Genomic DNA, 46574 nt, shown 5'->3' on the forward strand with positions numbered 1-46574 from the left:
TGGTGGCGGCGCTCCGGTTGCCGGTGTTGGTGGCGGCGCTCAGGTCGCCGGTGTTGGTGGCGGCGCTCTCGTCGCCGGTGTTGCTTTCCGATGCGCCCTTCCAATCCACCTTCGACATGATAAAATCGACGCCGCGCTGAATGAACGCGGGGATGGTCAGTTCGGCCTTGATGGTGATCTCGGCGGCGGCGATCTTGGTATCTTCGGTGTGCGGCTTCGTCTCGCCGGCCAACTCGACTTCCGCAAACTTGCCGTCAAAGCCGTAGTAGGACAGCACGTCGAACGGATCGAGACAGGCATGAAAGCCGGACTCGCACGGCTCGACCGGACCATCGTGCTTGTAGGTTTTCCCGACTTCAAACTTGAAACCGCGACACGTCCAATCCGGGCCGAAGCCCTTGACGGCGATGATCGGCGCAGCCTCTTGCGCCTTCGTCTCGCCAGCCTTCGCCTTCGCCTTCGTCCGCCGCGTCGTTGCCATGTCCCTGATCCCTTCCGTTCGATTAGGGATAGTCTACAAGAACGTTTGTAGATTACAAGGGCTAATTTGTAGCTGGGGACAAATTTTTTTAGCGGGGCCGGAAAAACCCAATGACAAGGCCGACAACCGCGACCTCGGTATCATCCTCGCGGGCACCCATTGCGATAGGCTTCTGGTGGGCAGGGTCGGTGCTCTGGGGCCAAAGCTCGATCCGGCCCCTGGTTGACCGCACCGTCTTGATAGTCCGTTCAGTCTCGCCCGCACGGCGGCGCTCGGCCACCACAACATCGCCCTCGCGCAAGGGCATGGGCGTTTCCGCGTAATCCACACAAATCACGTATTCGCCGTCAGCGACAAGCTTGTTCATTGAGTTGCCGATGACACGAAACGCTACCTGCGGAAGCCGCGCAAACCGTGGGTCCGGCGAGCTTGGCACGGGTGTTTCGTCCCCAACCAGTTGCCCATCTTCCTGCCACAATCCGGCCGCGACAAGCCCTCTGACGGGCACTTGGTTAAGATTAAAACCGCCAATTAGACTCGAATCGGCATCCCCTTGGAGCCATTCGATTTGTCGGTCTAGCGCCTTCGCAAGTTTCCCCAGATATTTCGTGTTCGCAACGTCGCCGCCCTCGATGGCTGAAATTATCTGTGGAGTAGCGCCGATCTTTCTGGCGAGTTCGGACTGATTTAGTCCCTTCGCCAGCCGGGCTTCCTTCACGCGTTTTCCTAGTTCCGACATAGCTTCGCCTATAGCGAAGGCTCTTACAAGCGGCGCGCCAAATTTAGTTGTTGCGCCGTTACAAAGATGATTGTAAAAGAGCCGTATGTCGGACGGCTTGGAACTGGCGATCAAGAGTGCGGGCAGTCAATCGAACCTCGCCCGCGCGATAGGCAAAACCCCGCAGCTGATTTCCTACTGGCACAGGAAAATCGGCCGTGTTCCGGCTGAGTACGTTCCCGACGTTGAGCGCGTGACTGGCATCCCGCGCCACCTTCTCCGGCCTGATCTGTATTCGCAGCCCGGCCCCAATCATCGCATCACGCAAGGAATCGACGCATGACCGCGGCCGATATCGACTTGACGATTCCCGCCAGTCTGGATCGGACGAGGCCGCGCTACCAGTTTCTGCCTGATCTGGCCGGCGACGATTACGACGCGCTCAAGGCCGATATCGCCGAACGCGGCGTCATGGTGCCGATCGAGTACGACGACGACGGCAATGTTCTCGACGGCCATCACCGGATCAAGGCGTGCGCCGAACTCGGCATTTCGGAATGGCCGCGCATCGTGCGCACGTTCGCATCCGAGGCCGACAAGCGCACGCATGCCCGCCAGCTTAATCTTGCCCGCCGCCATCTCAATCAGGAACAGCGGCGCGTTCTGATCGCCGACGACCTGCGCGAGCGACCGGACCGAAGCAACCGGCAGATCGCCGCGGAATTGGGTGTTGACGACAAGACTGTTGGCACGGTGCGCGCCGGCCTCGAAGCAACTGCGGAAATTCCGCAGTTGGAAAAAACCGTCGGCGCCGACGGCAGATCGCGGCGCAAACCCTCGGTTTCCCGCGTTCATCTGCCCGGCGACGACGGCAAGGCGGCCGTCAAGGGCGCGGCCAGAACCATCCGTGACGAAGAGACCGAAGCGAAGCGCGCGGCCAATGACGCCGTGCGGGCCGTCGCCGTGCCGTCGCCGAGCGGCAAATATTCGGTGCTTGTTATCGACCCGCCTTGGCCGATGGACAAGATCGAGCGCGACGTTCGGCCCAATCAGGTGGCCTTCGATTATGCGCACGCGGCTCACGACGACGCCGTGGCATTCAGTCGTTGGTACGTGATCGATCTGGCGGCGTGGCGCGCTCATATGATCCGCCACCGGGACATCGTGAAGCCGAAGAAGCAATCGAACGGTGACGGGACGCATTTCGTCGTTTTCGATTTGCGCACGTTCCCACCGAACCCGCCAATTCTTGTCGGTTCTAGTCACGAACTGCCGACGGGAGCGCGGGCCGCATGACCTCCCGGTCCGTCCCAATCGAATATCTGATTCCAATCGGCGCCCCGGCGGGCGCTGATAGCCGCCGGGGACCACAACAGTCGCCCCCGTGTCTCGAAGGTTCCCGGCGGCGTTCACATCACGACCTTGCGGCGGGAGGCTTCTCGTCCGGGGGGCGCGGCGGCGGAAAGCGGCAAGCTGACACAGCCGCCGCCGTAGCCTTCGGAACAAGCCCTCCCGCCAATCGACTTCCCGCGCCGTTTGCCGTCGATGCGCTCATACATCTTCGGCCTGGCGCGGTGAAGAGGCGGGGGCCGAACGCTGTCCTGATACCCGCAGGACGGCGCTCCGGCTCCCGCTCCGTCCCTTTTGTTGTCGGGGTCTGACATGGCACCGGCATCGTCCACCATCGCGCTCGGGACGGCAACCGACCAACTGGTCGGCGACCGACCGGCTGGGCACACAAGTGGTCGGTCGATTTTTCCATCCATCATGCAGGCAGCGCGCGGCTGGTGGATGAACAAGGCGGCGGCTGAACTCGCAACCATCATCGGCTGCGAGGTACGTTCGGCTGAACGATATCTGGCCGGCGACCGGACTCCGGATGCGGAGGCGGTGCTGGCGATCCTCAGAAGCGAACACGGCGCGAAGCTGGTTGAGGCGGCGGTGGCGGACCTGCCGGCCGATCGGCAACGCGCGTTCTGGAACGAGATGGCAATGGCCGTGGTGCGAGCGACCGCGGCAACCGAAAGGAACGCGCTGCGCGGGTAGGGGCCACACGGCCCGCGTAGCGGATCACTCACACGCCTCCGGGACGAGGCTCGTTGTACGAGGACGGGACGATGCAAAAATTCGCCATGCGGCGGATGATGCGCTTCACCGGCATGGCCGCGGCGACATCCGATCCTGCGCTCCGGGCTGAGCGCATCTTCCGCGCCGACCTGTGGGCGCTGAGAGAGAATTTCCTTTCCGGTCACCTGACGTGGCCCGACTATCGCAAGGCCGTCAGCGCCCTCCGCAAGCGCCGTGCGCGCGCCGTCGAGCCGCGCAGGTTCAGCATCGCAACAATTCCTCGCCCAGTCGTCCGCCGCATCTCGACTGGCGAGGATAGCCGGTCGACGGCCGCCCCGCCGTGGCCTCGCGGCATGGGCTGTCGGCCGGCGTCTATTTCCGGGGAGCCATCCCCATGACCTCCGCGCTTCCTCCCAAGCGCGTTGACGCCCGGCCGGGGCAGTCGTCGTCCCGCGTAGTCCCGGCCGGGCGATCATTCCTGATCCACTACGGAGCGCGCGCATGACCGCCCGAGATCGATCAATCATCGCAATGGCCGCTCTCTGGAGCATCGCTGGGGCGGTGATCTTGGCGTTCGGTGTGTGGGGCTGATCCCTCAAACCTGAAGGAAAAAAGTTACATGGCACGCAAGACGAGAGTTTCGAAGCAGACCAACGGCATCGACGCCGACATGGCGAAAGCCTTCATCGAGCGCATCGAGAACCTGGAAGGGCAGATCGACAGCGAGCGCGGCTCGTACATGCAGAAGGCGAAGACGATCCGTGAGGACATCAAGGAAGTCATCATCGAGGCGAAGGACGAGGGCATCCCCTCCAAGGCGCTGAAGGCGATGGTGAAGGATCGCCGCTACGACCGCAAGAAGGCGGAACTCGCCGCCGGCCTCGACATCGACGAGGGCGCCGCTTTCGAGCAGATGAAGGAAGCGCTCGGGCCGCTCGCCGACACGCCGCTCGGTGAAGCCGCGCTTGGCGCCGATCCGAAGCCGCTGGGCGAGGCCGAGGCGGTTCACTGATCCATGGAGAGCGGCGCGATCATCGGGTTTGACGTTGGACGGCTTCTCGGCTTCGCGGCCGGGATGCCCGGCACCATGCCGGAGTCGTCCACTGTCGCTTTGTCGAAGCCCGGTGGCGCGCTTTCGCTTCAGGCCGCGAACCTGATCGCATTCCTCGACAAGACGTTCCGCGAGTATCGCCCGGCGCTGGTCGCGAAGGAAGCGCCATTCTCGCTTGCTGCCTTTTCCGATCATCACGTCAACGAGGCGGCGGTCCGATCGGCGTTCGGTTTGCATTGCATCATCGACGGCATGTGCCAGCGCTTCGGCATCCCCTGTCACGAATCTGCGGTGGCGACGGTGACGAAACATTTCACTGGCAAGGCTCGCCACGGCGGGCGGACGCCGCGCAAGCGGGCGATCATGCAGCGCTGCCGGGTTCTCGGATACGTGCCTGCGGATTGCCGGGACGAAGATCGCTGCGATGCGCTTTGCGTTTGGGATTGGGCAGCGGCGACGCTCGCCCGCGTTCCTCCGAAAGAACTGGTGCTGTTCAACGAAGGGGCGGCGGCATGAGCGCATCCTACGTGGTCCTCACCGAGTCCGAGACCGTGCATCTGGTCTGCATCCGCTACGGCGACGGCAAGCCTTGGCTGCGGGTGGTGGCGGTGTTCCCGAACAAGGACCGGGCGGAGAGCTACGCCGATATCGAAAACTCGATGCTTGGCGATGAGGACGATGATCTCGGACCTGCGTGGGCCGACGAACTCCGCTACGAGCATCCCGATCAACCGGAGCCGGCAGACGGCCTCGCGCGCCTTCTCAGGCGGCCGGAGACGCCCGCGCCGGTGATCGAGGCTCCACAGGAGCCGGAAGCGGAAACGCCCGTCACGGACGAAGACAGGGCCGACGTCGAATTGGCCACTGAACGGCTCGCCGAAGTCGAGGAACACCCGGAAACTCTGGTCCCGCTGGCCGACGTCATGTCGGAGATTGCCGACGAGGCCGAAGACTTGGAGGAAGCCGAACCTGCACCGCCCCCACGCGGCAACACCAAGGAGCGTGTTGCGCAGCTCTGGGGGCAGGGGAAATCGGCCAGCGCCATCGCCAAGATTGTCGGCGTCAACGAGAGCCGCGTCTACCAGATCAAGAAGGACTTGAACCTTCCGTCGCGCGATCCGGTGAAGAGCGCCCGACCGGGACCGGTGGCAAAGCCGAAAGCGCCGGTAGAGGTTATGCCTGCGCCGCAGCCACCAGCCACCAACGGCGCATCGCACCCCGAATATTCCCGAGCCGGCGTCACCGTCACCCTCGCCGAGGGCAATGAGAAGATCGCCTTCAAGGGCGCATCGGTTCCGCTGACCGTAAGGCAGGCGAAGCTCTGCGCGATCCTCTTGCGCGGTGCGCCGTCGCCGATCGGGCTGAAGTACATCGCCTCGAACCTCTACGGCCCCATCGGCGGGGACGACGCGGAGATGCGCCTGAAGCACACCGTCGGCGCGCTGAACGGCGGCATCCTGGCGGAAGTTGAACTGGAAGTGACGGAAGTCAAAGGCATCGGCTACGCACTGGCGGGAGCGGAAGCATGAGCCTCCTCACCGAAGACCTGTCCGACATCGTGCGCGGCATCCATGACACCGGCGGCAAGTCCGAAGCCGAGCGCCTAGCGGCCGACATGGTGACCGCCGGGCTGGCGTGGCTGTCGATCATCAACGGCCCGCGCCATTGCGCCGGCATGTGCGATCAGCTCGCGCAGGATTTTACCGCCGAGGTATTGGGACACAAGAGGAGGGCGCAACCATGACCGCCGTCTGTCCGTGCTGCGGCCAGCCGGTCGATCCGTCTCGCCTCATCGTCGACCTCAACACCCATCAGGCAACGCGGAACGGCGTCACGGCCCGCCTGTCGCCACGCATGAGCGAAATTCTCATCGTCCTGAACGCAACGTGGCCGGGGACCGTTCGGCATGACCGATTGCTCCAGCGCATCTACGGCGCCGACTGTGGACCGGAGGACACGATCACGATCCGCGTTCACATGAGCAAGATTCGTCAGTTGGTCCGCCCGCTTGGTGTCGGGATCGAGGCGCGGTGGGGAACCGGATACCGGCTGGTGTTCGACGTGAAAGCAGACCCATCGCGCAAGCGCGGCGACAATCGCCACTGGGCGCCGGACGAGATCAAGAAACTTGAACACCTCGTTTATGTCTCTGGCCTATCGGTCGTCGATGCATCGCGGCAACTCGGGCGCTCGCCCGGAGCCACGACGCACAAGGTTCGCCAGATAGGACGGACGCGGGAGACCGGCCTTGCTGTTGCCTGACCAGTCCTTCGACGAGATCGCTGTCGAGCTTCTTGGCGCTGCCGGAGGTGCGGCCGAGGCTGTCAACGCCGCCGAGATTCTGGAAGCGCGCGGGCTCGCCGGTGGTGGGTTGCGCCACACGATGGAGGAACTCCGGAAGCGCGCCGAAACGCTCGGCGGTCTCTACCGATTTTTCCGCGAAGCCGCACCGTTCGAGGAACAAATCCGCGATCTGCTGGCGGCCCTGAATGCGGTGACCGAAGCGGACAACGAGCGGGAGCGCAAGTCGGCATGAACCGCTCCCACGGCGTGACCCTCCGCTCTCCCGAGACCCAGCCCTCAGCCCGGCTCAGAGACCTGTCCCCGACGTACAGGGTGGCGACTGAGGCGCTGGTGATCGCAGCCGACCTCGGATGCTCGGGCGACCTCTACGACGCCCTCTGGGCACTATGCCAGCGCGAGGCGGACGCCTATCTCGCAGCGCAGGGGGAGGCGGCGTGATGAACGCGTACACCGCCTTTCTCGAAAGCAAGGCCATCCGGGCGCGTGAGCGTGGCATGGTGCATGTGCCGGAACTCGTTTCTCATCTATTCCCGTTCCAGCATCTTTGCGTCGAGTTTGCGCTTCGCGCCGGATGCACTGGCCTGTTTCTCGATACCGGCCTCGGCAAGACCGAATGCCAGTTGGAATTCTGCCAGAAGGCGATAGAGGAAACAAACGGCAAGGCGCTGATTCTGACGCCTCTCGCGGTCGCCGGTCAGACGAAACGCAGGGCAGATCGTTGGGGCTACGAGGCCCGCGTGATCCGCGAACAGTCGGATGCCGGCCCCGGTATCAACATCTGCAATTATGATCGGCTCGACAGGATCGACCCGGCCGCCTTCGGCATCGTGTCGCTGGATGAAGCGTCGATCCTCAAGAGCTTTACCGGAAAGACGACACGCCGATTGATTGACGCCTTCAAGGGGTGTCGCTTCAAGATGGCGGCAACGGCGACGCCGGCACCGAACGATCACATGGAACTCGGCAACTACTCCGAATTCATGGAGGTGATGGCCGCGAACGAAATGCTGTCGCGGTTCTTCATCAACGACGCATCGACGGCCTCGCAGCAATGGCGCCTCAAGGGTCATGCCGTGAATTCGTTCTGGGACTGGATGGCTTCATGGGCGCGGATGGCATCAACGCCGAGTGATCTTGGCGACAGTGACGATGGGTTCATTCTTCCACCGTTCACCGTGCGGCGGCACAGGGCAGCGGATAGTCGCATCGACAACGAACTGGCCGACCTGTTCGGTGCGCCGGTCCTGTCCGCGACAACGCTGCACGATGTGAAGCGGCAAACAATCAATGCCCGCGCCGATGCCGTTGCCGCGATTGTCGCATCCGAGACGGACGAAAGCCGATTGATCTGGTGCGACTCAAACTATGAGGCCGACGCTCTCAAGAAGGCTCTGCCTGGGGCGACGGAAGTCCGCGGATCAATGTCGATCGATGAGAAGGAAGATCGACTGGCGGCTTTCGAATCCGGCGAAGCACGACACTTGATCGCCAAGCCTTCGATGTGCGGGTTCGGCCTCGACTGGTCTCACTGCGCCCGCATGGTGTTTGTCGGGCGATCGTACTCCTACGAAACGTATTATCAGGCGGTTCGCCGGTGCTGGCGCTTCGGACAAAAGCGGCAAGTTATAGTCGATCTTGTCGTGGCCGAAGGTGAAAACGAAATTGGCCGGGTGATCGACCGGAAGGCCGACGACCACTCATCCATGAAGATCGCCATGCGAGCCGCCATGCGCCGGGCCACCGGCCGTTCGGCAATCGTCAAGGCCGCATATCAACCAACTCACAACACAAGGCTGGCGTCGTGGATATCCGCTGCTTGAATTCGCATCAGGGCGAACGCTTCCAGATGATCAACGGCGATTGCGTCGACGTGTGTGCGCAGATGCCAGCGGACAGCGTCGACTTCTCGGTCTACTCGCCGCCGTTCGGCTCGCTTTTTGTCTACTCGGACAGCGTTGCCGACATGGGCAACTCGACAGACGAGGAATTCGCAGAGCACTACCGTTTTCTTGTCCGCGACAAATTCCGCATCACCAAGCCCGGTCGACTGACGGCGGTTCATTGTTCCGATCTTCCGATGACAAAATGGAAGGACGGCGCAATTGGCATCAAGGATTTCTCCGGCGACATTATCCGGGCGCACGCCGACGCCGGCTGGATCATGCACTCACGGCGCACGATCTGGAAAAGCCCAGTCACGGAGATGACGCGCACGAAACACGTAGGGCTTCTCTACAAGCAGCTTCGCAAGGACTCGTCCAAGTCTCGCGGCGGAATGCCCGACTACCTGATGACGTTCATCAAGCCGGGCGAGAATGCGGACCCAATCGAACATACGCCGGAGGAATTTCCATTAGATCAATGGCAGGAATGGGCATCGCCTGTTTGGATGACGATCGATCAATCCAACGTCCTGAACGTACAGGCGGCGCGCGAGGCTTCTGACGAGCGGCACCTGTGCCCGCTGCAACTCGACGTGATCGAACGCGCCGTCACGATGTGGAGCAATCCGGGCGATGTGGTTCTGTCGCCGTTCGCCGGCATCGGATCAGAAGGCGTCACGGCGTTGAGGCTCAAGCGGCGGTTTCTAGGCGTCGAATTGAAGGAGGCATATTGGCGGCAAGCGTGCCGATTTCTGGATGCCGAAGACCGGCAAGGTGACCTGTTCGCAGCCAGCGAGGCGGCAGAATGACCGACCTCACCACGCTCTTCGCCGAATCCACCCCCGAGCAGAAAGCCGCCATCGCCAGGCGAACCCTCTGCATGGCCACCAAGATCCTCATCCTCACCGCCAAGGGCAACGGCGTCACCGACGATCGACTAAAGCAAACCATCCTGGCGCTCCGATCCCCGGAACTCGACGTGCTCCGGAACGAGGAAGCCGCGGAGCTCATTCGCTATCTCGAACTGGCGGAGGCGTGAACCCGTGCGCATGTTCAGCGTCAAAAACTTCGAGCGCTTCCAGCACTACAAGGACCGCGCGCCGCCGTGGATCAAACTCTACAACGAACTCCTCGACGACTACGAATTCAGCCGCTTGCCGGATGCTAGCAAGTGGCACCTCATTGCTATCTGGCTGCTAGCAAGTCGCTCCGACAACAAAATACCGTTCGATCCGACATGGGTTGCGAGGCGCATCAACGCCGACTCCGAGGTGAATTTGGATGCACTGCGGGAGGCCGGATTTATCGTTGTAGATCAAACGCTACAGAGTATGGAGCAAGACGCTAGCGACGTGCAAGCAAAGCGCTTGTCTAGAGAGAGAGGAGAGGGAGAGGGAGAGGGAGAAAGAAAGAATGCCGAACCCAACGGTTCGGGCGCGGTAAGCGCGCCACTCGATCCTGAAAAAGACCTGTTCGACCGCGGCAAGGCAGTGCTCGGCAAGTCCGCCGGAGGGCAGATCGTCAAGCTTTTGAAGGCGAAGGGCGGATCAATTCCGCTGGCACGAGCGGCGATCGAGATGGCGGCAACCAAGCAAAACGCTGGCGAATATATCGGCGCGATTATTCGAGGCGCGCTTCCCGACGATCCTGCGGAAGCGAGGATGAAGGTGGGGCTATGAGATGCACGACGATCTCCTCCGCGAAGCCGGCATCGATCTTCGCAACACGTCACCGGGCAACCGGAAAACGCGGTGCCCCCAGTGCTGGCACAAGCGCGTCAAACACAAGCACGACCGCTCGCTTTCTGTCCGCATCGACGGCGAAGGAATTATTTTCAACTGTCATCATTGCGGCTGGTCGGGAAGGTTGAAAAATGGGCATGAGCGAGAGCGCAGTCGCGTGGATCGACAGCCGCGGCATCGACCCGGAACTGGCGTCAAAGTTTGGTCTCGAAAGCTACAGGAACGACGATGGTGGTGAGGTTCTCGTCTTCCCGTATTTCGTCGGCGGCGAGCAGGTCAACCGGAAGCATCGCAAGCTGCCAAAGGAGAGATTCTGGCAGGACACGGACGCGACGAAATGCTTCTGGAACTACAACGTTCTGGTCGATCCGACGCTGGCCGATGCGCCGCTGATCATCACCGAGGGCGAGCCGGACGCGCTGGTGGCGATCCAGTGCGGGTTTGTCCGCACGATGTCGGTGCCGGACGGTGCCCCGGCCCGGCGCGTCGAGGATGCGGAAGCGACGCGAAAGTACACCTACCTAGATCACGGCAGGGGCGGTTTGCGGGACTGCCGCGAGATCATCTTGGCGGTCGACGGCGATGAGCCCGGCATGTCCTTGATGAACGATCTGGCGCTCAGGATCGGCAAGGCGAAGTGCAAGTGGGTGCGATACCCGAAGGGCTGCAAAGACCTGAACGATACGCTGCTGAAGTACGGCGAGCGCGGCGTCCACGAGGTGTTCAAGCGGGCGCAATGGTGCAAGGTCGACGGCATCTACCGGATGTCGGAGTTGCCGCCGTACCCAGATCGCCAGCAATACGAGACCGGCTTCGACTGGCTCAGGCCGCACTACCGCATCCGCATGGGCGATTTCTGCGTAGTCACCGGCCGCCCCGGCGACGGTAAGACGACGTGGGTGAACGATCTTCTCTGCCGCGTGGTCGAGACGCACGGATGGACGGTGGCGATCGCCAGCTTCGAGCAGCATCCACAATCGGACTATCGCCGCGCGCTCCGGGAATGGTTCTGCAAGCGGCCGCTGACCGATGGCGCCGGCCGCGAACTGGTGAGCCCGGAGGAAGTCGCCCAAGCCGACAAGTGGATCGACAAGCATTTCATTTTCATCGTGCCCGACGACGACGATCTGGCGAATCTCGAATGGGTGCTGGACAAGTGCGCCGCGGCCGTCATCCGCCACGGCTGTCGCGTGATCAGCATCGATCCGTGGAACGAACTCGATCACGACCGGCCGCACGATGTGAGCCTCACCGAATACACCGGCCGGGCGATCAAGGAATTCAAGCGCCTGGCGCGGCACCTCGACGTGCATGTGATCGTGGTGGCGCATCCGACCAAGCTTGGAGCAGGCGAGAAGCCCGGCCTCTACTCGATCTCGGATTCAGCTCACTGGGCAAATAAACCAGACGTTGGCATCGTGATCTGGAAGCCGACCGCGGAGAGCGATCGTGCCGAACTCCGCGTCGCCAAGAGCCGGTATCATACGCAAATCGGGAAGCCGGGGTCGGTGTGGATGCGCTACGCGGCGCTGACACGCAGGTTCGATGTTTCCGAAGAACCGAAGCCAGATGGAGACGGAAAATGACACGCGAAGAGATCATCGCAGAGTACGGCGCGCTCCTATCCGAGCACGGCCAGTGGTGGGTGATGGAATCTGGCCTCGTCGCTCCCGGCGAGAGCAACTACTACATCCCCCGTGAGGACGTGGCGAGGACGCGCGGTGCGGAACGGGCGTCCGAGTGGGTCGCGCACGTCAGCGAGAAAACTTGGTGCCGGCCGAAAGACCTCATCGAGGCGATACGGGCGGCGATCAGTGCCTACGACCTCGCCAGCAAAATCGACTGGGCTGAAACGCGGCGCCAGCTTCTCTGGGATGCCTACGTCGCGTGCTGTGCGGAAGAGGCAGAGCGTCAAATCGGCCGCCTCGGCGCTGGCGTGCATTCGATGTCGGACTTGTCGAAGGCGTGGGACTTGGGAGAGCGACTTGCTGGCGAATACTGGTCGCCGTCGCGTGAGTGGAAGGCTGAGCCGTTCGCATGACGTGGACGCGCGACTACCTGCTCAGAGGGCGCGAAGCCGCATGATGTCCGGTCATCGCGTTGTCGGCTTTCGGGAAGGCTGGGCGCTCCCGATCGGCAGCTGCACCAAGGCGCACTACTTCCGACGCAAAGGCGCAGCCGAGGTCGTCTCGCTTTGCAAACGCCAGACCGGATTTGCCGGGCGGCTTTTCGAGCAGGGCAGTTTTCCGAAGTGCCGGCTTTGCCTTCGCTCCATCCAGTTTCATGGGACGCCGGCAGAATGAACCGACGCTCGTTTCTGAAATTCGTGCCAGCCGGAATCGTCGGCGGGCGCGCGGCTGTGAAGGAGGCCGCCGCCAAGACAGCGCAAGACATGGCGCTTGCCACGCCTGTTCCGTCCAATGGGGCCGGGTGGCCCGAATGATCGGTCATGGGCGGCGCAATCTCTGAAGCGGCTTTTCAATCCGGCGCTGTTGGAGCAACGCAAACAGAACATGGTTGTTACTCGGTTCGATCCCGACCTCGCCGCAAACCGCTCAATGAGCCTTTCGGTCAAGATGTTGATTCAACGCGAGCGAAACTTCAAGCGAGAGACCGAAAGCGAGCGAACCTATCTACAGCAAGTTCTTGACGGCACTTGGGACTGACTAGCCGCATGAAGCGCCCGATCGAAATATCCAAGCTGATCCGCTGGTCCTGGCGGGAAGAGCTGCCCAAGGCGCAGGCTCTCGGCGGGTTCACCACTCGCCCGACATGGTCACAGCCCGGATGGGCGGCAATCTCCAAGGCCGGCGTCTACGGTGTTCCCATCCAGGAGACCGACATCAGAAATCGCTACGGGGTAGTTCCGGACTTCACCGCCGATCGTAACCCGCACCCGGACGCAACGACGGTCTGGTGGCAGGTGCAGGATCTCGCCCACCTCACGCTCACCATCTGGGAGGACTGGAATCCGATCGACGAACTTGGATTGCCCGAGGCCAGGGCCGAAGCCGCGGTGGCCAAGGCAGTCGATCGCCTGTGCTTCCGGCAGGGTCCGGTCTCCCAGGCCGAGCCGGTCAACTACAGCCTCCGCAACTGGCGCGTCGCCAACAGGGAGCAGGGCTTCGCGCTCCGCAAGTCGGCGACGGAGGTGGTGCTGCACTACGCCACGATGGGCAACGCTCCCGAGTGGAAGACCGAGCAGCCGCAACTGAAAACCGTGAGCGAGCGCGGCAAGCCCAAGTGGTTCCGCCGCGAGACGATCATCCAAGAGGACACCGGCGCCTACGAGATCGAGATCGACGGGTACAACAAAAAGGCGCAACGGCCTTACGACGATGCTTACCTGAAACACTACTACGATCCGGACCTGACCGACATCATCGAGATGCGCGCCGAGTATGAAATCTGGCACGCCGCCATCGGCCACCTCGTCGACCAGCTTGGAACCTCGCTGGAGGAGTGGGAGCCGCTTCCGCCCGAACTCCCGGCGAGACCATGGGAAGCCGGCGCACCGCCGCCCAGGCGCATCCTTGTGGACCAGAGACCCCGCCAGCCGCTCTACCGGGAGCCTCGGCCATCCGCCGGGCCGCCGCCGTTCCGGGGGATCAAGCGGGCGAAGGAGCGGATCGCGACAGGCTGAAAAAACCGAACGCAAGCAAACCCCTTGCGTGCGGCAGTCGCTTGACATACCCTGCACATGATTTGGTACGTCCGGATGAACGCCTCGCCAGTGAACTAGGCGGGGCGTCGTCGTTTCGGACCCGGTTCGATCGCCCCGCAAACCCTTGAGTTTGGTAGGCAGGATCGTACCACCCACCCTCCGAAAACCCGCCAGTGACGATCTGTGGCGGTCGTTTTCAGCGCAGCGCGCGCCGTAGCACCTTGGCGATTTCGTGCAACTCGGCTTCGCGCGCCTCGACGATCGCCAACAGGTCGCTCACGATGCCGGCATGGATGCCGCGCTCGCCGGACAGCATGTAGCGGACCGATCGCTCGTTCATGTCCAGCGCACGGGCAAGGGGCGATTGCCATTGATCGCCGAACAGACCGCGGCCGACGCGCTCAAGCTCCTCGGCGGTTATTACGGCTTGCTTGAACGGTGCGGCCATGGTCGGTCCTCCTGTCTGGCGCATCTGGGAGCGGTCGACCGGGGCCGGCCGCTCGGGGTTGCGTCAGGCTTTGGCGATACGCGCGCAGTCGATGTCCGGCTGTCCGTGCCAGAGCGGGGCGCGGTATGGCTGATAGCGCGTCGGCTCGCCTACGGTCGGCTCGTTCGGACCCCAAGCGAACCACGTCGCATAGCGAACCCCGTCAATCGTCGTCCACTGATTGCCGGCGCCGCCGTTGGTGTATTGGATCTTCTCGACCATTCCGGTTTTCCATGGTGCTTTCACAGTCGATCTCCTCAAAACAAATCGGGTTGGACGGGGCCGCGGGTCTTGTCCTTCTCGCAGCCGGGGATCACGTAGGTTTGCGCGTCGTCAAGGATGAACTGCCAGATTTCGGCGCGCGTTCGTTCCATCGCTTCGGCGTGGTCTATGCCGGGATAGCGCGCAATCAGGTCCGTGACCTGAGACACGCCAACTGCGTCCATCCACTTCGCAACGGCCGCGGCTTTGAAAGCGAACCGCTTGCCCAAGATCACGGCTTCGGGGTTGGTCATGTCGCCCCCTATGCCGCGGCCACGGGGCGCGAATAGCGAATGTGCCAGTCGGTCGCCTCGTCGTCGGTCTTGAACCGGAGCATGGTTGCCGGCACTTCGAACACCTCATAGCGACGGTGCGAGGTTTCGAAGAAGATCACGGGACGGCCGCGCCAGTCCCAGATTGCAACGCTGGGCGAGTAGGCATACGGCGAGCGGATATCCTCGACCTGAACGCGAGCGAGGTACGCAATCGGCCGGGCGCTTAGCTCGATGTTCCAGCGGGCCAGTCCGGTGTAGCTCGTGATGGTGCGGAGACGTTTCATTGCCAGAGGTCCTTTGACCTATCGACCAGGCCCGATTGCCGTGGTCGTGATGCGGTGGCGCATCGTGCAGCCGGCGCCCGAAGGAACCGGCTGGGCGTTGCGTCAGGCGATGTCGGCTTCCTGTTCGATGCGCTCAGCGAGTGAGCGCGCCGCCTTCTCTTGGCGAAGGAACTGATCGGCGAGGCGCTGAACCCCCTTCGTCTGGCCGGTAGCAACGTCGGCTTGCGCGGCGTTGGCGTCTTTGAGGTACTGATCGGCAGCGGCATAGAGCGCGCTGGTAATGACGCCCAAATCTTTGGCTGTGAAGGCGATCATTTGAAAGGTCCTCCTGACCGATTGAGCCGGGCCTCATTGCCTCGGCTATGTTCCGAGGATAAGGAACAACTTAACGAATTGCAAGCGGCATCCGCTCACAAGGACGTGAAGTGAGAAAATCCCCATGGCGCTCAACGCAAAACAGCGCCGGTTCGTCGATGAATACCTGGTCGACCTGAACGCAACACAGGCTGCGATCCGTTCCGGCTACAGCAAACGAACCGCAGAACAGCAGGCGTGCCGCCTGTTGAAGAATGTTAAGATCGCAGCGGAAGTCGGGCGTCTTCGTGCCGATCTCGCCACTAAGGCTGAACTACAGCGCAGCGACTTGTTGGCCGAATACCGGAAGATCGCCTTCCAGGATATCCGCAGGGCGTTCAACGAGAACGGCTCGCTCAAGCCGATCCATGAACTCGACGATGACACGGTTGCTGCTCTTGCCGGCATCGAAGTCAGCGAGATCACCGTTGGCGAGACGGTTGTCGGCCACCTGAAGAAGATCAAGCTCAGCGACAAGCGGTCGGCGCTCGACAGCCTCGCCAAATTCCAAGGCTGGAACGCTCCCGACAAACACGAGCTTACAGGCAAGGACGGCGGTCCGATTGAAACCAGCGATGTCAGTGGCCTTACCCCCGTTGAACGCGCTCAACGACTGGCTGCGATCCTTGCCACCCGAGGAACAGGCGGAGATTGACGCGCTGATTGCGGCCGACATGGCGGAAACGCTGTGGCGTCCGATGATCGACATCGAGAACCCGCAGGTTCCGACGCCGCAACGCCAGGCCTACGACAGCACGGCGGATGTTCTGTTGTACGGAGGTTCCGCTGGAGGCGGAAAATCGGACCTTCTGCTTGGTCTCGGGCTGACCGAGCATACCCGTTCGATCCTGTTCCGGCGCGAGTACAAGCAATTGTCGGCGCTGGTCGATCGGGCGCATGAGATCCGCCGCACGCGGGACGGCTACGCGGCGCACCCGGAGCATCGGTTTAACCTTGGCGACGGCCGAGTGATGCGCATGGGCGGCATGCAGCACCCCGGCGATGAGACGGATTATCAGGGCCAGCCGCACGATTTCTACGGCTTCGACGAGCTGACGCAGTTCACCGAACGCCAGTTTCGCTACGTCATCACATGGAACCGTTCGACCAAGCCGAAGCAGCGGTGTCGCGTGATCGGGGCCAGCAACCCGCCGGAAACAGCCGAAGGCGAGTGGATCATTCGCTACTGGGCGCCGTGGCTGGATGATCAGCACCCGAACCCGGCTCTTCCCGGCGAACTTCGGTGGTTCATATCGGACGAAGAGGGCAAGGATCGGGAGGTTGAGGGACCGGACGGCGGGGTCGTGATCGGCGGCGAATACGTCACGCCGCGGTCGCGCACCTTCATTCCGTCGAGCATCGACGACAACCCGTTCCTGCTCGCCACCGGCTACAAGGCGACCCTCCAGCAACTGCCGGAACCGCTGCGCTCGCAGATGCTGCGCGGCGACTTCACGGCCGGTCGTGAGGACAATCCGTGGCAGGTGGTGCCGACTGCCTGGGTGACGGCTGCGCAGGCCAGATGGACGCCGGAACAGCCGCGCCGGCCGATGTCCGCGCTTGGTGTCGACGTGGCGATGGGTGGTTCCGACAACACCGTCCTGATCCCGCGGTATAGCGACTGGTTCGGGCAGCCGCAGGTTCACCCCGGCAAGTCGACTCCGGACAGCCGGACCACGGCGGGGCTGATCGTCGGGGCGCTCAGGAACGGTGCACCGGCCTGCATCGATGTGGTCGGACCGGGCGGAGAAGCCTACGGCCACCTCGACGGGCAGGGCGTCAACGTGGTTGCGATGCACGGCGGAAAACCAACGGACGCAAGGGATATTTCCGGCAAGATCGGCTTCGTCAACCGGCGGGCTCTGTGGTACTGGCGGATGCGGGAAGCCCTCGATCCGATGGCCGAGCATCCGATCAGCCTGCCGCCCGATCAAACCCTGAAGGCGGATCTCTGCGCGCCGCGCTGGAAGATGACGCCGAGGGGCATCCAGGTGGAGTCGAAACCGGACATCATCAAGCGTCTGGGCCGTTCGCCGGACTATGGCGATGCTGCGGTCTATGCCCTGTTCGATGCGCCACCGAAGCGCCGCGGCGAGATCGTCCACGAAGGCGTCTCCGGCTACAATCCGCATCGGCCGTGACGGCAGGGGATCGCTGTCCACGCTGCGGTGCGGCCTACATCTTGGTCGGTCGCGTTCATCGGTGTGTTGAGCGTCAGCCGGCCGCTGTGGTGCCACAAGCCAAGCCGGCAGCGATGATATCACCAAAGCCCAAGGTGATATCACGTTCGAAGCCAACCATCCCCGAACTCAGGGCGGTGATATCACAGCCTGCCCAGAAACGACGCGACAAGAAACGCGGCAACGAGGGTGTGCTGGTCCGGTTGCCGCCCGAGTTGTTGGCGAAGCTCGACGCGGCGCTCGACGGACGGACGCGGCCGGAAGCAATCAGGGCGATCTTGGAGAAGACGCTGTGACAGAGATGATCAGTGGTGTCGGCTATCTCGCTGCTCCGCCTGAGAGTGCGCACGAGCATGTGCTGATCAGCATCCGCGACCCGTCGCTTGTGAACGCGAGGAACAGGGATTTCCTTCAGGTGGCGATCACGCTCGCCAATGCGGTTGAGCTTCGCAAGCAGCTCGATGAGTTCCTTGCATCGACCGATTCGGGGCTGCCCAGCATGCTTCCGATATTCCTCGATCATTTTTTCCCGGACGTGGATGAGAGCAGCGAACGCCAGTGATCCGCTGCACCCGATGCCTCTATCCCAACACCCGGCCCGACACGCATTTCGTTGACGGCGTGTGTTCCGGGTGCCGGTCGTTCGACGATCGGCAAGGCATCGACTGGTCCTCACGGCAGGCGGCGCTTGTCGATCTGCTGGCCGAGGCGCGGGCGCGCGGTGCGCCATACGATGCCGTGGTGCCGGTCTCGGGCGGGAAGGATTCGACCTATCAGGTTCTGAAGCTGAAGGAACTCGGGGGGCGCGTGCTGGCGGTGAACGGCGCGACCGACATGCTGTCGGGCATCGGCCGGCGCAATCTCGACAACCTGAAGCGCTTCGCCGACGTGATCGAGTGGACGCCGAACGTCGAGGTTCGCAAGAAGCTGGTCCGGCTCGGGCTGTTCCGCGTCGGCGACATGAGCTGGCCTGAGCATTGCGCCATCTGGGCAATCCCGACGCGAATCGCGGCGACCTTCGATATCCCCCTGGTCGTCTGGGGCGAGCAGCCGCAGCGGGAGTATTCATCGCCAGAGGGCATCGAACCGGCGACCAATCTCGACGGTGCCTGGGTCAGCCAGTTCGGCGGCATGCTCGGCATGCGGCTGGATGATCTGATCGGAGAGGATGGGCTGACCGCGGCCGATCTCGAACCGTTCCGGTTCCCGGTCGCCCATGTGTTGATGAAGGCTGCTGCGCTTGGCATCTGGCTCGGCGACTATCTCGAATGGGACGGCTGGCGAAACGCGCTGGTCGCGCAACAGTACGGCTTTGAGGTCTCGCCTCACCCGGTCGAGACGAGCCTTGCGAACTACGAGAACCTCGACAACCACGTCACGGTGCTGAGGGACTGGTTGCGGTTTCTCAAATATGGCTACGGCCGCGCCACCGACATCGCGTGCAACCATATCCGCCGCGGTCGATTGACCCGCGAAGAGGGGCTGGCGATGGTCGCTGCGGCAGAGCGCTTCCCGCGGTCCAGTCTCGGCAAGCCGATTGCGGAGGTGCTGGCGTACTTCGGACTGACGGTCGAGCAATACGTTGCCGAGTGCGACAGGTGGACGAACCCCGACCTGTTCCAAAGGATTGGCCAGACTATCGTGAAGGACGCGGACGGCACGCCGAAACTCGTTGCATGGGCGGGCCGGGCACAAGCGGCCTAAGTGCTGAAAACCCGGATCATTCCCACGCTGCTTTCCCGGAGCGGCGCGCTGGTCAAGGGCCGGGGCTTTCACGCAAACCGGGTTGTCGGTCACGTTCTTCAAGCCGCCCGCGTCCACCAGATGCGCGGTGTCGACGAGATTGTCGTTCTGGACATCGCCGCAACACCTGAAGGCAGGGGGCCGGACACGGGATTGATCGCCGATCTGACGGCCGAGTGCTTCATGCCGGTGACTGTCGGCGGTGGGGTCCGTTCGGTCGACGACATTCGCGATCTTCTGAGAGCCGGGGCTGACAAGGTCGCCATCAATACCGCAGCCGTGCGGACGCCCGGCATCGTGCAGGAAGCAGCGGAGCGCTTCGGCTCACAGGCCGTCGTGATCTCCATTGACGTGAGGGCCGGCGAAGTTTCCACGCGCTGCGGTACCGAAGCAACCGGGCTCGACCCGGTGGCATGGGCAAGGGAAGTCGAAAGGCTGGGCGCCGGGGAAATCATCCTGTGCGCGGTCGAGCGCGACGGCACGATGGCCGGGTACGATCGGGAGATGATCGCAAAGGTGTCGCAGGCGGTGCGCATTCCGGTGGTGGCGTCGGGCGGGTGCTCGGGTTATCCTGACATGGCGGACGTGCTGGAGACGACCGAGGCTCACGGGCTCGGGGTCGGAGCACTCTTCCAGTTTTGCGACGCCACGCCGAAGGGCGCGGCCGAGTATCTGGCGGGGCGCGGTTTTGCAATGAGGGTCGCGGCATGAGCGAAATGGTCACGATGTACGCTGGGCTGTGGATCGACGACGATCCGGTCACGCTGCCCAATGACCGCTTGCCGGTGCAGGTGCGAGTGGACCCGCTGGGCTTCACGGTTCTGTCCGAGGTCAGCTTCGAGGTGAAGGAGCCCGGGTCGGGCACCATCCATCTTTACGCCGAACGCGACGCCAGCCATGATATTGCGAGCCTCTATTGCGGCCAGTTCATCGGCAACGAGACGGCGGCGGTAGGGCCGGAAGCAGGGTGAGGCTTGCGGCATGAGCGAAATCGAAACGCCCATGATGCTGCTCTCCATGCTGCCGGGCGGGTTCATGATTGTCATCGGTCTGGTTTGGCTGTGGCAAGCGTTGGACGTTCGGGACTGGTCAGCCGTAGGAATGGCCGGGTTGCTCACGATAATAGGCGGCGCAGCGATCGTTCTCCTGCCCATGACGGAGATTGCGGCGTGATCCCACGTTTGACTGACGAGATTATGAGACGGCCGGGAACAAAGCTCATCCACACGTTCGATGACGACGAGCAGGGCGTCAGCATGGTCCAGCACGAAGGCCGGATTTTCGTGGCGACGAGCAAGCGGGTCTATGTCGTGATCGACGACAAGCTCGTGCCGCTGAAGATTGAGACCGTGGCATGAAATTTCGCGAACATCGCGGGCATCTATCCGACTCGCTCGCCACGCAGCGAGAGTTTCAGGACCGCGAAGAGGTAACGCGACACGTCATTGATTTGCTGAAGGCGCAGGGGACTGGCGAGGTTCCGGCCGGGCTTGTCTCGTTCACGCCTTACGGTGGCGATGACCAGCGAATCGGATGGAAGGACGTGCATATCGTCGAGGTCACCGGGTATGGCGTGGTCGGGTTTGTCGACAATGACACGGAGAACCCATGAGATCGGTTCCAGATACGGGGCTGCTGACTGAGTACGGCCACCCGGCTCCGCCAACTATTCCACGGGAGCGACGCTATCCCTACATGGCGGCGCTTCTGAACGTTGACCCTCGATACCCGGAGCAATGGCCGACTGGCCTTTTCGACAGGCTTCTCTCGGTCCGACGGCATGAAGGCGAGCGACATTTCCGCCGGGAAATCTGTCGGGTGCTTGGCGGGCCATGACCGAAGCACAACAGATGTGGATGCTTCGGCTGTGCATGCCTCCGCCGTCGCCGGAAGCGGTGTTCATGGTCGGGTGGCAACGCTCCAAAGGCAAGCCGTTCCTCACACGGATTCGCCTGAGCCTCTCGACGGCATGGATACGCGAGACGCTCGATGAAATCCGTCCGCCTCTCGGACCATGGCCAACCTGACTGCCGCCATCGTCCAGGCCCGGCACAACTCCACTCGCCTGCCGGGAAAGGTGCTTGCCGATCTCGCCGGGCGTCCTGTCATCGCGCACGTCATCGAGCGGGCCTTGCGCATTCCCGGTGTCGATGTGGTGGTCTGCGCCGTCCCCGATCAACCGGAGAGCAGACAGATCGAAGCCTACGCCAAGGGCGCGGGAGCGAAAACCTTTCGCGGTTCCGAGCAAGACGTTCTGGCCCGTACTCTGGGAGCCGCACGCAGCGCAGGAGCCGACATCGTCGTCAGGGTGACCTCGGACTGCCCGCTGATCGATCCGGCCGTGTGCGGTGACGTGGTGGCTCTGAGGGCAGCGGAGGACGTTGACTACGCCTCGAACGTCGATCCGCGCTCGTTCCCTGCCGGGCTGGATTGCGAGGTGTTCACGGTCGAGGCGCTGGCCGTCGCGTCGATGTTGGCGGATGAGCCGTATGAGCGGGAGCATGTTACCACTCGGGTCAAGCGCGAAGCCGGAACGAGACGTGCGAACCTCACATCGCCGGACCGGACCTTGGCCGGCAAGCGCTGGACGCTGGACTGGCCGGAGGATCTGGAATTCCTGCGCGCCGTCCATGCGCACGGGGAACCGGAGTCGATGCAGGCGGTGCTGGATATTCTTCGCGCCAATCCCGAGATCGAGGCGATCAACGCCATGAGGAAAGCGGCATGAACCTGAGTCCTGAATTTGAAGCTTTGTCACAGGCAAGCCTCAAACGAACGGCAGCGATGCTGAAAGACCTTCGCGCCAAGAACGAGCGGCTTGTGCCTGAGATAAACCGTCTCTTGGAGGCGGGCGGATCGGAGCGGAGATTCACCGTCAACGACCTGTGTGTGACGGACGTGCTGTGGGCTTTGATCCCGGTCTTGCAGCGTGTCGTCGATGAAGTTCGGTTCCATCCCGCAGTGGTTGCGGATGTCGATTTCCAAGGGACGCGGGATTCGGCATGAGAAAACCCCGCAGCTTCGCCAAGCCCAAGGTGCAGCCGTCACGCCGCAAGGTGAGGGACTCGCGCGCCGACAACGTCCCGGCCGCGAAGATCGTCACCCTCGCCTCGAAGATACTCCGGCAAGGCTACAATCCGACGCGGGAGGAAATCGAGACGCTGGCCGGGTCGATCCTCGCCAACGCGCCGGAGAAGGACAAGCGGAAGTGAGCGAAGACGTATCGCTCTACGGTGGACCGGCGGGCGGCGCGATGGCCGATACGGTCGCATGGTGGCGCAGCGACTTCGGCAACGAATACACAGCGAGGAACGCCCTCACGCCCGAGCGCGTCCAGCGGCAAGCGCGGCTATGGTCGGATATCCTGAAGCCGGTCCTCGTTGAAGGGCCACCCGGTTTTGTGCATCCGCCGCAGAGCGTCATGGAAGTCGGCGCGAACGTCGGCATCAACCTCGCAGCGCTCCGCTCGCATCTGATCGGCTCCAGGTTCTTTGCCGTCGAGCCGAACGATCTTGCGCGTGGGACACTGATCGACTCCGGCATCGTTGACGAACTCGACGCCTACTCCGGTCTCGACGACGCCATCGGTACGGTCGATCTGATCTTTTCGGCTGGCGTTCTGATCCACATCCCACCGGACGAACTGCTCGGCTTCTGCCGCCGCATTCACGACCATGCCGGCCGCTGGATCGTCGCCATCGAGTATTTCTCGAAGGAGCCGCGCGAGGTTCCTTATCGCGGCCACGCCGGGAAGCTGTTTACGAGAGACTTCGGCTCGTTCTACCTCGACAACTTCCCGGACCTGAAGCCGGTGGCGTGCGGATTTTGCTGGAAAATCCTGACCGGATTGGACGACGTGACGTGGTGGCTTTTCGAGCGTGGGTAATGATTTGCGCGACGTTGTTGTCTACGAGCATTGGTCGCCTGTCTCTGGTGCGCCGTTCTATGTGGGAATTGGAACGAAGAGGCGCGCCTATGAATACAGCGCGGGCCGCAATAAAGCGTATTGCCAAATTGCGAGAGAATTACGGGAGCGCGGGTTAAGGCCAGAGACCAGAATCCTTGCGGATGGGCTGACGCGTGATGAGGCAGTAGCCATCGAGAAAAATCACATCGCGTTGCTAGGTCGCCGCGAGGATGGAGGGCTTCTCGTAAATATTTCTGAAGGAGGACGGTCAGGACATTCTATTTCTGTTCGATCTAGAATCTCTATGGCACACAAAGGGAAAACGCTTAGCGTTGAGCATCGTGCCAAATTGAGCGCGGCTCATATCGGCAAAAAGTATGGACCGCCATCCACTGAGACGCGGAAGAAGATTTCCATCGCCAACAAAGGCAGAAATTACCCGCCCATCTCGGCGGAGACGCGAGCAAAGTTGTCGGCGTCGCGGCGCGGGAAAAAACGGTCGGCTGAGACGTGCGCCAAACTGTCAGACAGCATTCGACGCGCCTACGCGGATCATCCTGAGTGGCGTGTTGCGAGCGCAAAGAGGAGAGCGCGCTTGACACTGGAACAGGTGGAGGAGACGCGACGGCGGTGGAGGGAAGCGAAGCCGCCCGGCAAGAAAAAGGTTCCGTGGGGATGGCTCGACGCTGAGGCGGAGCGACTTGGGATCGCGCGCGGCACGCTCACGTGGATACTAGCCGGATATGGCTATGACTGGTCTGAGCGCGCCAAGGCCGCATGAATCTCGTCTCAGTTTACCAGCATCCCGACGCCGACCGGATACTCTACGCGCTGCTGAAGGAACGCGATGGCGCCGACGCCATCAACATCTCGCACAACGGCAAGACGCCGGCATGGCGCGAGCATCTGAAGTTCTTTCGGTCGAAGCCCTATCGCGTCTGGTTCCTGATCCTGACGGAGACACAAGAAGTCGCCGGGGCCATCTACCTGTCGAAGCGTGACGAGATCGGCGTCCATCTGTTCAAGGCGTTTCAGGGCAGAGGCATCGGCGCGGAAGCAATCAAGGAATTGATGCGACGGACGCCGCGCCGTCGGTATCTGGCAAACTTGAACCCGGCCAACGACCGTTCGAAGGCGATGTTCACTGGCCTCGGGTTCCGGCACGTGCAGGAGACCTATGAGCGATAAGCCCCTCATCGTCGCCGAGCTTTCGGCCAACCACAACGGCCGCATCGATCGCGCGCTTCGGCTGGTCGAGGCAGCTAAGGCCAGTGGCGCCGATGCGATCAAGCTACAGGCGTACCGCGCCGAGTCGCTCACCATCGATCACGACGGGCCGGGCTTCGTCATCTCGGGCGGCATCTGGGACGGGCGGAAGCTGATCGATCTCTACCGCGAGGCCGAAACCACGCCGGACATGCTGGCCGCGATCTTCGCGCACGCCCGGACCATCGGCATTCCGTGCTTCAGTTCGGTGTTCGACCGGGAGGCCGTCGACTTCATCGAGCAATTCGATCCGCCGGCCTACAAGATTGCATCGTTCGAGATCACCGACATTCCGCTGATCCGGTACGCGGCATCGAAGGGCCGGCCCCTCATCATCTCGACCGGCATGGCGAGTTCCGAGGATATCAACGAGGCGCGCATCGCCAGTGTCGCGGCCCCGGAGCGCACGTTGCTGCATTGCATTTCGTCTTACCCGAGCGATCCAGGAACGGCGGACCTCGGGCGGATGGCCGGTATCGGCAAGCTCTTCGGACTGCCGACCGGCCTTTCCGACCATACCCTGTCGGTGACGCTGCCGGCGGTTGCCGTCGGACTCGGCGCCACCGTCATCGAGAAGCACCTGACGCTGGACCGGAGCGACGGCGGTCCGGACGCGGCCTTCAGTCTTGAGCCGCACGAATTCAAGGCGATGGTTGTCAACTGCCGTGAGGCGTGGGCTGCTATCCAGAAACCGGCGGCGGTTCCGATGCCGCACCGCGATCTCCGGCGCTCGCTCTACGTGGTTGCCGATATTGCCGCAGGTGAAATCCTGACGGCCGACAACATCCGCTCGATCCGTCCGGGCCACGGGCTGCATCCGCGCGAGTGGGACCGGGTGATCGGCAAGCCTGCGGTGCGCGATCTGAAACGCGGCCTGCCGTTGGCTCTGGTCGATATCGACTGTGGCAATGACCGTCGCGAAGTCCGCGAAGCCGTCGGCATGGGCCGGTTGGTCGCGCGGTAGAAGGCAAGGGCCGCAAATGAAAAAGCCGAAGCCGAAACCGCGTCCGAAACCAAAGCCGGGGTACTGAGTGAGGCGCAAGCCGTACACGGCCATCGGCATCCGTCGCGTGCCGTGCGCTCGTTGCGGCAAGCCGAGCCGCTACCAATGGAATATCTGCGCCGACGGCAATCGGCCGCGCGGTCTGTGCCCAAGGTGCGACGTCGGCCTCAATCGCGTGGCAATGCGCTACGTCTTCGGCCGCACGCGGGAAGCGGACCTTGAGAGCTATGCACTGAGGACCATCCCGATGGTGACGGAACCGAAGTGATGGGCACCGTCCGCGCCCTCAAGCCCGAACTGGAACCCGCGCCAGAACCCGAGCCTGTCCGCCTGACCCGCCGCCCAAAGGGCATGGGACCGCTCTACACGCTCTGTCCGAAGTGCCGTGGTGACACGCCGCGTCCGTCGCTCACGTCCGCCCTGCAACCGCGCTGCGCCCGCTGCGACGGCAAGGGCATGGTTCTGGAATAGATCGAGACTCCACTCGCGTCCATGTTCTCACCCGCGGCCCAGAACGACGGGGCGGGATATCAAGCAGGCCGTGTTGCGAAAGCAGGCGCGTTTGGACGCGAGGCATGGCTACTCGCGCGCGCCAACACCTGAAGTCGTTGATTTACAGAAGGAGCTGCGAAGATGATTGCGAACCGACACAGGGTTGCGAAGTCCATGTGGTCCAAGTGGACGGAGGACGCACGCATACTGTTCAATGCGATCTACGAGGCGATGGGCGATCAGATGCTTTTCGCACATCCGGAAGCGCCCCGGCTGTCGGGCAAGCATTGGGACACGACGCGCTGGAATGCCGCGTGGTGGGCCGCCGCTGAACTGAGCGCCATGCAGAAGAGCGTGTCATTCGACAAGATGGCTGCCTGACGCGCGCATGTTCGGGTCTGTGCTGATTACCGGAGGATCTGGCTCGCTTGGAAATGCCCTCGCGCGTCGCCTTCTTGCCGTCGAAAAGCCCGAGCGCATCATCGTCTTTTCGCGCGGCGAGCACGCGCAGGAAGCCATGGCGCGGGCGCTGAAGCCGATCGATCCTGACGGACGCATGCGATTTCTGCTTGGCGATGTGAGGGATGTCCAACGCCTAGAACTGGCGATGCGGGGAGTCGATACCGTCATCCATGCGGCGGCACTCAAGAGTGTGCCCAAATGCGAGGTTGATCCGTCCGAGGCGATCAAGACCAATGTTCTTGGCGCCGACAACGTCGTGCATGCCGCGCTAAGGGCGGAGGTCGAGAGAGTCGTCGGTATTTCATCCGATAAGGGCTGTTCACCAAATACGCTGTACGGAAGCACCAAGCTGTGCGCCGAACGGCTCTTCACTGCGGCGGGTGTCTATGCCGGTGCGTATGGCCCCAAGTTCGCCGCTTGTCGCTACGGAAATGTTTCGGGAAGCCAAGGCAGTGTGATCCCGCTTTGGCGCCAGATGATTGCAGCTGGCCGACCGACGGTTCCCATCACCGATCCGGAGGCGACGCGGTATTGGCTTCTGATGGCGGAAGCTGTTGATCTCGTCATGTGGACGCTTCGCGAGATGAGAGGCGGGGAAGTCGTGGTGCCAGAGATGCCAGCCTATCGCGTTGGCGACTTGGCTGACGCCGTAGGAGCGAGGGGGTACACCGTAGGGCTTCGCCCCGCCGAAAAACTGCACGAGGCTATCGTCAACGAGCATGAAGCGCGATCGTTTGTGAAGATCGGAAACTACTGGGTCGCAAATGCGCAGCCCGAGAAGCCTGCCCCAATCCTGTCTGGCGCTCTTACGAGCGATAAGGCACGTCGGCTGTCTGTTGAGGAGTTGAAGGGCCTGTTGGCAACCATGGACTCAGCCAAAGAGCGCATAGCAGCATGAACGACAGGAATTTTGTTGACCATTCTGGCCGGCGATTTGGCAGGCTAACCGCAGTGGAATATCTGAAGGGTGTTCATCGGGAGCGGTCGGGACGCCTGATCTCGAAGTGGCGCTGTCGGTGTGATTGCGGCGGGCAAATCGACGCAATCACCAATAACCTTCGAAGCGGAACCACTGCATCGTGCGGCTGCTTAAGAAGAGAAACGACTTCCCGCCTTCGTCGAACGCACGGCAAGAGTCGCGGCAGTGGGCATATTCCAGAGTATGAAATCTGGAAGGGGATGCTCGCTCGCTGCAATAACCCCAAGCATCGGTCGTACAAGGACTACGGCGGGCGTGGCATTCGAGTCTGTGATGATTGGAGTCGCAATTTCGAGGCATTTCTTCTGAGTGTTGGACGCAGGGCCAATCCAAACTTGACCATCGAACGCATTGACAACGACGGGAACTACGAGCCCGGAAACGTCAAGTGGGCGACGCGGGTCGAGCAGCGCGCCAATCAAAGACCCGCAGGCAGCCAAGTTGAATGCGCGGCTAACTTGACAGCATGAACCCGTTCGCCGTGGTCCGCGACTTCGAAAAGGCGCTTGCCGAGTATTGCGGCGCCCCGGACGCCGTGGCGACAACGTCCTGCACCATGGCGCTGTTGATGGCGCTGGCGTGGTTCCTGGAGCAGCGCGGCGCGGGTGAGGTGACGATTCCGAAGCTGACCTACGTCGGCGTCGGCATGTCCGTCCTGAACTCCGGGCACCGGATCGCCTTTCGCGATGAAGACTGGCGCGGCGAATACCAGTGCGCCCCGTTGCCGCTGTGGGATTCGGCCCGGAGACTGACATCGGGCATGTACCGGGCCGGTGCCATGCAGTGTCTGTCGTTCCACTGGACCAAGCATCTGTCGATCGGTCAGGGCGGCGCCGTCCTGCTGGATGATCCGGAAGCGGCGGCGTGGCTGAAGCGCGCGCGCTTCGACGGAAGAACGGAAGGCGTGGCTCCGAAGGATGACGTGTTCGACATGATCGGCTGGCATGCGTACCTTATGCCGAGAGATGCGGCCGAGGGTCTGACCAGACTGGCGCTTTTGCCCCGCCACAACGACGATCTGCCGTGGTCGGATTATCCCGATCTATCTCAGGCTCCTGTGTTTCGGTAGCCACGCAGTGCGCATCGTCGTCGACTACCCGCCGATCTATACCGAGATCGCCGCAGCCTTCGATATCTCCGGCCGCAATCCGATCTTCGCGTGGGGCGACCGGGTCTTCAATCCGCACAACATCGTGATCGGTCCAGAACTGATCGCCCACGAGGCAGTGCATGGCCGCCGGCAAGGCAACGACGTGGAAGGCTGGTGGCGGCGCTACATCGACGATCCGGCGTTCCGGTTGGCCGAGGAAATCCCGGCCCATGCCGCCGAGTTCAACATTCTCGCCGGCGTTCCCGGCACCAACCGCCAGCACAAGCGGAAGTGCCTCGCCTATGTCGCCAAGCGCCTAACCTCGCCTATCTACGGCCGGTTGATTACGCTCGACGCCGCGAAGAAAGCGATCCTCGATGAAGCCGGGTGACATGATCGAGATCGCGATCTGGATGAAGGGGACGGAAACCGCCCGCGAAGTCGAGCACTGGAAGACCGTGGTTTGCGCCGACATCGTCTCTGAAGCCGAACGCAATCACAACGTCGAGATCGGCCCGCTGACGTTCGTCGAAAAGAAGCCCGGCGATGACAGGGTGCCGAGCGTTCCGGATCAAATCTCAGGCCCCGACGTGCGACTGCTCGTTGCCGAGGCCAAGGTTGCCGCCGGCCGTCCTGTCATTCTGAGGGAAACCGGCTTCGCCACCGATCTCGACAAGAAGGACCTGGCGCAGCTCAGACAGATCACGCGCCGGGCGCACGCCAAGGCCCACCCAGGCGACCGCCTGACCGACCGCCACTGCGACCAGATCATCGAGTCGCTCGGTCCGGAAACCGCAGTCAGGACGCTCGCCGATGACCGACGCCGAGTCCATTGAGCCGAACGACGGTGAAAAAGCCAACGGTTGGACGAAAAAATCGTTGGCCGCCTATCTCAAGGACCGCGCTGTCCAGAAGGATCGCTACGCCAACGATCCGAAGCTGTTGAGGTTGCGCAGAGCGAAGATCGAGAATGCCGATCCGTTCAACCCGCACAAGTGGGGCGAGAAGTTCAACCCCCACAAGTGGAGACGATGACCATGGCCTTTCTCACCTCCTTTCTCGCCAATCCTGCGGCGCTCGCCGGAATCGGCGGCCTGCTCGGCGGCCTGTTCAAGTCCAAGCCCCCGAAGCCGGTTCCCTTGCCGGAACCGAAGGCGCCGCCGCGCGCGCCGATCGCCGTCTCCGATACCGCAGGGGCACAGCGTGCGGGAATCGCCACCCGCGCTCGCGCCAAGGGCGGTGGCATCAGCGGACTGAGGCTGTCGCTCGGCAAGCCCGGTACCGAGGCCGGCGTGACCCGCAAGACGCTGGTCGGCGCCTGACCAGATGAGCCTCTTCCTCGACCTCCGCCAGCGCCACGCCAGCCTGATCGGCCGGCGCGAGCCGTGGATGTCGTACTGGCAGGAACTGGCCGACATACTCCTGCCCAACCGGGCGGACTTCGTCAGACGACGCGGTGCGGCCGAAATGCGCGGCGCCGACATCTACGATGGGACTCCGCGGCTGGCGCTCCGCGATCTCGCCTCGACCCTCGACGGGTTGATGAAGCCGAAGACCTCGAACTGGTTCGATGGCGCGGTCGACGACGATCTTGAGGACGACGACTCGGTCAAGCGCTACCACGAGATCGTCCGCGACCGGATGTGGAAGGCGATCTACCGCGACGACGCCCGGTTCATCCAGCGCTCCGGTGAAGTCGACCTGAACCTTGCCTGCTTCGGCTGGGGCGTGTTGTGGATACAGCAGAACCGGCTTCGGAACGGGCTTCTCTTCCGCGCCTTCCACAATGCGCAGGTGGCGATCGACGAGAACGAGGACGGGATCATCGACACGGTCACCGTCGAGGAATCCTACACGGCAAGGCAAGCCAAGGCGATTTACGACCGGGCCGGCAAGGAACCGTCGCGGCTGGTAAGCGAGGCTCTGGCCAGCCCGAAGACCGACGCCCGCTTCCCGTTCGCGCAGATCGTGCTGCCGCGTGAGGACCGGGACGCCTCGCGGATCGGCGTCAAAAACATGCCGTTCGCCTCGGCGGTGCTCGACATCAAGGGCGAGATGCTCGTCGCCGAGACCGGCTTCGAGGAATTCCCGGCCGCCGTGCCACGCTGGGATACGGCTCCCGGCGAAGTCTACGCCCGTTCGCCGGGCATGATGGCGCTGCCCGATTCACAGACCCTTCAGGCAATGGGCAAGACGCTTCTGGTCGGGGGCCAGCGCGCGGTCGATCCGCCGATCTGGGTGCAGAACGACGCGGTCCTGTCGCCGGTCAGGACGTTTCCGGGTGGCATCACCGTGATCGACACGTCCGACTCCGGCGGTCAGCCTCCGGTCGGGGCCTTCCCGGTGTCGACCAACGTCCCTCTCGGCCGGGAAATGCAGAACGACTACCGCAAGAACGTCGAGGCGGCCTTCTTCAAGAACGTCTTCAACCTGCCGATCGAAGGGCGCCAGATGACGGCGACCGAGATCCTTGAGCGCAAGGAAGAGTTCATCCGCACCATCGGCCCGGTGTTCGGGAGGCTGGAGACCGACTACATCGGCGCAGTCGTCAACCGGGTCTACGGCATCATGGAGCGGGCAGGGGCCTTCCCCGAGCGCCCCGATGTCATGATCGACCGGAGAGTATCGTTCCGCTTCCAGTCGCCGATCCAGCAGGCCCGCAAGCAGCTTGAGATCGCTGGCCTGTCGCGCTCGCTGGAACTGTTGACGCCATTGGTCGCTCACAAGCCCGAGATCATGGACAACTTCGACAGCGACCGCGTCGTCCGCGATGCGCCGGAGTGGGGCGGGGTTCCTGCCCGCTGGCTGTTGCCGCAGGACGAAGTCAAGAAGAACCGGCAGGCCAATGCCGAAGCCGCCGCCGAACAGGCCGCGCTCGCCACGGCCAAGCCGGTCAGCGAGGCGGCGCGCAACATCGCCGAGATGATGCCGCAAGCGGCGGCGTGACGGCCCTCATAACGGAATAACGCTTGGCCCTGTCACCAGCCGAACGGCAGAAACGCTACCGCGAACGAACGAAGGCGAAGGTTGAGCCGTCACGCAAAGGGTCACGCCGGAAACGTTACGGCGAGTCCGAGCTTCTGGAATTGCTCGAATCCCTGCCCCAGGTCCGTGTCGGACGGAACGGCTACGGCGAACAGGACCGAGCGGCGGATTTCATCGCGGTGTTCGCGGGGAGCGACCGAGGCCGCAGGGTTCTGTCGCAGATCGCGGTGATGTGTGACCCGCCGCCGACGCTCGCCGACGCCGACAAGCCCGGAACCCTCGCCTTCAAGACCGGCATGCGCCGGGTGATGGCGGAGATACAGCGCTGTTTCGTGGTCATGGATCCGATTTCCGTGGAAAGGACGCCCAATGAAGATGGTGCAACCGATGGCGACCGGTGAAGACAAGGAGTGGCAGGCCGAAAGCGACCTGCGCGCCTTGATCGAAGCCGAGAAAATCAAGCGCGACGAGCCGCGCATGCGTGCGGCGATGGAGAAACGGAAGGCCATGGCGGACGCTCTGGCCAACATCAAAGGTGATTCCTGATGGCAGGCGAGAACGAAGGTACCGAAGGAAAAGACGGACTGACGGCGGACGACCTTGCCCTGTTGAGTGACGACGGTGGCCAGAAGACGGACGACGGCAAGCAGGCCGGTGATGACGCCGGCAAGGACAAGGCGGACGCTGACGGCAAGGACGCCGGCCAGCAGCAGAAGACCGAAGACAAGACCGGTGAGCAGACGAAAGACGATACGGCTCCGGTCGATTGGCGGGCCGGCATTGCCGATGCCAAGCTGGCCGAATACGCCAAGCGCTTCACCTCGCCCGGCGATCTGGTCCAGACCACGCTCAAGCTTCGCGATGAGGTCTCGCTGCGCATCAAGCTCCCCGGTCCGGACGCCTCCGACGAGGACAAGGCCAAGTACCGCAAGGCCCTCGGCGTCCCCGACAAGCCGGAGGACTACAAGATCGAGCTTCCGGACGGCATGGAGGCCACCGACGCCGACCAGCAGATCATCGACATGGTCCTGCCCATCGCCCATGCCAATGGTGTCCCGGCGGCGGCCCTGAACGGCCTCATCGGCGAATTCCTCCAGAAGTCGCACGATCTTCAGACCGTCGCCGTGCAGGAGATCACCAAGGCCCAGGAAGACGCGGTGACGGCGCTCAAGAAGGAATGGGGCGCCGACTACGAGCCGCACCTGAACCTCGCCAACCGCGCCGCCGAAGTCCTCGGCGGGGAAGATTTCAAGACGTTCCTGTCGTCGACCCAAATCAAGGACGGCGGCATGCTCGGCGATCATCCGGCGATCGTCCGCTTCCTCGCGACCATCGGCCGACGTACCGACGAAGGCGACCTCATGATCGGCTCGACCGCGGACGAAAAAGCGTCGATCCGGGATCAGATCGCCGAACTGAACCGCACGGTTCCGGTGGGATCGGCCGGCTACAAAGACCCGGCTCACCAGAAGAAGCTCACGGAACTGTACGAGGCCGCTTACGGCCGTGCGCCGATCATCGGTTCGCAGACGCGAGCTGCCTGACTCTCAGCCTCAAAGAATTCGCCTGCCCCGAAAAGGCGGGCGCAATCTTCGGATCGTCCCGGCTACCTCGAAAGAGCCCCGGACACGAGCCGTCGCATCACACGACCTTCGCAAAGACCCTGTCGTCACGGCACCGGCCCCCGCTTCACGCGGCTACGCCAAGGTGTCGCGCCGATGGCTACTCAATGCGGGTTTCCTCTCAACTCGTTTGACAAGGAATCCCGTTAAATGGCTACGACCATTACGGAAGCCTTTGTCCGGCAATACGAGGACTTGGTCCACGATGTCTTTCAAAGACAGGGTGGTTACCTTCGTCCCGCAGTCCGGACCAAGGACAACGTCAAGGGCAGTTCGACAACCTTCCAGAAGATCGGGAAGGGGACTGCCACGGTGAAGGCGCGTCACGGCGTCATCACTCCGATGAACCAGGACCACACCGCGATCGAGTGTACCCTCGCCGACTTCTACGCCGGCGATTGGGTCGACAAGCTCGACGAGGCCAAGGTCAACATCGACGAGCGCATGGCTATCGCGCAAGGCGGTGCTTGGGCGCTTGGCCGCAAGGTGGACTCGCAGATCATCACCGCTCTGGACGCTACCACCCAGACAGCGGTGAGCTGGACGTTCACCTCGGTCCATACCGTCGAGAACTCGCTGCTTCTGTCGATCGCAGCGCTCGACGAAACCGATGTCCCGAACGACGGACAGCGGTTCGTCGCCCTTACGCCGTTTGCGTATGCGGCGGCGATGAAGGTTCCTGCCTTCGCCAATGCCGACTATGTGCGGCCGGACAACCAGCCCTTCGAACAGGGCGTTCCGGGCTTCACTTGGCGGCGCTGGATGAACACGCTGTGGACCAGCCACACCGGACTCCCGAACTTCAACGCTGCATCGACCAAGGGGTTCGCGTGGCACAAGAACGCGATCGGATACGCCACCGGGGCGCATGCCGGCAACGCCGCCGAGAATCAGGCGGTGGCTGCCGACATCACCTGGCACGGTGACCGGGCCGCGCACTTCGTCAACCACATGATGAGTGGCGGTGCTTGTCTCATCGACGACACCGGCGTCTTCGAACTGACGCTCGACGATACCACCACGTTGCCGACGGCAGCGTCGTAGAAAGGAGATTGAACCATGGCTTTCACAGCAAGCAATCTTCATCTGCGCGCGGGTGCGCCCGGCGATCTGTCGTACACCTACGACGCCGGCGACGACGCGATGGCGACCGTCGCCGCAGTCGGTTACTTCAACAACACGGACGACGGGTTGAACCTCGTCGCCGACGACCTGATCTGGTGCCAGTGCACCGACGGCAATATGTTCCTGCGTGTAGCATCCGTGTCTTCGGGCTCGGTGACCACGCAGTTTGCCGGCGGCAATCTGCCGATCCAGACGTTTGCAACCGGCACCTCCGGCGTGCTGAATCTTCTCAGCGTCGGCATGTACGAGGTTGGCACCTCGATCGCTACCGCCACGCGCAACGTGCTTCCGACGCCGTATCCCGGCGCCGAGGTACTGGTGCGCAAGGTGGATTCCGGTACGCAGGCGTTCAACTTCGATGCCGGCGCGTGCGCGTCCGACATCAGCGTTGGCTTGGGTGGCGGCACTGGCGTCACCTACGACGCCGTTGGCAACCGGCGTATCCGGCTGGCCCGCGAGGGCGAGGGCTTCCACGTCGTGGGAACCTCGACTTCTCGCTGGCGTATTCGTGCGCTGGAGTTTTCGGCGACGGGTGCGTCCGCTTCGGCCGGCGCCGGTGCGAGCGTCGTGCTCGCCGGCTCCTAGTGATGACGGGCTCGCGGGGCTTCGGCTCCGCGAGCCTTTCTGCTTTTGAATATTGACGGAGAGAGGTTTCATGGCGAAACGGCGCATTGCCCTTATCGGCACTTCTGGCTCTGGAGTTCATGCACCTTTCGCTGAGGAAGATTGGCAAATCTGGGGAGTCAGTGCTCGCGCCGCCCATGTCACCCGTGCCGATCGATGGTTCGAAATGCACCGGCTCGACGGGGAAGAGCAACAGTGGGCGGCGACGTGGCGGGCAACACTGAAGGGCTTCGCCCACAACATTCCCGAACTGGTCATGCTCTATCCGGAGCCGGACCTTGCTCCGAACGTCACGCAGTATCCCTATCAGCGCATCGTCGACCGGTTCGGCACGTTTTTCATGACTTCATCCTTCGCATGGATGATGGCGCTCGCCCTGGATGAAATGGTCCCGGAGGGAACGGTGGCGACCCCCGGCGCGTGCGAGATCGCGATCTTCGGCGTCGAGATGGAGTACGGCACGGAATATCGCCAGCAAAGATCTGGCTTCCGCCATTTCATCGACGTGGCGCGCGTCCTTGGCGTCGGGGTGACACGGCTGGCTTCTGGAGGACTGGCTTACGAGCCAGTCCCCTACCCGCTGTGGCAGGACGATCCTCTGCTTTGCAAGCTGGCGGTTCGCCAGAAGGCGACCAGAGGCGACATGACCACCTTGGAGAATTCGTTGCGGGTCACCCGCACGATGATCGCGCAGAACAAGGCGATGTTGGGCCTTATCGAACAATCGCTCCAGTCGGGTTTCGATGCGGAGCAGCGCATGAAGGAACTACATCGCGAACTGGACGGCTTGATGGATACGTCCGCGCGTCTCAGTCAGGACATCGTTCGGGCGGAGGCAAAATGGGAGGAGCAGCAGTGGGTCTCCGACTATCTGGCTCCTTAGAGACACTGTCCGTCGTTCCAGACCGGATCGGGGAGGAAGCCGACAGCCTGATCAGCGCTGTTGTGGATGGCTGGCAGCATGCTCAAGCCGGTCGGGTGGACGAGGCGCGCGCGGCCTACGTCCGAGCCGACGGGTTTCTACCCGTCGAGTTGTCCGTCAGTCCGGACCTGTCTGTCCTTCGACACAACGTCGGCCGCGCCAGTGGGCTGGTGACGACGGTAGCACCGACCGAGGATTGCGTCGTCTCGTTCGTCCTGCCTGAGACATCCGCCGAGTCGCTGGGGCGTTGGGGCATGACGCCGCCGCTCATCGATGGAGAACTGCTGGAGCGAAATATCCGGGCGTTCATTGAAGGCTTCGATCCGCTTCATCACTCGAAGAATATCGTCCGCGACTTGCCGCATGTGCTCGTGTTGTCGACCGGTCGCTGCGGGACCGTTTCGCTACTGCATCTCTTCGCGCGATCCGGGCTGATCCCGTATCACACCTATTGGTGGCTTCTGTCCTCATCGACGCGATGGGAAATGATGAGTCGCCTGATGGCCGGGCGGTTCGATGGCGACAGGACTGCGTTGCTATGGTCAGCAACGCGCGCCGCAGAATGGCTTGGCGCGATGTCCTGCAACAGGCCGATGATCGGTCTCAACCATCTCGACACGATCTTCGCCCCGGTCTTTGCGGCTATCCACAAGGAGTCGAAGTTCGTCCATATCCATCGCGACGCGGACGCGGTCTTCAAATCGTTCTTCACCAAGAACCAGTGGGGAGGGAGTCAGCTTCGGCCGATGCACTCCACCTTCTCTCCGGAGTTCCGGTTCTACATGACAGACGACGATCTGCCCGCCTGCATCGCCTGGTACATCCGTTTCACCGAAGTCTTTTCTCAGGCAGTCGGTCGGGTTGTCGGCCCGGATCGCTATCTCGAAGTATCGTCCGATCGGCTGTTTGCGCAGGACCGCGATGAGATCGCGCGCCTTCTCGACTTCACCGGGGCGGATATTCCCATTGCCGATGCCGTCGAACACTTCGCTACGCGCATCAACGAGAAGGCGCACAAGGTCACTATGTCGCCGATCGACCTGATCGAACCGCGAAAAATCTTCCGCGCCGCACTCGAACGCCTCGAAGACACCGGCCGCCTCTGAGCGTCCTTTCATTTCCTCAACACCCGGAGCAATCGATGTACCGTATTCCCACGGGCGATATCTGCATGTCGGAAGGCATGCCGTTCTCGCAGCACTACGAGGCCCGCATTCCTGTTCCGCTTTCCGAGATCGAGGAAGATCCCGGACTGGCGCTGCACGGCGCCCACGGTTCCATGCACCCCGGCGATCAGGTCATCGTCTGTTCCTTCGAGCGCGTCGGCAACGACTGGCGCCGGCTGAAGGAAGTCGCCACGTACCGCATCGTCGCCAAGGGCAAGTTTCTGGAGGCGATCCGTGTCGGCGAGACCACGACGGTTCCCGCTGCCAAGCCGATTCCAATCGGTGCGCCTCTGGTCGAACTCGACATCGTCACGGTCGGTAACAACAACTTCGAGGTCCGCGACCGGGCCGGGAATGTCATCGAGCAATTCGGCGACCGGCAACAGGCGGAGGAATTCCGCAAGCGGGAGATGGACCGCGGCGTCACCGGAATTGCCGGACTCGCGGTCAAGCGCGCCTTCGGCGGCAAGTTCAACGTCATCGATTCCGCAGGGGATGTGGTGGTCGCCGACTTCCCGACCAAGGCGGCGGCGGAAGCCTACATCGTCGGCGGCAAGGTCGCGGCCTGAAGCCGTAAGTACGGGAGGCGGCCATGGCAACGAACACCGATATCGTCAACCTGGCGCTCCGGAGAATCGGCGCGACGCGGCTCACCAACCTTGCCAGCGATACGACCAAGGAAGCGCAGGTGGCGCGCGACCTGTTCCCCGAGGTGCGGCGCGACTGCCTCAACCTGCACACATGGAACTTCGCCATCAAGCGGGCGCAGCTCACCGCCTCCGCCACCGATCCGACCTTCGGCTACGACTACGCCTATCCGCTGCCGGACGACTTCATCCGCATGGTCAGCGTCCACCCGCATGACGACGACGAGGCGAGCGTTCCCTATCGCCTTGAATACCAGGAAGGCGACGACCGCGTTCTGCTGACCAACTCCAACCAGATTTACATTCGCTACGTCTTCGATCTCGACGATGTGAACGTGTGGAGCGCGGCGTTCCGTGACGTGCTGGCCTTCCAGTTGGCGCGCGACATGGGCGCTGCCTTGGGTCTGTCGGCGTCGCTCGCCGAACTGACCGACCGCGCGTTTCACCGCAAGCTGGCGCGGGCCAAGGCAATTGATGGTCTTGAAGATTGGCCCGAGCAAATGGCGGAAGGTTCATGGTCGACCAGCAGACATCCTGACGTATCGCGAGCCTGATAGATGGCGTTCGTTCTCGACTTCATCGGCAACATCTTCGGCGGTTCGACCCGCCGGACAGGCGTTCTGGCCACGGCCAAGCAGCCGACGGGGCGCGATCCGGCCAAGGTCACCAACCGGCCGATTCCCCGCAGGCGCACGCTCGGTTCGGTGCCCGGCTTTTCCGTCCGGCCGTCGTCCGGAGGGGCCGGCGGTGTTTCGGTCTCTCCGGTCGGTGGAACGTCGCGGATCGGGACGGAGGCGCTGACCGCCACGCTCGGTCAGCAGGGCTACAAGTCGCTGCTCGGGAATTAGGGGTTATCCGTGGCGGCTGCGAACCCATTTTTTGCAAGCATAAACAGCGGCGAGTTCTCGCCGCGGATGGAAGCACGGACGGATTTTGACCGGACGCCAAACGCTGCCAAGCGTCTCCGCAATCTGATCCTGTTTCCGCAGGGCGGAGTGACGCGCAGGCCCGGCACCCGCTTTGTCGCCGAGGTCAAGGATTCGAGCAAGGAAACCGTCCTGCTGCCGTTCAGCTATTCGCAGGACGATTCCTACACCCTGGAATTCGGCGACGCCTATGCCCGCGTCTATCGCCGGCAGGGCAGGATCGAAGTCGACGATACCAATGCGGCAATCGCGAACGGAACGTTCGCCGCGAACATCACCGGATGGGACGACCGATCGACCGGTAACGGCCTGATCCAGCACGACACCGACGAAGGCGGAAGGATGCGGCTTGGCCGCGATGACGGGACGGAAAGCATTGCGCCGTCGTTGACGGTTGACAGCAACAGTTGGGCCAACCGGACGATCCGGCTGGTGCTTCCGGCCAGCGTCATCACCGAGAATTCATCGGTTATCCGGCTGACGCTTCGCGCCAGCAATTCGGAAGCATTGCGGATCACGAAAGTCTACGTCGGCGAACAGGCGGTATCCGGCGATCCCTACGACTTCGCCTCGACCCCGACGCAGGTGACCTTTAACGGCGGTACGGCGGAGGGCGGCACCATATCGGCCGGCACGGCGGTGACGACCGACGAGATTGCTTTCGAGCACGACGCCAGCCGGGCGCTCGTCATCTCGATTCACGTCTTCAATTCAAGTGCGACCGATCGCATTCGGGCCTCGGCCGCCAATACTCCGAGCGGCTACGCTTTTTACTGGAAGGCCGGCGACGATGCGGCGACGGTCGACGCCACCGGCTATACCAACAACACCACCACCAACGGCTGGGGCGTCGTCAGGAATATCGCATTCGGGATTTCACTCGGTTCCGATGACATCTCGTGGGCCGAAGACGAGGTGACGGTCGCGGCTGGGAACATCAGCAATGTGCATGTGCTGAAGTTCAAGGTCGCCAGCCGGGGCGATGCCAAGGTCGGGTTTCAGGTCGGGTCTTCGTCATTGGCCGCCGATGTGCTTTCCGAAGTGCTGCTGGGGGCCGGCGAGCACTCCATCGAGTTCACTCCCGGCGCGACGACCTTCTACGTCCAGTTCCGCAACCAGAATTCGCCGCCGCAGAGCATCTACATCGACAACGTCGCTTTCATCGACAATGCGCCGATGGAGGTGGTGTCGCCATACGCCGAAGCCGATCTTGCCGAACTGCGTTCGTTTCAGGCGGCCGACGTGGTCTACCTGCTGCATCCGGACTACAGCCCGCGCCGGCTGGAACGGCGGGGGCATCGCTCGTGGTCGATCACCGAGGCATTCTTTACCGACGGGCCGTACCTTTCCACCAACAACGGCCATGACTTCGATGCCGTCCAGCGGATTCCAAACCCGCTGTTTCTGAACGGCATGAAGGACTGGTCGGACGCCTCTGCCGGCGATGCCTATGTCGAGCACAGCAACGTCGGCAGCTTCGCCGAGCTTGATCCAGGAACGTCGGCGGGCAGCGGCAATGCCAGACTGAGAACATCGGCGGTGACGACCAGTGACGCGCTGCATGTCGCGCACATTCTGATTATCGCCGCCGGCCCGGTCGAGGTCCGGTTCGGAACGGCGCCGGCGAGCGACGCCTACATCGATACGACCCTGTTGCCGGGGTGGACTTCGCTGGTCTTCACCACGACCGCCTCGGCATTGCACATCGAATTCACCTACGACGAGTACGACCAGAACCGCGCCGCGGTCGGCGGCTGTCTGGTTTACGATCAGGCGGCGCATCTGCTTCAGGCAACGGCAAAAACCGGCGCGGTTACCGTGACCGCGCATGGCTTTGCACCGTTCACATCGGCCGATGTAGGCAGGCTCTTGCGGATGACGTGGGCCGGGCGCGAGCCAGGCTACGGCGTCATCACCGAATTCGTTGGCACCGACGAAGTCGAAATGCTGGTGCTGCGTGATCTTGCCTCTACAGCGCCGACCGAAGACTGGAAACTCGGTGCGTGGGGCGGCGATCAGGACTACCCGAAGGTGATGGGCTGGTTCGATGGCCGGGCGGTGCTGGCCAATACCCCGGCCAAGCCGCAGTCGTTGTGGCTGTCGCAATCCGGCTTGCCGCAGAACATGCGGCCGGACAGTTTTTCGGATGGGGCAGCGACGATCGAGGACGACGACGCCATCGACAAGACCATCGAGTCGGTGCAGATCGATCCGGTTGTCTGGATGAACGGCCAGCGGCAACTATTGGTCGGAACAGCGGGCGGCGAATGGGTGGTCGAATCGTCCGGCCCGGTGGTGACGCCACTCGATATGTCGGCGAAGCAGCACACGGCGATCTCCGCCGCCGATCTTCGCCATGTCTCGGTCAACCAGATCACGATCTTCGCCGACCGCTCGCGCCGCGAGGTCTACGACGTAGGATTCAAATTCGACGACAACTCGTTCGTCGCGACCGACCTGACGATGCTGGCCGATCACATTTTCCGTTCTCCGGTTGCGGAGATGGCGTTCCAGCGCAGGCCCTATTCGATCATCTGGTGCCGGCGCGATGACGGACGCTTGGCGGCGCTGTCCTACAATCGCCAGCACGACGTTCTCGGCTGGACGCAATCGATCATCGGCGGGACGTTCGGTTCCGGAGATGCGGTCGTCGAATCGCTGGCGGTTATTCCGGGCGCCGAGGACGCCAATCAGCAGTACGATTCGGACGAGCGCGACGAACTGTGGATGATCGTCAAGCGCACTGTTGACGGTGGTACCGTCCGTTACGTCGAGTTCATGGAAAAGACGCTTGAAGGGCCACTACGCGAGGACTACACGACCGAAGCCTTGTGGAAGACGGCGGTGCTGGCGGCGCAGCAGGACGCCTTCTACGTCGATTCGGGGCTGACCTACGACGGTGCGGCGGCGACCACAATCAGCGGCCTCGATCATCTGGAAGGCGAGACGGTGAAGGTGCTTGCCGACGGCAAGGTGATTGCAGACAAGACGGTTGCCTCCGGCGCGATCACGCTGACCACGGCGGCGTCCAAGGTTCATGTCGGCCTCGGCTACACGCATTCCTACGAGAGCCTGAAGATCGCGGTCGGGGCAAGGGCAGGGACATCGGTCAACAAGGTCAAGATCATCACCGGCATTGGTGTAGTCCTTCTCGATTGCGGGCCGTTCAAGATCACCACCGTCGACTACGACGAACTCGGCCGCCGCCAGCACACCCTCTACGACATCAAGATACTGCCGGCGATTGCCGATCCGAACGCCGCCATTGCGCTCTACACCGGAGAAACCGGCGCCAAAACCGACGGGGCTTACTCCGGCGATGCGCGGCTTTACTGCGAAGGCAACGCGCCGCTGCCGTTCACGTTGCTCGGCCTCGCGCCGATAGTCAATACCCTCGACAGGCAGCCCTCGCGCGCCGCATGAGGACTGAAGAATTCCGCGTCGAAGACCTCGATCGGCTGAAGAATTTTGGCGGGCAGGAATACCTGGTCCCGCTGGTCGACCGCGGACAACTGGCCACGGCGATACAATTGGGTGCGCACTATTCGTTCTGGTCCGGGGACGATCTGGTCGGTTGCGCCGGCATCATTCCGGTTCACGAATGGCGGGCGGTGACGTGGGCCTTGCTTCAGCAAGGCGAGACGCGGCGCTTTGCCGGGCTGCACAGGGCGGTGAGCGCGGTGCTTCGTGCCCAGTCCTATCCGCGCATCGAAGCCTATGTCGATCCGGCATTTGCTCCGGCCATGCGCTGGACCGCCATGCTCGGCTTTGAGATCGAGACGGCGTTCAAGCCGTTCTGGTTTCCGGACGGTCGCGGCGCGGCCGAATGGGTTCTTTATCGGGGTGGATGACCAGATGTCGTTTTTGCCCGCGCTCACACTCGTCGCACAGGGCATCAGCCTTGTCTCCGGTATCGCCGGAACGCAGCTCGAAGCCGAAACGTCGGCGCGTCAGGATGAGGAAAAGGCGGCGGTCGATCTGTTCAACGCCAAGGTGGCGGAACAGGAAGCGGTCGCCGAAATGGAGACTGCCGAGGGCGATGCCGTCGATTTTCGCCGTGCGCAATCGGCGCGGGTCGCGGCATCGCGGGCCGTCATGGCCGGGTCCGGGTTTACACTGGAAGGCTCGCCGATACTGGTCGATCAGGCGGCGCTCGCCGAAATCGAACTCGGCGTTCAACGTGTCTTGCATACCGGCCGTTCCAAGGCGGCGACACTCAGACAGGAAGGCACGCTTCTGACCCGCCGCGCCAAGACATCGCGCATCAATGCCGGACTGACGCGAAAGGCGGGGACCATCGCAAGCATCGGACAGGCGGCAAAGGGGTTTGCCGGGTTCGGCGATACGCTGAGCACGCTGGGGGTGCAGTTTGGCTAAGGGTCCGCAACTCGGTCCGGCCGATATCCCGCGTCCCGGCGTCCGCACGGCGCCCGGCGCGCGCGCCATCCCGGCCTTTGTCGAGGACGCCCGTGGTTCTGCACTTCAGGGCTTCAGCCGCGACATGGGCGTGGTCGCCGGAATCGGTCTTGAGCTTCACGAAAAGCGCAAGCGCGCCGAAGACGACGTGTTCGCCGATACCTTCCATCTCGAATACGGCAAGCGCGCCGCCGAGATCGAAGCGGAGGCTCTGAATAGCCCGGAAGCCGGAGATCCCAGGTTCGCGACCATTCTTGACGAGCGTCTTGCCAAGACCGAAGCCGAGGTTATCGACCAGCTCGTCAAGTCGGGAAAGTTCAGTCCGAGCCCGGAAGGTATCGAGCGGGCCGGGAGCGTGTCCCGCGACGTGCGGATATCGTCGGCGCGACGGGCGACGCTGACCGCGCACAATCAGCGTGTTTCCCTGCTTCTGTCGTCGGCCGAGGAAAACGTTCAGGAGATCGCGCGGAGCGCCGCGGGGAGTGGCAATCTCTCAGGCGGACTGGAACGGGCCAACGCGGTCGCCGACAGCGTCTCCGGTTTTCTGGCACCCGACAAGGCCAAAGCCTTTCGTGACGGCGTAAGAGCAACGACGATCACCATGGTCGTCGAGGGGCATCTTGCCAGAGGCGAGTACGATCAGGCGCAGGCGATTATCGATCGCGAGACCGGCTTTGCCGGCGAGGGGGCAGGGGAAGTAGCGCGTACCATCATCGATGTGGCGAAGGAGGAAGGCGTCGACCCGGCCGTCGCATTGGCCATCGCACAAATCGAAAGCGGCCTCGATCCGAAGGCGGACAATCAGAAATCGACGGCGTCGGGCATTTTCCAGTTCACGGCCGGGACGGCGCGGGAGTTCGGGCTTCCGGCAGACGCAGGCACGGCGACCGTCGAGGATCAGGCCCGAGGCGGGATGGCGCTCATCTCCGCGAATGCGGCCAGTCTCCGCCGGGCGCTTGGTTCGGAACCGACTCCGGCGGAAGTCTATCTCGCGCATTTTCTCGGGTCGGGCGACGCCATTCGGGTGCTCAGGTCCGATGCCGATACGAAGCTTTCGGAAATCCTGACGCCACAGGTCATCGCCGCCAATCCGCACCTGAAGGGCATGACGGCCGCCAACGTCCTTGCATGGGCGAAGCGCAAGATGCAGCAGGGCATGAACGCGGCCGGTGGGGCGCTGGAAGGCCGCGAGATCGCGTCGAATGCCGCCGGGCTGCCGCTTGATTCGGCGATCACGCTCAGCAAGCGGGTGGCGTCGGCGCGCGGCAGTCAGCGCGCGGCCTACCGCACCTTGATGAACGACGACGAAGCCTCGATCCGGGCAAGCGGCCAGCCGCTCGACGTAGATTTCGAGCAGGTGCGCGCCGCCTTGGATGAGGACGAGATCGATACGTGGCGGGAGAAACGTGAGGACGCCAGCGCCTATTACGACGCGGTCAGCGACATGGCCGAGATGCCGTCCGACGAGATACCCGGAAGAGTCGACGTGCTGGAACCGAGGCCGAGCGAGGTCGGGTTTGCGCGCGCCGAAAAGCTGCATGACCAAGTCGAGAAGGAAGCCAATCGCATCGTCAAACTGCGCAACGACGATCCGGCGCTGAGCGTCGCCGAGTTGGCCGAGGTGAAACAGGCGGCGGAAGCCTTCGATCAGGCCAAGCCGGCGGAATCGTGGGCCGCGTTGATGAAAGCGAGGCTCGCGGCACAATCGCGCATCGGCATTCAGGAAGACCTTGCATCGGTCCTGACCAGTGATGAGGCCAAGCGCATCGCCGCGCCGATCCGCACCGCGAGCGAAGACGAATGGTACAGCCGCTTCGATCAGATGGTGGCCGGCATCGAGGAAACCTTCGGTGACTACGCCGACGAAGCCTTGCGGCAGGTGGTGCGCGAGTTCGTCAAGAGCGAAGACAAGGCATTCTACGCATCCCGCATCATTCGCCAGATTGTCGACGGGCAGGGTGTCGATCAAGCCACGGTCTCCGCGCTGGACGAGGCAACGGAAACCGGGGCGATGGAAGACGCCGCCGATACGCTGTCCGGGCAGACCGATCCGATCTTCCAGATGCTGCGCGGCGATCCGAACTTTCAGGCCGGTCAGCGCATTGCGATCGACGAATTGATGGGCGGCGGACGAACCCTCCATCCGGTCCCCGACATGACGGCATTGCAGTTCCTGAGAGAGTTCCCGGAAAGCCTGCCCGACTTCATCGCAGTGTACGGCGAGGCCCAGGTACCGGCGGAGGCTCGGAATGCCCGAAGGTAGCCCGCTTCTGCCAACAGGAAAACTGGCCGCGCCAAGCCATACGCAGGCGAGCGGCCGGAATCCGTATCAGGAGATGCTCCTGCGGACGCCGCAACTGAGCGCGCCGCGATTCGGCGAGGCGAGGTCGCTGAGCGAGCGGTGGAATATCGATTTCGAGGCCGGGCGCCGCATGTCGATATTGGGCGCCGGTGAAGCAGTCGTTTTCGACCGCGATCAGGACGAGGTCGACTTCACCAATCCGGGAGACGTTGAGGACTACCTGCGGGGGAAACGCATCCACGAGGCGGAAGCCCGATACAACGCAATGCGCCCGGCGCGCGGGTTGACCGAGACAACCGTTGCGGTGGCTGCGCATCTTGCCGGCGCTGCGTTGTCCCCGGAGACCTTCACGGCGCTGCCGACCAGACTGGTGACCGGCGGGGCGAGCGCGCTGACGCGCATCCTGCGGGCCGGGGCTTCCGGTGCTGCGATCAACGTCGCCATCGATCCGGTGGTACAGGCGCTTCGCATCAAGGCCGGGCTACAGGAGCAATATTCGCCATCCCAGACGGCCCTGGCGGCGGCTCTAGGCGTGGCATTGCCGGGTGCGGTACAGACCGGCATCGAGGCGATTACCGCCCCTGCGCGGCGTCAGGCGGCGCGAGAGACGGCATCGCGGGCCGGGGATGCCGGGCGGCGGGCGGTGGAGCGCGCCGTTACGGGCGAGCGTATCCCGCCTACGCCGGTCGAGGGCCGGTTTGTCGAGCCGATGCGTGGTGCGGCGGTCGCGGCGGACGATTCGTCCGTCATCCCACGACTCAGCTCCGAAGAGCGCGCTACACTTCGTGGCGAGGCGGTTGCGGCAAGGGTGGCCGGGGACGAGTCGGCCGTTCCGTCGCTCAGTCCGGAAGAGCGGGCTACGCTTCGTGGCGAGGGTCGGGGCGAGCCGCCAGCCGCCGAGGCTATCGACGCGCAACGCATTGAAGCCGTGGCGGACGAAATCGAGGCGATCAATCGTCAGGCCGCACCGGACATTGCCGACGATATCGCTCCGGCGGTGTCGGTCCCGGAAATCAGTGTCGAGGCGCTGGTTGCGCGCTATCGGGGATCGATGGCCAAGGCTGGGGTGACCGGAGAGAACGCCGTCGAACTTGAGGCGATATTCCGCGTCGAGGCCGAACGGATTGTCGCGGAACGTGCCGGGCG

At 63.0% G+C, this 46574-nt stretch carries 67 protein-coding genes; 59 read left to right on the forward strand and 8 right to left on the reverse strand.

The annotated features are described in order from the left end of the window. Together Q8P46_00170 and Q8P46_00175 are read right to left on the reverse strand one after the other, a co-directional pair. A partial coding sequence (locus tag Q8P46_00170) for a hypothetical protein (GenBank protein MDP2618585.1) occupies positions 1-481 on the reverse strand: 481 nt, incomplete at its 3' end. 88 nt (positions 482-569) lie between these two features. Beyond that, positions 570-1199: a helix-turn-helix domain-containing protein gene (locus tag Q8P46_00175; GenBank protein MDP2618586.1), complete on the reverse strand. Its 630-nt coding sequence runs from the start codon at positions 1197-1199 to the stop codon at positions 570-572. Between the two features lie 106 nt (positions 1200-1305). Here Q8P46_00175 and Q8P46_00180 point away from each other — a divergent pair, with 106 nt between their 5' ends. The 19 genes from Q8P46_00180 to Q8P46_00270 all read left to right on the forward strand — a co-directional run bounded on the left by Q8P46_00180 (position 1306) and on the right by Q8P46_00270 (position 13889). Further along, positions 1306-1542 carry a YdaS family helix-turn-helix protein gene (locus Q8P46_00180; GenBank protein MDP2618587.1) on the forward strand — a complete coding sequence of 79 codons (237 nt, stop codon included), beginning with the start codon at positions 1306-1308 and terminating at the stop codon, positions 1540-1542. Further along, positions 1539-2495, forward strand: a complete 957-nt coding sequence (locus tag Q8P46_00185) for a ParB N-terminal domain-containing protein (GenBank protein MDP2618588.1) — start codon at positions 1539-1541, stop codon at positions 2493-2495. The genes Q8P46_00180 and Q8P46_00185 overlap by 4 nt, the downstream gene beginning before the upstream one ends. 366 nt (positions 2496-2861) lie before the next feature. After that, entirely contained in the window at positions 2862-3245 is a 384-nt protein-coding gene (locus tag Q8P46_00190; GenBank protein MDP2618589.1) for a hypothetical protein, read from the forward strand. Positions 3246-3316: 71 nt separating this feature from the next. Further along, on the forward strand, positions 3317-3664 hold the full coding sequence (locus tag Q8P46_00195; GenBank protein MDP2618590.1) for a hypothetical protein: 348 nt from the start codon (positions 3317-3319) through the stop codon (positions 3662-3664). Positions 3665-3885: 221 nt separating this feature from the next. Then, positions 3886-4278 (forward strand): DUF2312 domain-containing protein, encoded by a 393-nt coding sequence (locus Q8P46_00200; protein ID MDP2618591.1) that lies wholly within the window; start codon positions 3886-3888, stop codon positions 4276-4278. 3 nt (positions 4279-4281) lie between these two features. Beyond that, complete coding sequence (locus tag Q8P46_00205; protein MDP2618592.1) at positions 4282-4833, forward strand: hypothetical protein; 552 nt, start codon at positions 4282-4284, stop codon at positions 4831-4833. After that, positions 4830-5846 (forward strand): hypothetical protein, encoded by a 1017-nt coding sequence (locus tag Q8P46_00210; GenBank protein ID MDP2618593.1) that lies wholly within the window; start codon positions 4830-4832, stop codon positions 5844-5846. Before Q8P46_00205 ends, Q8P46_00210 begins: the two co-directional genes overlap by 4 nt. Continuing rightward, positions 5843-6061 carry a hypothetical protein gene (locus Q8P46_00215; protein ID MDP2618594.1) on the forward strand — a complete coding sequence of 73 codons (219 nt, stop codon included), beginning with the start codon at positions 5843-5845 and terminating at the stop codon, positions 6059-6061. The genes Q8P46_00210 and Q8P46_00215 overlap by 4 nt, the downstream gene beginning before the upstream one ends. Further along, positions 6058-6579, forward strand: coding sequence for a winged helix-turn-helix domain-containing protein (locus Q8P46_00220; GenBank protein MDP2618595.1), 522 nt, complete (start codon positions 6058-6060; stop codon positions 6577-6579). The genes Q8P46_00215 and Q8P46_00220 overlap by 4 nt, the downstream gene beginning before the upstream one ends. Continuing rightward, positions 6566-6853, forward strand: a complete 288-nt coding sequence (locus Q8P46_00225) for a hypothetical protein (GenBank protein MDP2618596.1) — start codon at positions 6566-6568, stop codon at positions 6851-6853. The genes Q8P46_00220 and Q8P46_00225 overlap by 14 nt, the downstream gene beginning before the upstream one ends. 14 nt (positions 6854-6867) lie before the next feature. Next, on the forward strand, positions 6868-7059 hold the full coding sequence (locus tag Q8P46_00230; protein MDP2618597.1) for a hypothetical protein: 192 nt from the start codon (positions 6868-6870) through the stop codon (positions 7057-7059). Further along, the gene (locus Q8P46_00235) at positions 7059-8441 is read left to right on the forward strand and encodes a DEAD/DEAH box helicase (GenBank protein ID MDP2618598.1); all 1383 of its coding nucleotides are present in this window, start codon (positions 7059-7061) and stop codon (positions 8439-8441) included. The genes Q8P46_00230 and Q8P46_00235 overlap by 1 nt, the downstream gene beginning before the upstream one ends. After that, positions 8423-9313, forward strand: a complete 891-nt coding sequence (locus Q8P46_00240; protein MDP2618599.1) for a site-specific DNA-methyltransferase — start codon at positions 8423-8425, stop codon at positions 9311-9313. The genes Q8P46_00235 and Q8P46_00240 overlap by 19 nt, the downstream gene beginning before the upstream one ends. Next, positions 9310-9543: a hypothetical protein gene (locus tag Q8P46_00245; GenBank protein ID MDP2618600.1), complete on the forward strand. Its 234-nt coding sequence runs from the start codon at positions 9310-9312 to the stop codon at positions 9541-9543. Before Q8P46_00240 ends, Q8P46_00245 begins: the two co-directional genes overlap by 4 nt. 10 nt (positions 9544-9553) lie before the next feature. Then, positions 9554-10183, forward strand: a complete 630-nt coding sequence (locus Q8P46_00250) for a hypothetical protein (protein MDP2618601.1) — start codon at positions 9554-9556, stop codon at positions 10181-10183. 200 nt (positions 10184-10383) lie between these two features. Next, a complete protein-coding gene (locus tag Q8P46_00255; GenBank protein MDP2618602.1) occupies positions 10384-11832 on the forward strand; it encodes a bifunctional DNA primase/helicase in 1449 nt (482 codons plus the stop codon). Beyond that, positions 11829-12287 carry a hypothetical protein gene (locus tag Q8P46_00260; protein MDP2618603.1) on the forward strand — a complete coding sequence of 153 codons (459 nt, stop codon included), beginning with the start codon at positions 11829-11831 and terminating at the stop codon, positions 12285-12287. Before Q8P46_00255 ends, Q8P46_00260 begins: the two co-directional genes overlap by 4 nt. A 358-nt stretch (positions 12288-12645) precedes the next feature. After that, positions 12646-12912: a hypothetical protein gene (locus tag Q8P46_00265; GenBank protein ID MDP2618604.1), complete on the forward strand. Its 267-nt coding sequence runs from the start codon at positions 12646-12648 to the stop codon at positions 12910-12912. An 8-nt stretch (positions 12913-12920) separates the two neighbouring features. Further along, positions 12921-13889 carry a hypothetical protein gene (locus Q8P46_00270; protein ID MDP2618605.1) on the forward strand — a complete coding sequence of 323 codons (969 nt, stop codon included), beginning with the start codon at positions 12921-12923 and terminating at the stop codon, positions 13887-13889. Positions 13890-14106: 217 nt separating this feature from the next. On the opposite strand, the gene Q8P46_00275 is transcribed toward Q8P46_00270, so the two are convergent. The 5 genes from Q8P46_00275 to Q8P46_00295 all read right to left on the reverse strand — a co-directional run bounded on the left by Q8P46_00275 (position 14107) and on the right by Q8P46_00295 (position 15532). Then, positions 14107-14358: a hypothetical protein gene (locus Q8P46_00275; GenBank protein ID MDP2618606.1), complete on the reverse strand. Its 252-nt coding sequence runs from the start codon at positions 14356-14358 to the stop codon at positions 14107-14109. 63 nt (positions 14359-14421) lie between these two features. Further along, complete coding sequence (locus Q8P46_00280; protein ID MDP2618607.1) at positions 14422-14619, reverse strand: hypothetical protein; 198 nt, start codon at positions 14617-14619, stop codon at positions 14422-14424. Positions 14620-14654: 35 nt separating this feature from the next. Beyond that, positions 14655-14912, reverse strand: coding sequence for a hypothetical protein (locus Q8P46_00285; protein MDP2618608.1), 258 nt, complete (start codon positions 14910-14912; stop codon positions 14655-14657). 8 nt (positions 14913-14920) lie between these two features. After that, positions 14921-15217, reverse strand: coding sequence for a hypothetical protein (locus Q8P46_00290; GenBank protein ID MDP2618609.1), 297 nt, complete (start codon positions 15215-15217; stop codon positions 14921-14923). A gap of 102 nt (positions 15218-15319) precedes the next feature. Continuing rightward, the gene (locus tag Q8P46_00295) at positions 15320-15532 is read right to left on the reverse strand and encodes a hypothetical protein (GenBank protein MDP2618610.1); all 213 of its coding nucleotides are present in this window, start codon (positions 15530-15532) and stop codon (positions 15320-15322) included. Positions 15533-15656: 124 nt separating this feature from the next. On the opposite strand from Q8P46_00295, the gene Q8P46_00300 reads away from it, so the two are divergent. After that, positions 15657-16226 carry a terminase small subunit gene (locus tag Q8P46_00300; GenBank protein ID MDP2618611.1) on the forward strand — a complete coding sequence of 190 codons (570 nt, stop codon included), beginning with the start codon at positions 15657-15659 and terminating at the stop codon, positions 16224-16226. After that, complete coding sequence (locus Q8P46_00305; protein ID MDP2618612.1) at positions 16198-17712, forward strand: terminase family protein; 1515 nt, start codon at positions 16198-16200, stop codon at positions 17710-17712. Before Q8P46_00300 ends, Q8P46_00305 begins: the two co-directional genes overlap by 29 nt. Before the next feature lie 73 nt (positions 17713-17785). Here the strand turns inward: Q8P46_00305 and Q8P46_00310 are convergent, their stop codons facing one another. Further along, on the reverse strand, positions 17786-18274 hold the full coding sequence (locus Q8P46_00310) for a hypothetical protein (protein MDP2618613.1): 489 nt from the start codon (positions 18272-18274) through the stop codon (positions 17786-17788). A 35-nt stretch (positions 18275-18309) separates the two neighbouring features. Here Q8P46_00310 and Q8P46_00315 point away from each other — a divergent pair, with 35 nt between their 5' ends. The 38 genes from Q8P46_00315 to Q8P46_00500 all read left to right on the forward strand — a co-directional run. Then, entirely contained in the window at positions 18310-19455 is a 1146-nt protein-coding gene (locus tag Q8P46_00315) for an N-acetyl sugar amidotransferase (protein ID MDP2618614.1), read from the forward strand. After that, positions 19456-20205, forward strand: coding sequence for an imidazole glycerol phosphate synthase cyclase subunit (locus tag Q8P46_00320; GenBank protein ID MDP2618615.1), 750 nt, complete (start codon positions 19456-19458; stop codon positions 20203-20205). It begins immediately after the preceding gene. Further along, entirely contained in the window at positions 20202-20465 is a 264-nt protein-coding gene (locus tag Q8P46_00325; GenBank protein ID MDP2618616.1) for a hypothetical protein, read from the forward strand. Before Q8P46_00320 ends, Q8P46_00325 begins: the two co-directional genes overlap by 4 nt. 10 nt (positions 20466-20475) lie before the next feature. Beyond that, a complete protein-coding gene (locus Q8P46_00330) occupies positions 20476-20667 on the forward strand; it encodes a hypothetical protein (GenBank protein MDP2618617.1) in 192 nt (63 codons plus the stop codon). A 23-nt stretch (positions 20668-20690) separates the two neighbouring features. Continuing rightward, complete coding sequence (locus Q8P46_00335; protein ID MDP2618618.1) at positions 20691-20852, forward strand: hypothetical protein; 162 nt, start codon at positions 20691-20693, stop codon at positions 20850-20852. Next, positions 20849-21106: a hypothetical protein gene (locus Q8P46_00340; protein ID MDP2618619.1), complete on the forward strand. Its 258-nt coding sequence runs from the start codon at positions 20849-20851 to the stop codon at positions 21104-21106. Before Q8P46_00335 ends, Q8P46_00340 begins: the two co-directional genes overlap by 4 nt. A 402-nt stretch (positions 21107-21508) precedes the next feature. Continuing rightward, positions 21509-22222, forward strand: coding sequence for a glycosyltransferase family protein (locus Q8P46_00345; protein MDP2618620.1), 714 nt, complete (start codon positions 21509-21511; stop codon positions 22220-22222). Continuing rightward, the gene (locus Q8P46_00350; GenBank protein ID MDP2618621.1) at positions 22219-22500 is read left to right on the forward strand and encodes a hypothetical protein; all 282 of its coding nucleotides are present in this window, start codon (positions 22219-22221) and stop codon (positions 22498-22500) included. The genes Q8P46_00345 and Q8P46_00350 overlap by 4 nt, the downstream gene beginning before the upstream one ends. Continuing rightward, positions 22497-22706: a hypothetical protein gene (locus Q8P46_00355; protein ID MDP2618622.1), complete on the forward strand. Its 210-nt coding sequence runs from the start codon at positions 22497-22499 to the stop codon at positions 22704-22706. The genes Q8P46_00350 and Q8P46_00355 overlap by 4 nt, the downstream gene beginning before the upstream one ends. Next, positions 22703-23380, forward strand: coding sequence for a hypothetical protein (locus Q8P46_00360; protein ID MDP2618623.1), 678 nt, complete (start codon positions 22703-22705; stop codon positions 23378-23380). The genes Q8P46_00355 and Q8P46_00360 overlap by 4 nt, the downstream gene beginning before the upstream one ends. Further along, positions 23373-24182 (forward strand): NUMOD3 domain-containing DNA-binding protein, encoded by an 810-nt coding sequence (locus tag Q8P46_00365; GenBank protein MDP2618624.1) that lies wholly within the window; start codon positions 23373-23375, stop codon positions 24180-24182. The genes Q8P46_00360 and Q8P46_00365 overlap by 8 nt, the downstream gene beginning before the upstream one ends. Next, positions 24179-24589 (forward strand): GNAT family protein, encoded by a 411-nt coding sequence (locus Q8P46_00370; GenBank protein ID MDP2618625.1) that lies wholly within the window; start codon positions 24179-24181, stop codon positions 24587-24589. Before Q8P46_00365 ends, Q8P46_00370 begins: the two co-directional genes overlap by 4 nt. Next, entirely contained in the window at positions 24579-25631 is a 1053-nt protein-coding gene (gene pseI, locus Q8P46_00375) for a pseudaminic acid synthase (GenBank protein ID MDP2618626.1), read from the forward strand. Before Q8P46_00370 ends, pseI begins: the two co-directional genes overlap by 11 nt. A gap of 67 nt (positions 25632-25698) precedes the next feature. Further along, positions 25699-25938 (forward strand): hypothetical protein, encoded by a 240-nt coding sequence (locus Q8P46_00380; GenBank protein ID MDP2618627.1) that lies wholly within the window; start codon positions 25699-25701, stop codon positions 25936-25938. Next, positions 25938-26141 (forward strand): hypothetical protein, encoded by a 204-nt coding sequence (locus Q8P46_00385; GenBank protein MDP2618628.1) that lies wholly within the window; start codon positions 25938-25940, stop codon positions 26139-26141. Before Q8P46_00380 ends, Q8P46_00385 begins: the two co-directional genes overlap by 1 nt. Before the next feature lie 162 nt (positions 26142-26303). Next, positions 26304-26543: a hypothetical protein gene (locus Q8P46_00390; protein ID MDP2618629.1), complete on the forward strand. Its 240-nt coding sequence runs from the start codon at positions 26304-26306 to the stop codon at positions 26541-26543. A 7-nt stretch (positions 26544-26550) separates the two neighbouring features. Further along, entirely contained in the window at positions 26551-27522 is a 972-nt protein-coding gene (locus Q8P46_00395; GenBank protein ID MDP2618630.1) for an SDR family NAD(P)-dependent oxidoreductase, read from the forward strand. 547 nt (positions 27523-28069) lie between these two features. Continuing rightward, on the forward strand, positions 28070-28672 hold the full coding sequence (locus Q8P46_00400) for a DegT/DnrJ/EryC1/StrS family aminotransferase (protein MDP2618631.1): 603 nt from the start codon (positions 28070-28072) through the stop codon (positions 28670-28672). 7 nt (positions 28673-28679) lie between these two features. Then, positions 28680-29084, forward strand: coding sequence for a hypothetical protein (locus Q8P46_00405; protein ID MDP2618632.1), 405 nt, complete (start codon positions 28680-28682; stop codon positions 29082-29084). After that, complete coding sequence (locus tag Q8P46_00410; GenBank protein ID MDP2618633.1) at positions 29071-29529, forward strand: hypothetical protein; 459 nt, start codon at positions 29071-29073, stop codon at positions 29527-29529. The genes Q8P46_00405 and Q8P46_00410 overlap by 14 nt, the downstream gene beginning before the upstream one ends. Further along, positions 29507-29728 (forward strand): hypothetical protein, encoded by a 222-nt coding sequence (locus Q8P46_00415; GenBank protein MDP2618634.1) that lies wholly within the window; start codon positions 29507-29509, stop codon positions 29726-29728. The genes Q8P46_00410 and Q8P46_00415 overlap by 23 nt, the downstream gene beginning before the upstream one ends. Further along, positions 29725-30015, forward strand: a complete 291-nt coding sequence (locus tag Q8P46_00420) for a hypothetical protein (GenBank protein MDP2618635.1) — start codon at positions 29725-29727, stop codon at positions 30013-30015. The genes Q8P46_00415 and Q8P46_00420 overlap by 4 nt, the downstream gene beginning before the upstream one ends. A 4-nt stretch (positions 30016-30019) precedes the next feature. Continuing rightward, a complete protein-coding gene (locus tag Q8P46_00425; protein MDP2618636.1) occupies positions 30020-31639 on the forward strand; it encodes a portal protein in 1620 nt (539 codons plus the stop codon). A 23-nt stretch (positions 31640-31662) separates the two neighbouring features. Then, positions 31663-32079, forward strand: coding sequence for a hypothetical protein (locus tag Q8P46_00430; GenBank protein MDP2618637.1), 417 nt, complete (start codon positions 31663-31665; stop codon positions 32077-32079). After that, a complete protein-coding gene (locus tag Q8P46_00435) occupies positions 32048-32224 on the forward strand; it encodes a hypothetical protein (GenBank protein ID MDP2618638.1) in 177 nt (58 codons plus the stop codon). The genes Q8P46_00430 and Q8P46_00435 overlap by 32 nt, the downstream gene beginning before the upstream one ends. Then, on the forward strand, positions 32224-33222 hold the full coding sequence (locus tag Q8P46_00440; protein ID MDP2618639.1) for a hypothetical protein: 999 nt from the start codon (positions 32224-32226) through the stop codon (positions 33220-33222). Before Q8P46_00435 ends, Q8P46_00440 begins: the two co-directional genes overlap by 1 nt. 228 nt (positions 33223-33450) lie before the next feature. Further along, positions 33451-34344: a phage capsid protein gene (locus tag Q8P46_00445; protein ID MDP2618640.1), complete on the forward strand. Its 894-nt coding sequence runs from the start codon at positions 33451-33453 to the stop codon at positions 34342-34344. Positions 34345-34359: 15 nt separating this feature from the next. Then, on the forward strand, positions 34360-35010 hold the full coding sequence (locus Q8P46_00450; GenBank protein MDP2618641.1) for a hypothetical protein: 651 nt from the start codon (positions 34360-34362) through the stop codon (positions 35008-35010). A 70-nt stretch (positions 35011-35080) separates the two neighbouring features. Further along, positions 35081-35932: a hypothetical protein gene (locus tag Q8P46_00455; GenBank protein MDP2618642.1), complete on the forward strand. Its 852-nt coding sequence runs from the start codon at positions 35081-35083 to the stop codon at positions 35930-35932. Then, a complete protein-coding gene (locus Q8P46_00460; protein ID MDP2618643.1) occupies positions 35905-37077 on the forward strand; it encodes a sulfotransferase in 1173 nt (390 codons plus the stop codon). The genes Q8P46_00455 and Q8P46_00460 overlap by 28 nt, the downstream gene beginning before the upstream one ends. A 35-nt stretch (positions 37078-37112) precedes the next feature. Then, positions 37113-37706, forward strand: coding sequence for a hypothetical protein (locus tag Q8P46_00465; protein MDP2618644.1), 594 nt, complete (start codon positions 37113-37115; stop codon positions 37704-37706). A 23-nt stretch (positions 37707-37729) separates the two neighbouring features. Then, complete coding sequence (locus Q8P46_00470) at positions 37730-38338, forward strand: hypothetical protein (GenBank protein MDP2618645.1); 609 nt, start codon at positions 37730-37732, stop codon at positions 38336-38338. A gap of 3 nt (positions 38339-38341) precedes the next feature. Beyond that, positions 38342-38632 carry a hypothetical protein gene (locus tag Q8P46_00475; GenBank protein ID MDP2618646.1) on the forward strand — a complete coding sequence of 97 codons (291 nt, stop codon included), beginning with the start codon at positions 38342-38344 and terminating at the stop codon, positions 38630-38632. A gap of 66 nt (positions 38633-38698) precedes the next feature. Further along, on the forward strand, positions 38699-42133 hold the full coding sequence (locus tag Q8P46_00480; GenBank protein MDP2618647.1) for a hypothetical protein: 3435 nt from the start codon (positions 38699-38701) through the stop codon (positions 42131-42133). After that, positions 42130-42561, forward strand: a complete 432-nt coding sequence (locus Q8P46_00485) for a hypothetical protein (GenBank protein ID MDP2618648.1) — start codon at positions 42130-42132, stop codon at positions 42559-42561. Before Q8P46_00480 ends, Q8P46_00485 begins: the two co-directional genes overlap by 4 nt. 4 nt (positions 42562-42565) lie before the next feature. Continuing rightward, positions 42566-43087, forward strand: a complete 522-nt coding sequence (locus Q8P46_00490; protein MDP2618649.1) for a hypothetical protein — start codon at positions 42566-42568, stop codon at positions 43085-43087. After that, a complete protein-coding gene (locus tag Q8P46_00495) occupies positions 43080-45389 on the forward strand; it encodes a transglycosylase SLT domain-containing protein (GenBank protein MDP2618650.1) in 2310 nt (769 codons plus the stop codon). The genes Q8P46_00490 and Q8P46_00495 overlap by 8 nt, the downstream gene beginning before the upstream one ends. Beyond that, positions 45376-46574 (forward strand): hypothetical protein (locus Q8P46_00500; protein ID MDP2618651.1); only part of this gene is annotated, 1199 nt, incomplete at its 3' end. The genes Q8P46_00495 and Q8P46_00500, both read left to right, overlap by 14 nt.

Source organism: Hyphomicrobiales bacterium (assembly GCA_030688605.1).
Lineage (GTDB): Bacteria > Pseudomonadota > Alphaproteobacteria > Rhizobiales > NORP267 > JAUYJB01.

Coding starts and splice junctions, on each gene's coding strand:
- Q8P46_00260 (MDP2618603.1), top strand. CDS start 11,829: ATGACACGCGAAGAGATCATCGCAGAGTACGGCGCGCTCCTATCCGAG.
- Q8P46_00345 (MDP2618620.1), top strand. CDS start 21,509: ATGGCCAACCTGACTGCCGCCATCGTCCAGGCCCGGCACAACTCCACT.
- Q8P46_00200 (MDP2618591.1), top strand. CDS start 3,886: ATGGCACGCAAGACGAGAGTTTCGAAGCAGACCAACGGCATCGACGCC.
- Q8P46_00400 (MDP2618631.1), top strand. CDS start 28,070: ATGAACCCGTTCGCCGTGGTCCGCGACTTCGAAAAGGCGCTTGCCGAG.
- Q8P46_00195 (MDP2618590.1), top strand. CDS start 3,317: ATGCAAAAATTCGCCATGCGGCGGATGATGCGCTTCACCGGCATGGCC.
- Q8P46_00385 (MDP2618628.1), top strand. CDS start 25,938: ATGGGCACCGTCCGCGCCCTCAAGCCCGAACTGGAACCCGCGCCAGAA.
- Q8P46_00470 (MDP2618645.1), top strand. CDS start 37,730: ATGGCAACGAACACCGATATCGTCAACCTGGCGCTCCGGAGAATCGGC.
- Q8P46_00490 (MDP2618649.1), top strand. CDS start 42,566: ATGTCGTTTTTGCCCGCGCTCACACTCGTCGCACAGGGCATCAGCCTT.
- Q8P46_00335 (MDP2618618.1), top strand. CDS start 20,691: ATGAGACGGCCGGGAACAAAGCTCATCCACACGTTCGATGACGACGAG.
- Q8P46_00250 (MDP2618601.1), top strand. CDS start 9,554: ATGTTCAGCGTCAAAAACTTCGAGCGCTTCCAGCACTACAAGGACCGC.
- Q8P46_00445 (MDP2618640.1), top strand. CDS start 33,451: ATGGCTACGACCATTACGGAAGCCTTTGTCCGGCAATACGAGGACTTG.
- Q8P46_00465 (MDP2618644.1), top strand. CDS start 37,113: ATGTACCGTATTCCCACGGGCGATATCTGCATGTCGGAAGGCATGCCG.
- Q8P46_00285 (MDP2618608.1), bottom strand. CDS start 14,912: ATGACCAACCCCGAAGCCGTGATCTTGGGCAAGCGGTTCGCTTTCAAA.
- Q8P46_00435 (MDP2618638.1), top strand. CDS start 32,048: ATGAAGATGGTGCAACCGATGGCGACCGGTGAAGACAAGGAGTGGCAG.
- Q8P46_00410 (MDP2618633.1), top strand. CDS start 29,071: ATGAAGCCGGGTGACATGATCGAGATCGCGATCTGGATGAAGGGGACG.
- Q8P46_00350 (MDP2618621.1), top strand. CDS start 22,219: ATGAACCTGAGTCCTGAATTTGAAGCTTTGTCACAGGCAAGCCTCAAA.
- Q8P46_00300 (MDP2618611.1), top strand. CDS start 15,657: ATGGCGCTCAACGCAAAACAGCGCCGGTTCGTCGATGAATACCTGGTC.
- Q8P46_00330 (MDP2618617.1), top strand. CDS start 20,476: ATGAGCGAAATCGAAACGCCCATGATGCTGCTCTCCATGCTGCCGGGC.
- Q8P46_00485 (MDP2618648.1), top strand. CDS start 42,130: ATGAGGACTGAAGAATTCCGCGTCGAAGACCTCGATCGGCTGAAGAAT.
- Q8P46_00480 (MDP2618647.1), top strand. CDS start 38,699: ATGGAAGCACGGACGGATTTTGACCGGACGCCAAACGCTGCCAAGCGT.
- Q8P46_00215 (MDP2618594.1), top strand. CDS start 5,843: ATGAGCCTCCTCACCGAAGACCTGTCCGACATCGTGCGCGGCATCCAT.
- Q8P46_00255 (MDP2618602.1), top strand. CDS start 10,384: ATGAGCGAGAGCGCAGTCGCGTGGATCGACAGCCGCGGCATCGACCCG.
- pseI (MDP2618626.1), top strand. CDS start 24,579: ATGAGCGATAAGCCCCTCATCGTCGCCGAGCTTTCGGCCAACCACAAC.
- Q8P46_00180 (MDP2618587.1), top strand. CDS start 1,306: ATGTCGGACGGCTTGGAACTGGCGATCAAGAGTGCGGGCAGTCAATCG.
- Q8P46_00245 (MDP2618600.1), top strand. CDS start 9,310: ATGACCGACCTCACCACGCTCTTCGCCGAATCCACCCCCGAGCAGAAA.
- Q8P46_00190 (MDP2618589.1), top strand. CDS start 2,862: ATGGCACCGGCATCGTCCACCATCGCGCTCGGGACGGCAACCGACCAA.
- Q8P46_00220 (MDP2618595.1), top strand. CDS start 6,058: ATGACCGCCGTCTGTCCGTGCTGCGGCCAGCCGGTCGATCCGTCTCGC.
- Q8P46_00440 (MDP2618639.1), top strand. CDS start 32,224: ATGGCAGGCGAGAACGAAGGTACCGAAGGAAAAGACGGACTGACGGCG.
- Q8P46_00275 (MDP2618606.1), bottom strand. CDS start 14,358: ATGGCCGCACCGTTCAAGCAAGCCGTAATAACCGCCGAGGAGCTTGAG.
- Q8P46_00395 (MDP2618630.1), top strand. CDS start 26,551: ATGTTCGGGTCTGTGCTGATTACCGGAGGATCTGGCTCGCTTGGAAAT.
- Q8P46_00475 (MDP2618646.1), top strand. CDS start 38,342: ATGGCGTTCGTTCTCGACTTCATCGGCAACATCTTCGGCGGTTCGACC.
- Q8P46_00310 (MDP2618613.1), bottom strand. CDS start 18,274: ATGATCGAGGAATATCGGAAGCATGCTGGGCAGCCCCGAATCGGTCGA.
- Q8P46_00370 (MDP2618625.1), top strand. CDS start 24,179: ATGAATCTCGTCTCAGTTTACCAGCATCCCGACGCCGACCGGATACTC.
- Q8P46_00295 (MDP2618610.1), bottom strand. CDS start 15,532: ATGATCGCCTTCACAGCCAAAGATTTGGGCGTCATTACCAGCGCGCTC.
- Q8P46_00450 (MDP2618641.1), top strand. CDS start 34,360: ATGGCTTTCACAGCAAGCAATCTTCATCTGCGCGCGGGTGCGCCCGGC.
- Q8P46_00185 (MDP2618588.1), top strand. CDS start 1,539: ATGACCGCGGCCGATATCGACTTGACGATTCCCGCCAGTCTGGATCGG.
- Q8P46_00290 (MDP2618609.1), bottom strand. CDS start 15,217: ATGAAACGTCTCCGCACCATCACGAGCTACACCGGACTGGCCCGCTGG.
- Q8P46_00355 (MDP2618622.1), top strand. CDS start 22,497: ATGAGAAAACCCCGCAGCTTCGCCAAGCCCAAGGTGCAGCCGTCACGC.
- Q8P46_00420 (MDP2618635.1), top strand. CDS start 29,725: ATGACCATGGCCTTTCTCACCTCCTTTCTCGCCAATCCTGCGGCGCTC.
- Q8P46_00325 (MDP2618616.1), top strand. CDS start 20,202: ATGAGCGAAATGGTCACGATGTACGCTGGGCTGTGGATCGACGACGAT.
- Q8P46_00390 (MDP2618629.1), top strand. CDS start 26,304: ATGATTGCGAACCGACACAGGGTTGCGAAGTCCATGTGGTCCAAGTGG.
- Q8P46_00210 (MDP2618593.1), top strand. CDS start 4,830: ATGAGCGCATCCTACGTGGTCCTCACCGAGTCCGAGACCGTGCATCTG.
- Q8P46_00280 (MDP2618607.1), bottom strand. CDS start 14,619: ATGGTCGAGAAGATCCAATACACCAACGGCGGCGCCGGCAATCAGTGG.
- Q8P46_00270 (MDP2618605.1), top strand. CDS start 12,921: ATGAAGCGCCCGATCGAAATATCCAAGCTGATCCGCTGGTCCTGGCGG.
- Q8P46_00455 (MDP2618642.1), top strand. CDS start 35,081: ATGGCGAAACGGCGCATTGCCCTTATCGGCACTTCTGGCTCTGGAGTT.
- Q8P46_00415 (MDP2618634.1), top strand. CDS start 29,507: ATGACCGACGCCGAGTCCATTGAGCCGAACGACGGTGAAAAAGCCAAC.
- Q8P46_00340 (MDP2618619.1), top strand. CDS start 20,849: ATGAAATTTCGCGAACATCGCGGGCATCTATCCGACTCGCTCGCCACG.
- Q8P46_00235 (MDP2618598.1), top strand. CDS start 7,059: ATGAACGCGTACACCGCCTTTCTCGAAAGCAAGGCCATCCGGGCGCGT.
- Q8P46_00425 (MDP2618636.1), top strand. CDS start 30,020: ATGAGCCTCTTCCTCGACCTCCGCCAGCGCCACGCCAGCCTGATCGGC.
- Q8P46_00205 (MDP2618592.1), top strand. CDS start 4,282: ATGGAGAGCGGCGCGATCATCGGGTTTGACGTTGGACGGCTTCTCGGC.